Source organism: Ekhidna sp. (genome assembly GCF_039960695.1).
Lineage (GTDB): Bacteria > Bacteroidota > Bacteroidia > Cytophagales > Cyclobacteriaceae > Ekhidna.
The window spans coordinates 1-57671 of the sequence record NZ_JBDVKP010000019.1 but is presented as its reverse complement, the minus strand read 5'-3'; the positions used below and the strand labels follow the sequence as shown (position 1 = coordinate 57671).

Here is a 57671-nt window from a genome sequence, read left to right as displayed (position 1 = left end):
TTGGTATTGTCTACCTGCTCCATGCCATCAATGGCTTCACCTACTACATTAAAAAGACGACCTCTGATTGCCTCACCGGTAGGCATTTTGATAGGAGAACCTAGATCAACAACTTCGGTTCCTCTTTGAAGACCGTCTGTTCCTTCCATTGCGATGGTTCTCACCGCTTCTTCACCCAAGTGCTGCTGCACTTCCAAAATTACTTCTGTTCCGTCTGGACGAGTCACTTTAAGAGCGTCCATGATGTTTGGAAGCTTTGATCCTTCGGCGCTAAAGCTTACATCTACTACCGGACCAATAACCTGGGTTACTTTACCTGTATTTGCCATTATTCCTGTGGTTATATTTAATGGGGTTGTTTGAAATTTGGTGCGAAATTAAAGGAAAAAACTATAAGGAAAAAGGGATTTTGAGTTCATCCATTCAGGTATATTCGGAAAGTTGTGCCCTTATTGATTTCTGACTGTTTTACAAAAATCTTTCCTGAGTGATATTGTTCTATAATTCGCTGAGCGAGCGTTAGTCCAAGTCCCCATCCCCTCTTTTTTGTCGTATATCCGGGCCGAAACACATTTTTGATTTTTGATTTTGAAATCCCTTTACCTGTGTCCTGAACATCTACTGCAATTCTGCCCTCATTTGCTTTGAGAATACTTATATGAATCGAGCCTTTTCCATCCATAGCATCCGCGGCGTTTTTACAAAGATTTTCTATTACCCATGCAAAAAGTGACTGATTTATAAGAGCTCCAATGTCTCTATTTGGAAATGCTGAAACTGTTATTGTGATTTTAGTAGAAAGTCTCTTTTGTAGATAAATCACAATTTCATCAATGACATCAGCAATATTCATCATGGTCAATTGAGGTTCGCTTCCAATACTTGAAAAGCGATCGGTAATAACTTTTAATCGGTCAACATCTTTATCAAACTCAATTAAAACATCCTGCTGATCTTTATACAATCCTTTAAAATATTCTGACCATGCCATTAAAGAGGACAGTGGTGTCCCTAGCTGATGGGCCGTTTCCTTTGCCAAACCAACCCAAACCCGGTCCTGCTCAACTCTTCGCATATAATTAAGCACCAGAAAGGTGATAATCCCAAATAAGGCAATCACCGACAGTTGGATGTAGGGATAAAACTTTAGTTGGCTAAGCAAAAATGAGTTTTTGTAGAATATATATTTGTATCCATAGATATTGTCCTGGTCATCCTTTAGCGTCACTTCAATAGGTGGATGATCCTCTTTCATCAATTCAATCTCCTTTTTCAAAAAACTATTTCTTTGATCTTCCGAATCAATTTTATCTACCCTATCAAGGTTACGGTAGTCTTCAGGATTTTCACTCTCATCTGTGAGGATCACTGGGATTGAGTTATTCGCAGCGACAATCTCATCTAATATCAAAAAGAAATTAACGTTTTCACTTTCATTTGCCAGGAACTCCAAGGAACTGGCATATATCTCGATTTGCCTTTGCTCCCTAACTCTAATTTGATCCACCAGGCTATTGGTGTAATAGATTGATCCGAAACTTATAAATACAGCAAACCCCACTACGAGCCACTTTAAGTGGGGTCGTAGTGGGGCCAATGTATTGCCTGTTGCTTCTTTAAACTTCTTTTTCAAGAGTGATCGTTTAGTTAAAAATAACCACGATCAGTTTAATTCTTTTGCATGAGCCACTTTGCTAGTATTTTGTAATTGACTTTAGCACCGTGCATTAGGATTCCAATTCGGTAAATTCTTCCTGCCAGCCAAAGTGTGAATATAAATCCACCTACCAGTAGCACCATACTAAGAGCAATCTCCCAGGCAGGCACTCCAAAGCCAATTCGACCCATCATTACAATTGGAGATGTGAATGGGATGACAGAGAGCCAAAAACTGACAGATCCATGAGGATCATTAAACACGAACATAAATAGTCCCATAAGACCCACGATAATCGGCATCATGATCGGCATCATAAATTGCTGTGCATCTGCAGGAGTATCCACGGCTGAACCAACTGCTGCGAATAATGCACCATACAACAAATATCCTCCAAGGAAGTAGAAAACAAATAACAATACAATCTGGGTAATTGGAATATCACGTATGATTGTCATGATCTCCTGAACCTTTTCATTTGCCTGCACCGCAGAGGCTTCATTGCCTGCACCCTGCACCATCTGTGCTGTTTCAGCAGGATCCATGCTCAAACCAAAGGCGGCCATTCCGGCAAAGGATATTACACTCATCAAAATCATCCATATCAGGAATTGAAAGATTCCCACAGAAGCGACTCCAACAACCTTACCGATCATCATATGGAAAGGGCGCACAGTAGAAACAATTACTTCCACTATTTTACTATTCTTCTCTTCAATCACTCCCTGCATCACCTGAGCTCCATAAGCAAACAGGAATATATAAATCAAGAATCCCATCACATATCCGATCCCGAATGTGAAGCCTGCATCGCTTTTCTTTTCATCTCCAGTTTCGGAAATATTGAATGAATCAATACTCACATAGGTCTTTAATTGATCCAATTGCTCTTCAGTAAGCCCGGACCTTGTCAGTTTAATGTCTCTGATTTGTGCCTCAATATTGTTTTCAAATCGATCTACCAAATTCACTCCCGGACTAGTCTTTGCATAAAACAAAACTCCTTCCGGATTATCTATATCAATGTCTGGGATGTAGATAAGTGCAAAATCATCAGATTTACTGAATCCATCTTTCGCGGTTTCCAGAGGACCCTCGACTGACTGGTAAGAATATCGATCAGAGTCTTCAAAATTGATAAGTCCGCTTTCATCTAGCACCCGAACAATCTCAGTCTCTTTATTTTTCTCGTTTTGAATAGCTAGGTAAACCATCCCACCAATTATTGCTGGAAATATCAATGGTACGAGAATAGTAGCAAGTAAGAAGGACTTCTTCTTTACTCGGCTCATAAACTCTCTCTGTATTACTAAAAGTATCTTGTTCATCTTAATGTCTTTTTTTGGTGATTTAGGCTTCAACTAATTCCGGATTCTCCTTTACAAGAGATATAAATATGTCATTCATACTTGGAATTCGCTCTAAAAAAGAATGTATCTCGACTTGTCCTATTAACTGCTTTAAAAGGTCATTTGGATTTCCATCAGCTGAGTATTGAACCAACGTGCGCGTCAAATCTCTACCTATCTCTTCCGTGCTTATCACATCAAACCCTGTACCTGGTTTAATCGCACCACCCTTGTGTTCTACAAAGTAGGTTCCATCTCGGAATTTTTCTTTGATCTCAACTTTTGACCCGTCAAGTATCTTTTCTGATTTGTGGATCATTGCCACATGATCACATAGCTGTTCAACTGATTCCATTCTATGGGTAGAGAAAATGATCGTAGCACCTTTATTTCTAAGTTCGAGAATTTCGTCCTTAATCAGGTTAGCATTAACGGGATCAAATCCTGAGAACGGTTCATCCAAAATGATCAGTTTTGGCTCGTGCATAACAGTAGCTATAAACTGGATCTTCTGTGCCATTCCTTTTGACAGGTCCTCCACTTTTTTACCCCACCAGTCTATGATATTAAGTTTTTGACACCAGGCTTTTCCTCTTTTTGATGATTCTTTCATAGAAAGGCCTCTGAGCTGTCCCAGATAAACGAGCTGCTCACCTACTTTCATCTTTTTATACAAGCCACGTTCTTCTGGCAAATAGCCAATATTTCTGATGTGCTCAAGATTTAAAGGAGCATCGTCAAATAGAATGGATCCTTGATCTGCTTCAATTATTTGATTAATAATTCTTATTAGCGTTGTTTTACCTGCTCCATTAGGACCTAAAAGTCCAAAAATGGTTTTTTCAGGAATCTCCATGCTTACATTGGCTAGTGCCTGATGTTCGCTATAAGATTTACTTATGTTTTCTACTTTTAATAAACTCACAGTGATTTCAGTTTAAGATCATTAGTGCACGAAACTATTAAAATATTACACAGCCCTTGTATTTTTTTCTACTGACTGGATTTTGCGACTAATTTAGTGGCTTAATTGCGTACCTAACCGGCAATATGATTTTGAGACGTTTTTATTCGATTTGGGCAATTTTCTCGATGGCCTTCTTTTTCTTTATACTCATTATTCCAATGATTCTAATGGTGCCATTCAAGCCGCTTCATAGAGTTGCTCTTAAAATAAATTGTATTTGGGCATGGTGTTTTTTGAAAATGGCATTTATCCCGGTTGAAAAAGAGTGGAGATTCAAACTTGATAAGAAGCAGCAATACATATTATGTGCCAATCACTTCTCTTATCTAGATATACCTATTCTGGGTTTATTTCCAATGGCTTTCAAGTTTGTGGGTAAAAGTTCATTGGCTAAAATTCCTCTTTTTGGATATATGTACCGTACACTTCATATTACGGTAAATCGATCCAGCTATAGAAGCAGAGCAAGAAGTTTGGTAAAGGCAAGAGAAGAAATACAAAAAGGTCATAATCTGGGATTTTTCCCTGAAGGTGGGATCAGACTTGAAAAATATCCGGATATGGTAGATTTTAAAGATGGAGCTTTTAAGCTGGCAGTTGAAAATAATGTCCCCGTTATACCCGTTACTATGCCAGACAATTACCATATTCTTCCAGACGATGATCTGCTTAACATTAGAAGAAAAAAATGCCAAATCATCTATCATGAACCTATATGGCCGAGTGATAATGGAGACGAGCAGGTAAAGCAACTAAAAGAAGAAGTTTTTCGTGTGATTCAAACCGAACTAACAACAGCTGACGCTAACGATATCTAAATACTTTTATGAAAATTACAAAAGCGATTGTTCGAAAAACAGCCCATCTAGCTCGTTTGCATTTTGAAGAAGATAAGGAGAAGCAAATGATCCAAGATTTGCAGCAGATGGTGGACTGGGTCGAAAAGCTTAACGAGGTAAACACTGATGGTGTGGAGCCGTTGACGAATATGTCATATGAATTAAATACCTATCGTGAGGATAAGGAAACATCGCATCTACCTAGAAATAAAGTTTTCAAAAATGCTCCTAAACATAACTCTGAATACTTCAGAGTTCCAAAAGTCATCAAGTAATCGTGAGTACTACCTTTAAAAAAATCTTCACTGGCATATTTCTAGCTGGTTTGATATCCATGCTATGGGCACACCATCTAGGATATGATAGTTCCATAGATTGGGAAGTTACAACTACCGGGGAAGTCATTGAATTTCCAGCATGGAAGATGGAATCTAATCTCATGACTCATGAAATTAGTGGAGAGAAGTATTTGCTTCAGGAAAATTATTCTGGAAGTGAGATAAAACGAGACTTATCTACCGACAGTGTATTGCTAGGAATCATTTGGATGGGATTATGCCTATTTCTTGTTGCAACTACCTATCTAAAAAGATATGCCTTTTTTGCTGTCGTGGCACTCTTTGCAGTTCTTCTAAATCGATTGAATCTTTTTGAGGTCGGTTTGTTTGGATTACAATCCAAACTCATCATTCTTATCCCATTTATTCTGCTGATTACGCCATTGGTAATCTTTCATGAATATAAAAAAAATACTTCTCTACTTATTAGAATAATCACCTTGATTACGTTGAGTGGAGTAATCCTCTTTGGCGTAAATAATTCACAGCTCTTTGTTGATCACATCATTGCAAACTCGCTCTTCAGCTTCACCATATGTGGCCTTATATTTTTATTTATCGTTTCCGAAGAAATCGTTTTTAGTATTCTATATGTGATTACTTCTGGGAAAGGTGGGAAGAGTAATCATCTCCACTTTTTAGCTCTTTCATTGATCTATTTAGGGAATCTAATCCTTTACTATCTCAACAAATCCGGCCTCTATGAAAACAGTTTTTTCTTTTTTGACCCATTCATTCTTTTAGCAATCACTTCGATTGTAGGTCTTTGGAGCATGAAATTTAAAGCAGGGTTCTTATCGAAGTTCTTAGATAACTCAACGCTATTTCTAATTACTTTTAGTTTGGGAATCATTACTTTATTCTTCCTTTCTTCTCAAATGATTCGAGGAAATGATGCGGTTTATCAAGCCTTTCATTACTTTATTTTGTACTTCCACATTGGTTTTGGAACGCTTTTCTTCCTCTACATTATTGGTAATTTCATTGATCCGCTTATCAAGGGTTTTGAAGTTCATAAAATCGTCTATCGAGAGCGAAATTTTCCATATTCGAGTGCTCGGTTAGGAGGGTTCTTTGCTATTCTGGCTTTTTATTTTTTGGCGGGCCAAGAACCATATAACCTGCTAAGATCTGGTTATTATAATTACCTGGCTGTTGAAGCTAAAACTGAAGGAAATGATTTACTTGCAAAAGAATATACCTTGCAAGCAAGCTATTTAGGGTATAATACCCATTATGCCAATTACGACTTGGGATTGAGAGAAATGGAAAGGGGAGATGAATACCCTGCCAAAATCTATTTCCATAGCGCATCACAAAGATTTCCCTCAGATTACGCACTTGTCAACTACGGAAATCTTGATGCCGAAATCAATCCCAATAAAGTCCAGGCGATCTATGAAGAAGCGCTTCGTACATCTTCAAGTGGTGAATTAGAAAACAACCTCGGTGTACTACTACTTGGAAAAGGGCAGTTAGAACAATCACTTGCTTATTTTGAAGAAGCAAATAAAGTAGACGAATGGAACAATGCTCCTCTCATAAACAAATGGCATGTTTATAAAAAATTAGAGGTAATTGACTCCTCCTCTCTCTCAGAGGACTATTTAAATGAGAATTTTGGTGTTAGAAGCAATATGCTAACTACGCAATCAAAGGAATTGGAGCTTGGGTTTGAGTTTGAAAATTTGGAAAATGCAAAACCTCTTCATAGACAGTCCTACCTACTCAACAGTGCTACATTATTTAACCATGACTCTATAGAAGCATTTACAAGAAGAGAACTTGAAAATTCATCTGATGGGACTTTTAATTTTCGGCTTAGAAAAGCTTTGGCTATACATCTTTATAATAAAGGTGAAATCAATAAGGCATTTCTAATGCTTGATTATTTGCAAGCTAACTCACACCAATTTTTTAAGGGTGAGTACCTAAATGCCTTAGGTAAGTTCGCTTTGGATCAAGAAGCATATCAATTGGCTTTAGATTTTTTCAAACAGGCACTCGAGGTTAAACATAATGAGTCTCTATTTGGAAAAATAGATGCACTGGCACATCTGAGGAGATCTAATGAGATTCCAGGAATACTTTTGAACAGTTTAAAGAAAAACCCGGAGCTAACAGACCAGTCAAATATAGTTTTGGAAAAGCTTGAGTCTTTCCAAGTTCCCGAAAATCGAAAAAGAGACATTCCACTTCTCGATTCACTTGATGAAAGGACGTTAGTCAAGCTGGGAAGAATGAATGCATTTCATGAAGATCAGGTAATTGCTGTTGTTGAGACCCTTAATCAAAAAGGAATGTCAGGCGGTTACGAATTGTTAGTTGATGCGACAGAGATAAATCCATATAGCATCAAACTACTCAAGAAATATGCACTTATTGCTTTGGATTGGAATCTGATTGAATATGCTGACCAAACACTTCAAAAACTTGAAACACTTCAATCACCTGAAGATTATAGTTCTTTCACCAAACAGTATTTCGCTAAAAAAGAGGAGCTGGAGGACAGTTCATGGTAGCATGATAAAATAAAAAAAGCCTCTTGAATTTCAAGAGGCTTTCTATATCATAATTTCTATCTATTAGTTCGCAAACTTGAATAGAATATTCTGAATCATTTTTTGTCGTACAGGCTTTCCTCTTTGCTTTCCAGGCTTCCATTTTGGAGACTCTTTAAGCACTCTTACCGCTTCTTCATCACATCCAGCTCCGATTCCTTTTACAACATGGATATCAGTAAGTGTTCCATCTCGCTCCACTACAAACTGCACGAACACTCTGCCTTCAATACCCATACGCTGTGCTTGTCTTGGATACTTAAGCTCTTTCTTTAAGTACTCGTAGAAAGCAGTAATTCCACCTGGGAAAGAAGCAGATTCTTCTACAATTGTAAAAATCTCATCTACGTTCTCCTCTTCCGGAGCTTCTTCGAATACAATTTCTTCTACTACTGTCTCTTCTGTAACCTCAACATCAAGTTCAACTTCAATTTCTTCCTCGATTTCTTCCTCATCCGGAACTTCGATAATCTCAGGAACTTGAACTTTTGGAGGTGGGGGAGGTGGTTGCTCGGTAGGTGGAATATCGATGATATCTTCAAAGTCATCATCCACGTTTCCTAGGTCCATAAGACCAGTATCATCATATGACCTCCACTCGAAAGCCACAATCACCAACAATAAGCTGGCCGCCATTCCAATATTCAGGAACATACCTGACTGTCTGGATAGGTCTATTTTAGGATTTTTTTTCGGTTCCATATTCCTTCTTTTATGAAGTTGAACATCAAATATATGCCCTTCAAATTTTATATACCAAAAGGACGAAGGTATTTACGCTATTAAAGCAAAAAACATTCCAAAATTTCCTATCCTCCGACTTCTGCCTTATAATCTTCGGCTGAAATCAAGTGGTCTCCCTGATCAGAAATTTTTATCTTAATCATCCATCCCTCTCCGTAGGGATCACTATTCACTACCTCAGGATTTGATTCAAGTGCATCATTTATTTCGATCACCTCACCGGAAAGAGGCATAAAAAGATCTGATACTGTTTTTACTGCTTCAACTGTTCCAAAAACTTCACCTGCATCAAGTGACTCGCCTTCGGTTTCAATTTCAACATATACAATATCTCCTAACTCACCCTGAGCAAAATCGGTAACACCAACAGTAGCGATATCACCTTCTATTTTTACCCATTCGTGATCTTTGGTATAATGTAAATCTGATGGAATGTTCATTTGGTTAAATGGTTTTGATAATAGCAGCCAAAAATAAACCTTAGAATGGAACTCCCCTACTGTGCGAGACCAAATCTTAACTGAACCCCAAATGCAGTCGTCGCACGCTTGTATGAACTAAGCACTTTTGGGTCAGTTACATTTCTTTCCATATAAAAAGTAAAATCAAGCTGATTATTGATTTTATAAGTAATTGTGGGTCTTACTTGCCAGGTTAAATTCCCATTGGTAATCGTGCTGCTGTCGTTAATTTTTCTCTGCACAGTTTTACTATCTCTTACTGATGCTGCAACTCGCATGGTTAAGTCGTTTTCCAAAGTCACAGTTCTTCCCTGAAACTTCCAAGGTAACTTGAAACCTACTTTTGAGTACCCAATATCAAGAGTTACGTCATTGTTTACAGTTTCGGTAACCTGTGCATTGGACATATTTAGCGCCAGGTTTCGACTTTTCCGGAATTCCAATCTTGTAGAAATATTATTCTTTGTTCGCACATTGAATCCGATCAAAGGCACAAATTGCTCTGAAATCATTACCTGATTAATGATGTATACAGGAACCAACCTCCCGGTGCTATCGTCCTCTGCTAACGGATAATTAAGTATGTCATTTTGAAGCCCTATTTTATCCACACCATATTCCAAAGAATTTGTGAAACTAGACACGCTATAGGTCGAATTATAACCATGCGAAACAGTGAAGGAAGAAAACAATTCGGAAAGAGCCGGAATATTGATCAATCCTGTATAATCAAATCTCCAGTTTGGAAGCGGTGTTTTTGGGAAAGGTGTAAGAGATACATCATTTACGTTTTGTCCTGAATAGGCAGCAAGGAAAGAAGGAATTAGCACATCTTGCGATAAGGTATCATATTCACCATCAGTGTTGATTCGATTTAATCTTTCACGAATCTCAATTAGATTTTGCTCGAACTGGCTGAATGCATCAGATGAGTTTTCAGGACCATCTTTTTGAAACGCCGTATTAATGGTTAAGTATGATATCGAATAACTGCCGCTTCTCGAAGGTGTCAAGGTTTCAAACCCTCCCGTCTCATTGAACCGAAATATTTCTTGATATTGATTATTCAATCCGCGATTCCAGGTCAATTGTACCCTTAAGTCTTTAGCCGGTTCAAAGTCCGCTTTGACATCAATATCCGTCCCGAACGTTTGTTTGAATTGTGAGTTTAAATTTTCATTTTCAACTAACCATCCACTTGTAGCCGCTTTTTGCTTAATCCCAGGATCCTGACTACCCAATATGAACTCAAAACCAGGTGCATCAAACTCATCATCCAGACCAATTAAAAAAGCGTTTGGTTTGAATCCAGGCAAAGTAGTACTTTCATTGATGTTATATGTTCCGTTTATAGACTTTAACATCATAAGAAATCGCAATGCGCTATTACCCGGACTGACTGACTCCCCTCTGGCAGGAGGATCATTCGCATTTTTAAGAAAAGTGAGTTTATTGTAAAGTTTATTCATATCAACTCTACTTGTAAATCCAATTGTGCGTTGGTTATTAATCGTATTTCCAAAGAAAAGATCAATTTCGTCTCCCTCATCATCAAAAAGTGGAGTACCATCTTGACCTCCCTGATCGATGGCACCTGCAATCCAGCCATAGCCTACTGAATACCGCGAATCGGCACTTAACCAATCGGTAAATGGTAACTTATCCAATGGGAGAGAATAGTTGAGTTGTAAGCTCTGACTGAAATTCTTCATTCGACCGAGAGAGAAAATTTGATCCCAGATAAAGTCTCGCTCAGCTTTAGTATTAATGTCGCCTTCAATTATTCCACTTGGTTCATCTATCAGTGCATTTGCTGTTGCACCATATGTAAAACCAAGACTCTTGGTAATATCCCATCGTAGATTATAGTTTCTAGCAAAAGAGAAGGTTCTTTCGTAAAAAATCTCATCTTTTTCATCTAAGGGCTCGAGGTTGTCATCATAATAAATAATCGACCTAAAATCTCTTCTCAGATTGGTGGAGAAGGAAAAATTTGTTGGTATTGGAGAAAAATTGAAGTCTTTGATAAGTGCAAAATAGGGTGAGCTCAATTTCTCCGATTCACCGAATGGTTCAATACTTAAAGCAGCTGGCGAATAATTATAGTTCACACCTCCGCTCACCGTCTTATTCAATAATGTTTGGGTGTTTACATTACTTGAAATTCGATCACTGTAGGCATAGCTAAAAGACAAATTCTCAACATCATAAATATGACTTCTCGCATCCGGATTCACTTTTTCCTTTCGGACATTTGTAAAGTTGATACTCCGGCGTGTCGTTCGGTCCTCTACTATTCTTCTATATTCTTCCCGCTCCTGAGAACTATCAAAAGCCTCCAGGGATGCTTCTAATGGGACATCTGGATCCAGTGGATCAAACTGGGGTGTGATTCTTGTTTTTTCATAGCTAACAAACATTGGTACGACGAGCCCGGTCTTATCTGGTCTTAGGAATTTTTCCAGATTCAAGTTTGCAGATATATCATACTGCCTGGTCTCAGCTCTTGATCGCTCTGAGATACGTTGTTGAATTCCCCCAAAACCTATTGAAGTGTACCTGGTAGATGCGGAGATTGTTCCAAGGTCTGCAAGTTTGGTGCTTACTCTTGCGTTGGCTGCCCATCCTGCATTTGTGTCAAAATCTGTCACCCTTAATTCGTTGGCCCAGATGCATACTGATTTTGGGGAGGTAGACTCATCTCCAGGATTTTTCACACCAATCATCATAATCTTAACTGCGCTAATATCCGGACGCCCCTTTACTGTGAAGGTATATTTTCCATCATTTGACGATACTGAGTAAGGAATATTTTCGTCCAGATTAGCCCTGTTTCTTTCAGATTTAATCCCCAGAAGCTCCTTTATCGAAATATCTATTTCATTTTGTTCCGGCCAAACCTGTCTTCTAATCTCGTCTTGCGAGCCTGAAACGTCGGGAGGCGTAATTGCCAATGGGACTTCTATTTCATAGTAGTTTTCATCAAAATCTGTCCCCAAACGAATAAAAGCAGTCACTTCATCATCAAGAACCATATCATTATTATATGCTTCGGCATGAAAAAACATTTTCATCCGACCATAATTGATCAGATCATAGCTTACATTTTTATACACTGCCCTGGCATCTTTATCGTCAAGATCTTCCACACATACCTGGAGCGATTGCTCGTTGATTCTTCTGTTTTGAGGTGTGGTGTTATCAATATCACGGTCTAATCCGGGTGGGAGAACATACCGCACTCCACCTGTGGTTGACGTACTATTTTCTTCGATGCTAACAACTGAAATGGAAAAATCTGAAGTTTCAATATTTGGAATTGCATCTAATCCGGGCTCATTTAAAGCACTTTCGAACTTTCGCCACTGGCTTCCTACCAATCTCATTTGAGCGAAACGTAAGACTACTGGTTGACTCCAGTCAGTGAGGTACATCCGGATGTATTTAATGTTTTCAAATGAAGGAGTTCCCCGAGGGGTTCCTACGTTCTTTATTGGTATTCTAAAAAGATACCACGAGGATTCTCCATTCCCACTCTCAATTTGATCTACTATGTATTCGCTAAGTTCCAGATTTCCTCCATCTGGATTAGAAACACCTGGCTTTGGAGTAAGGTCAATTTCGTATTCAAAATATTCTTCCAGATCCGAAATAGTGTTATCCTGATTAATATCTTCATTATCAGGAAGAGTTGTTGAAGCTGGGATGAAGTCCCCTCCTCCTGCAGCTATTGGGGAGTTATTCTCCATCCCATTCCAATTTTTGTAGCGCCTGACTATGTCTGCGTCTGCATCCTGATCGTAAAAGGAATCAAGAATGTACCTGAAGTTATCTGCTGAAATATCAGTCTCTTCAGGGTTAAGGTTTAAGGTAATGTTATTCTGTTGGAGAATTAATGCTTCATCAGCGTCTGTCAATCCATCAATTCCTACATCCTGATTATCCCTTGCTCCCGGTGAATTTTCGAAAAAGTTAGTAAGATATTGATCTTGGGTAATTTGACCCCACGTAGTGATCTGACCTACATCACCATCGGCTGGTAGGCCGTTTTCAAATGCATGCATATCATCAGGAGCGATATCTTCAGACACGCTACCAAGATTAAAATATAGTTTTCCTCCACCTGTTTGCCGTGGGTTTCCATTGACAATTCCATCTTTTACAATCCCATTAACACCATCTATAAATGGATCCATCAGCCAAAATTCTAGGTACTCAATATTTGTTTTATTGAAGTTTACTTCATTCGTGATAGCCCGTGTGATACCTCCCCAGTTTTCTTCAGGGTTTGGTAATGTATTGTCTGGGTTAGTTTGTGGGTTATAATTGTACTGTCCTCTTTCGCTTGGGAAATAAGCTACATCAAAAATCGGCTCATTAAAGTTGACGATGGTTTGATCTCTTTGCCTGAAGATCTCCTGAGGTAAAACTGCCCGTTCATAATGATTATCCAGATCAGCATCTGAAATAGTTGCAGGTCTGGCATTGCCCCCCGCCCGGTAGAAAATGCTGTTATCAACTGTATACCATGCGATTTTGGCCTTCTTGTAATTATAGCTCAACCCCTGATTCCCACTTTGTGCCTCAGGGAAAACACGAGGCGTTGCAGCCAGTTTCCAGGCCTGCCATCCCATGATGTTAATTGGTGTTATCGCATTTTCGAAATCATCGATATACGAGGTTCCTTCACCATTTACAATGTTACTTGTGCCCGGCTTTAACTGAGCAAATTCTGCATTAATGGTGATGGTAGAAGGTTCTTTCGTATTTACCAAAGGAAGGGCGTCAACCATTTTTGTAAGAAATCTTGATTCGTTCTGATAATTGATATCCAATCCGTATTTGGTATTACTGGTAGGCTCATTTCCTACAGCATATCTGGAGATTCCTCCCGGTCGTTCATTGAGATGGAGGACCGTAGCTCCAATATTGAAATTATCGTTGAATCGATAGTCAAATCGCGCCCCAGTCAACGTCCGGGTCTGAAAATTGAATAGATCCGCCTTTTCATAGGAAACTTGTAGTGTCTTGCCAGAACTGAGTATTCCTTCATTCAGTATCCTTACCCTTCCTAAGTTGTAGTCCACAGTATAATCAAGTCCTTCTGTAAGTGGAGTATTTCCGGCAGTAACAATTACAGACCCTTCTGCAATATTGATTCCTGGCAGTGTAATCTCACTTGAAGAACCCGCAGTTAGTAATCCTGATATAACAAATTTATTTTTAGTTGCATTAAGCTCTGCAGTGGCTTTTGGTTCCTCATAAAGCTCATCGAAAACATATTTTTCTACCAGATTGCCCTCATCAGGATCAAACTGATTTTCTAAGGTTTGACCAAAGGGTTCCAACACTGGAAATATGATATTGCCATTTTGTGGATCTATGGTAAATCCCTCGATAAAATCGAAATTTCCATCTGGCTGCCTATCTCCATTTGGATTCAATCGATCCAAACCGAAAACTTCAACCAATGGCTCATCTTTTAATTTCCTTCCTTCATGAAGGGAAGGGTTGTCCTGACCTGTAGCATCATCCCGATAAATTATCCGAAGTTGAAATCCTTCCTGACCTACCTGGGCAGCATTCAAGCTGTAAATATTCTTCATCATGAGGTCCCAGGTTGGTACCTCTGTATTTATCTTATTTGGACGAATAAGTTTTAAATAAATCACCTTGTCATCAGATCTACTCTGATAGTCCTCAGTTAACTCTCCCACTTTATAGGCGGTCCCGTCAAACGTGTATTCATAGGCAACTGCTAAGATTTCATCGCTTTGCAGACTTCTAGTAAGTGTGATGTAACCGAGCTCACGATTAATCTTATATTCTGATTCTTCTAGTTTTCTGGCGGTCGTCACTTTTACGTAATCGACTGAGCTTTCAAATGAAGGGAAAGTGGCATTGATATACTGATCTACCCCATCAGCTGATTGGGTTGTTAGATTTCCAAAGAGATCATTTGCACCATTTCTGGTTGGACCACCTCTACCGGGTTGAACATTATCATCAGAACTGTAGATAACAGTTCCTTCACCCAGATCCATGAATCCAACAATATTCCGGGTTGTCTCCGTATCATTATTTCTATTGAGAACATAAACCTCTGCTCGCGTCACATTTACCCCGGAGGTAGGTTGAGGAAGTGTAGCAAGCCATCTTTCATAATTGTCTCTAAAAAAGTGACCTAGAAAAAAATGTCTGTTTTCCTCATAATCTGCAGCCTGAACTTCGAACTCTCGTCCTTGAAATCCACTTTCAATGGTTAGCGTTTCATTTCTACCCCGCTGCTGTGACAAGACTGTGGTGACGTACAGTTTTCCAAACTGCAGCTCGGCTTTAATTCCGAATAAAGACTGAGCTCCACTCATCAGAGAATTAGAAACAGGCATGCTTACATTACCAATCTCAATACGTTTGATAATATCCTCTTCATATCCTGTGTACTCGACCTTTAGATTGTTCTGGAAATCAAAAGTATTATTGTTATCAAAATTTGCTGTAATGGCTAATTTCTCCCCCACTTTTCCAACGACATTCATACTTATCTGCTGATTGAAGTTGAATGCTCCATTTTTTTGCTGTCTCAAGGGAATTGCGGGGTTATCAATTCGTTGAAACCGGGCACCAAAATCCAGATTTACAAATCCATTAGGCTGGATATCTACATAACTCCCTCCAAAAATTCGATCAAAAACCGGGCTTATGTAAAGTCTGGGGATTAAGCTTCTGCCACTGACTGCACTCTCACCATCAAGTCCTGCAGATCGATCTTTGAAATATTCTCTGTTTAATTGAGAATTATTGTATCGATTGAATTCTTCAAAGGTCATAAATGAAGCCGGACGAAAATCAAGCGATCCGATATTTTCATAAACTGAATAGGTTACCCCAGCATCATCTGAAGTTGTATCCGGATTAAACCTAACCTGAAGATCGACCTGAGATGGGTCTCTGAGGAAAAGAGGCGAACGTGAACTTCTAAAAGAGAAAGGGTCGCCAAATCGATAACTTGGTTGATAGGTGGGTTTTTTACTTGGTTCATATGGTCCAAGCGTGTCCCCCTTGACCGTATCCTGTTCCTGAAGGTATCCTGCATATCCTTCTGAACAAAAACCCAGAATCAGAAAAGCAAAAAGGAATCGTATATGCAGATTTACTCTCAAAAAAAGCGCTTGTAGTTAGATTAGGTTATGACCGCTTTAGTGCTTGCTTGATTAATTCTTCAAGTTTAATCTCCTCTCCGTGTTCTTTCAAAATCTTATCAACAGTTTTTTCAGCTGCAGACTTATTTATTCCCAAAGTAGTCAAGGCTGATAACGCCTCAAAACGAAGTGTATTATCAAACCGTGGCTGAATTTCAACAGATTTATCAAGTAATCCTTCTTTTTTCATTTTATCCTTTAATTCAAGGATAATTCGTTGCGCTGTTTTTCCACCTATGCCCTTTACTGATTGGATGGTTTTGACGTCCTCTTGAATGATGGCTGCTTGTAATTCTTTTGCATCAAGAGATGACAGTATCATGAGCGCAGTACTTGGTCCAACTCCATTTATGGAAAGTAAATCAAGAAATCTCTTCTTTTCTGATTTTTCATAAAAACCAAAAAGGGTGTGAGAATCCTCCTTTACATGGAGATAGGTCTGAATTAAAATGTCTTCCTTATCCTTTACCTGAGAATAGGTGATGAGACTTATTTTTACTTCGTATCCGACACCTCCAACATCAACGACCAAATGGGTTGGGTCCTTGAATGCCAAACGCCCTTTTAAGTATGTAATCATAAGCCGTCTCTATTTTCCACGCCTGCGTCAACAACGGCAATCGCCACCATATTATAAATCTCTTTTACTGAGCTACCCAATTGAAGGACCTGAACAGACTTTTTCATTCCCATCAAAATAGGTCCGATAACTTCTGCTCCACCAATTTCCATTAAGGTTTTATAAGCAATATTTCCTGACTGAAGGTCAGGGAATATCAGTGTATTAACACTGTGTCCTTTCAGGTCACTAAATGGATAAAGTTCTTCAAGTAAGTTTTTATTTAGTGCCACATTCGCTTGAATTTCCCCATCTATTATCATGCTAGGCCATTTTTCTTTCGCTAGCTTAACTGCTTTTGCCATTTTCTGTGGCACATCTCCTTTCGCAGAGCCAAAGTTTGAAAACGATAATCCGGCAATTTTTGGCTCATAATCGAAGAACTTAACAGCGCGATGTGTTAAGCCAATTATTCCAACTAACTCTTCCGCAGTTGGATTCATATTAACCGTTGTATCAGCGAAGAAGTAGTTGCCTCGTGGAGTATTCATGATGTACATTCCAGCCACTTTATTAACACCCTCTTCCATTCCAACAATCTGTAGTGCTGGCGATACGGTTTTAGGATAGTCATTAGATAGGCCAGAGATGAGGACGTCCGCTTCACCTTTCTCTACCATCATCATTCCAAAGTACGTACGACTAGTCATGGCTTTGCGGGCCAAGTGCATAGTCATTCCCTTTCTGCGACGGATTTTTGTATACTCAGCAGCGTATTCTTCAACTTTATCTATATGCTCGTTTGGGTCGATGATATCGCAATCTTTAATTGCATCTAGTTCATGTTCCTCAATGAGGCCTTTTATAATTTTTTGTTTACCCATTAGAATTGGCGTACCAATGCCTGAATCGAGCGTCATTTGCGCCGCTTTCAAGATATTGACATGGTCAGCTTCAGCAAAGACTACTTTTTTAGGATTCTGTCGAGCACGATAGACAAATCTTGAAATCAATCGTTGATCTAATCCAACTCGTTCAAGTAATTCATCCTCATATTTTTTCCAATCCTTAATTTGGATTCGAGCCACACCTGTGTCCATGGCTGCCTTGGCTACAGCTGGAGAAATAGTGGTTATCAATCTTGGATCCATAGGTTTAGGGATCAGGTAATCACTCCCAAATTTGATACTTGCTTTTCCATATGCTTTAAGCACAATATCAGGAACCTGCTCTTTAGCCAGCTCTGCAATCGCTTTAACTGCAGCGAGTTTCATCTCTTCATTAATGGCGGTAGACCTTACATCGAGTGCACCTCTAAAGATGTATGGGAAACCAAGAACATTATTAACCTGATTTGGATGGTCAGAACGACCTGTGGCCATTACGACATCTTTCCGGGTTTTTATGGCCAGATCATAAGCTATCTCTGGATTGGGATTAGCCAATGCAAATACAATGGGATTGTCCGCCATAGATTTCAACATCTTGGGTGTTACCACATCTGCAATACATAATCCGAGGAACATGTCCGCACCTTTCATCGCATCCTCAAGCGAATCTATTTTTTGCTTAGTTGCATATTTGGATTTGATCTCATCGAGTCCTTTTCTGCTCTCATTGAGGATCCCTTTGCTGTCAGCCATGAGAATATGCTCTTTCTTAGCTCCCAAAGAGACATAAAGGTTGGTGCAAGCAATGGCTGCAGCACCTGCCCCACTCACTACGATCTTCAAATCCTCAATTTTCTTATCGACAACTTCTAAGGCGTTCAAAAGTGCTGCACTGGAAATAATGGCCGTACCATGCTGATCATCATGCATGATTGGTATGCTCATTTGCTCCCTCAACGTTTGTTCTATTTTGAAGCTTTCAGGGGCCTTAATATCTTCAAGGTTGATACCACCAAACGTAGGCTCCAGCGACTTTACAATCTCTATGAATTTATCCGGATCTTCTTCATTAATTTCAATGTCGAACACATCAATTCCAGCGAATTTTTTGAATAATACTCCTTTCCCCTCCATTACAGGCTTGGAAGCCTCAGGCCCAATATTTCCTAATCCTAAAACTGCGGTTCCATTGGAAATAACACCTACTAGATTTCCCTTGGCAGTGTATTTGTAAACATCATCTGGATTTTCGGCAATCTCTTTACACGGTTCAGCAACTCCTGGTGAATAAGCAAGTGCCAAATCATGTTGAGAACTCACCGATTTGGTAGAGTTTACTTCAATCTTTCCGGCTGGTTTATTTGAGTGATATTCTAATGCTTCTTTAGGTCTAATCTTCGTTGTACTCATCCGCAATTGGTTAAAGTTGGATTGGACGATTGTCCAACCTTCAAAGGTCACCAACTAAAAAGGAATAAGCAATTATTCCGGAAGATTAAGAAGGATCTGGAGTGGTGGCAATATCACTCTTGGTTTTAAATGTGGATAAGATTGCTTCAAGTTCCCGAACAAGGTGTTTTTTTCTGGTTCCAGGAGAATCCACATAGCCTTCAATGTAATAAATCAGCCCCTCTTCTTCGTCAACAATTGTATAACTTAAAAAAGGACCCCCACGGGAATTGTCACTAATTTTCCATAGTCCTCTTGCCTCGACAGCAAAATGACCGTTGAAATTAACTCGCTCTGTGAAAACTGGAATAATTTCTTGTCGCTGTATATACACATCTGGGTTTTCCCCATCATAGAGATTCGTTTCAGTGACCTTATCCCTAAACTCACCTATCTCATTGAAGACCCCCTGATCGGTATATGGCTCGTAGTATATGAAAATGCTTTGCTCGGTTTCTGCATCCATTTTTCTCAACCAAACAAAATTTTTGAGATCTCGTGCTTTTTCCCAACCATACGGAACCGTCAGCTCAACATTGTGACTTTCCTTAATTCGATTAGCTAATTGCTTTTTGGGGCTATTAAACAGTTTTTCTTTAATTGTTTCTCGTGCGGAAGTTTCAAAGAACTCACGAATCTGCGATCTATTGTAATTGATTTTCTTAGCTAGCTGATCTTCTGTCGATGAGAACAGAAACATCACCGTTTGTCCTTTGGCGAATAAGTCTCTTTGAGATCGCATAAACATGGAAGTATCTCGCTTGATTTGATTCAGGGATTGATCGGTAAAGAATTGCCGAAGCACTCGACTATCTGCTGTCTTGCTATCTAATGTCATAACAAAAACCATATTCTTGGCAGACTTAAGAACTGAATTCAGCCTTCGGGGATTGACCTTACTTACATTAAATAGTGACTCATCCTGAGGCAGTCCCAACATTGGAGCCGTGAATGTTTTTTTCAATTCAGCAGAAAGACCAAGGGTATCTGCCCAAAGGGTTGAATCAACTACCAGAATGATTTCATCTGCTTCTCCTCTTGCGGTTGGAAGCATGTCTTTTCTTCTATTTTCCCTGGCCGCCTCACTGCAACTAAAAGTGATTGCGATGAATAGAAATATGTATTTGTACATTAGATATTATTTAAAATCCGGAACAAACCAAGCAAAAACTATTCCGTTCGATTAAAGCTGGTTACCTGAATCTGAAGAATAGTTAATTGGGTATTACAAGCGACTGACCTGGTTTTATCACATTTGAACTGAGTTGATTCGCTCGCTTTAATTTTTCAATACTTGTGTTGTTACTCTTACTTATGCTCCATAAGGAATCTCCATACTTCACGGTATATAATTTACCTGAAGAATTCTCCGGAACTGTCGCTTTTTTGGTTGTGGCCGTTGGAGTTGATGGTGAAGATGATGAGGCATAGAGATTCTTGGTTTGTGAATTATAAGTAGGCAACACCCAAATACTCAACCTTTGACCTACTCTTATTAGGTTCCCTCTGATTCCATTCCAGGATCTGATATCAGAAACACGAACTCCGTATTGTCTGGCTATTGTTCCCAGAACATCTCCACTCCGCACCCTGTAATAAAGTCGCTCTCTTCCATAGGTACTACCTGGGGTATTTCGTGCCAAATAGTCCAAGTGCTCTTTACCAACTTTTGAGGCTGTATCATATAAATGGTTTCTGTTGGATACAATCTCTTCCTTCCATTCTACAGGAATTTTTAGTGCAAAGTTTTTTGTTCCTTCCGGTAGTGCACCTCGCTTAATTTGTGGATTCCACAAAAGCATATCATCGAGGCAAAGGCCTAATTGATTGCAAAATGTCTCAACATGAAAATATTGTGAAATCATTATGGTATCCATTTCTGGATAATACATCTCAGGCTGCTCCTCAAAACCATGTTCTTCCAAGTGGTTGAATAGGTAGGTAATTGCTACAAATTGAGGAACGTATGATCGCGTCTCTCGTGGAAGGTATCTGTAAATTTCCCAAAATTCCTTTTTATAGCCACTTCTTCGAATAGCCTTTCGGACATTACCCGGACCACAATTGTAAGCTGCCAAGGCAAGTTCCCAACTATTAAACATCCTATAAAGATCCCTAAGATGTCTGGCAGCAGCATCGGTAGCTTCTACCGGATCCATCCGATCATCTACATACCAGTTGCTATGCAATCCATACATTTTCCCTGTTGAAGAAATAAACTGCCATAAGCCAACAGCATTTGCCCTGGAAATTGCGTTCGGTCTGAGGCCTGATTCAACTATCGCCAGGTACTTCAACTCATCAGGCATGTTGTGGCGCGCAAGAGTTTCTGAAAATAGGGGAAAATAAAGCTCCTTTTTGCGGATGATATCCTTGGTGTATTCCCGGTCCTTTACAGCAAAATATTCTATAAAGGCCTTGACCCGCTCATTGAAAACAAGCGGCACTTCTTTTTCAATACACGACATCCGATCCGCAATCTCATCGTACGTATTGTCAGGAATTACCTCAGTAAGCTGAAATTCCTGTCCTTTCGCTGCTAATGAAATGAACATAATCCCTGTCAGGAACCATTTTCGTATCATATCCTATCTATTTTGATCTTTGAAAGTAATGATTTGATTTGAAATATCAAGCAATTCTAACTCATTAAAGCTTTTAGACATTACCTGAACTCCTATTGGCAATCCGTCTTTATCAATTCCTATTGGCAATGATATAGCAGGAATGCCTGTAACGTTAGCCTGAACGGTATATAAATCTTCAAGATACATTCGAAGTGGATCTTTGTTTAACTCACCAATTTTAAATGCAGTGGTAGGAGTAGTAGGGGAGATCAAAAAATCGTATTCTTCAAATAATTTTTCGGTTTCATCTTTAATAATCTTTCGTACTTTTTGTGCCTTTGAATAGTAAGCATCATAATAGCTTGCACTCAAAACGAAGGTCCCAGTCATAATCCTCCGTTTTACTTCATCACCAAATCCATCTGACCTGGATTCTTTGTACATCACCTCCAGATCATTGCTTGGTGTTCTGCGTCCATATCGCACTCCATCATAGCGTGACAAATTTGAGCTCGCTTCAGCTGCTGTCAAAACATAATAGGTTGGAAGTATATAATCAAGTTTTGAAAAATGAGTTTCTTCTACATGATGCCCCAGCGCAGCTAGTTGCTCAAGTATTTTACTTGTTGACTCTTTGATTTCGACAGCTAAACTTTCGTGCGAAATGGCTTCACTTAGATAGCCAACCTTGTATTTCTTCGTCGATTGAAACTTGTGATAATTCGGAACCTGATTATTAGATATGGTACTATCAAAATCATCTGGGCCAGACATTATTTCCAGCACCAATGCAGCATCCTCTATACTTTTTGAAATAACACCTACGGTATCGAACGAGCTGGCGTAAGCAGCTAACCCATGTCTTGATATACGTGAATACGTTGGCTTGAGCCCAATAACACCACAAAAAGATGCAGGCTGACGAACAGATCCTCCGGTATCTGAACCTATCGAGACCTGACACATGTCTGAAGCAACAGCCACTGCGGACCCCCCTGAAGATCCTCCAGGTACTTTAGTCTCATCAACTGGATTTCTAGCTAGTCCAAATGCTGAATTTTCATTCGATGAACCCATAGCAAATTCATCGCAATTTTGATGCCCTATGATAATTGCGTCCTCATCGAGCAAACGCTGAACGCAGGTGCCTGTATATTGAGATTCAAATCCCTCGAGAATTTTACTTGCACATTGTAGCCTATGACCTTCAAGTGCAAAAACATCTTTTATCCCGATAATCATACCGGCCAACCTTCTGGCCTTTCCTGACCTTATTTTCTTATCAATTAGGAGAGCTCTTTGTAAAGCAGAGTCGCCATAAACAGAAAGGAAGGCATTTAGCCTTCCGTTTTTTTCTTCGATCTGATTAAGATAATGTTGTACTAACTGATGAACAGTCAATTTACCAGCAGTTATCTCGTCTCTAATTTCAGAGATGGATTGGAAATTTTTCAAGGATTACGCCTTTTGTTCGTCGTTAGAGCCTTCGTTTATTTCGTTCTTAATTTCTTTAGTAGCATCCTTGAACTCTCTTATCCCTTTTCCCATGCCACGCGCTATCTCAGGAATTTTCTTCGCTCCGAAGAAAATGATTATAAACAGAGCAATAATCAGAAACTCTGTCCATCCGAGACCTCCAATAAATAGTAAGTATTGCATTTGTCCTTGATTTAGAATACAAAGATAAGTATTAAACCAGCCAGCTTACAGAAAAGCTACAATTATTTACTATTTACCTACAAGCAATGGCCTATTTAAAAGCCAGCCAATTTTCCGGATTTAGCTTAGTTGTACCCTTATAAACTTGAAATTCTAGCTCCGAAATTCCGTCACGGTCAGTGTAGACTTCACCTATAATATCGTTGGACCTTACTCTTTGGCCTTTTTTAACATTGATATTTTTTAGTTGGGCGTATACGGTCAAATAGGAGCCATGCCTGATAACCACCACATTGTTTTTTCCAGGTATCGTGCCGATAAGTGTTACCTCCCCTTCAAAAACAGCCCTAACAGGAGAATCTTTTTCAGTTTGAATTCCCACTCCATCATTTACGACAGTGATCCTTTTTAGTACAGGGTGCGGCTGCTTTCCAAATTTTGCGGAAATAAACCCCGAACCCACTGGCCAGGTCAGGTTGTTCTTTTTAGACTCAAAAAGCTTTGTGAGCTCTGCTGCACTCGCGGCTTCAGCTGTAGATGCCGTCGAAGATTTTCTTGCTTCATCTTCAATAATCTTAGCTATTAAGGTATTTAGTTTTCTATTAGCTTCTCTTCTATTCTCAAGCTCTTTTCTTAGTTGACGTTCCTTTTTGGTTAGCTGGGCCACTAATTCCGATTGTTTTTTCTTAGATCTGGCTAGCTTCCTGCTTTCTCTTACTTGTTGGTTTAACAAAAGTTGCTGTTCTGCCCGCTTCGCTTCGACCTTGCTGCGCTGGTCATTTAGCTCTTTAGTTACTACTTCAATTTGCTCAGCCTGTAACCTTCTGGCGTCTGAATATTGTTCTAGATATTTTAATCGCTGTAAAAGTTGGTTGAAATTCGTGGCAGAGAATAAAAACATCAACTTACTATTACCCCTATTTGCTTTGTATGATGAATAAATCTGGTCGGCATATTCTTCTTTCAATTGAATGAGATCATTTTGGAGCGATGAAACAACGATTTTTAAATCAATGATTTCATTATCTAGTATTCGAATTTCCGAGCCTATAGATCGTATCAAAGATTCCCTGGCATTTATCTGTTGATTTAACGCCTGTAATTGTCCTAAAGTGGCTTTCTTTTCATCAGCAGTTTCGCTCAGTATACGCTCCGCTTCAGCTATTTTTCTGAGGTTTTCTTTTTTTTCCTTTTCCAGCTGACTTTTGGTCTTCTGTGCATGAGTATCTATGCTAAAAAAAAGAGTAGGAATAATCAGTAAAATAAAGAGGTATCTACTTCTTCTCATATTTACTTGGTACAGCATATGGGAAGCTGATTGGCCCATCCACAATAGCCATTTTACTGTAAGAAATATTGATCTCTGTATTTGGCTTTTTTTCGGATTCATAATCGATAACTGCAGAAATTTCATTTGGAAAAACCTGATCATCTACCAAAATAAAATCTCTGTAATTTACTGAAATCGTATTTCTTGTGTCCTCATCAAATACTTCAACTTTCTCAAGTTTCATACTCTTGGCCCCAATAAAATTATGAAAGAGATATACCCCTTTAGAGGCAGTGTAAGAAAAATAATTGTCAGACTTATCTACTTTCTGTTTTTTGTAAGGTTCAACCAAGTTTCCCAAAATGACAGACTGAATCATTTTGAAATTAAAGTCAAAATCATACTCCTTGGAGAGCTCATCAAACGTATATTCATAGTACTGCTTATTGAGCTTATCCAATACAAAAACATTTTCTGTATCCATAAGTACCCGAGCTACCTCAATGCCAAATCCGGGCGTAATCGAAAGCCAAATAATGGAGTCTTTTTTTATCCTAAAGTTTGCAGTGGCTGAGATATCCTTTTCTCCATCATCAAATTTGAATTTAGCTTTGGCCGTAAAAAACTTGAATTGTGGGTCTACGACTTCAAGTTTTTCTGACTTCTTTCCAAAAATAGCTCCTACCTTTCTATTACACGACGATAAGGCCAGCACACCGATAACACATATTACAATCAGCTTATTCATATAGCTTGCGATCCGCGATTTTCTTTTCTATTAATTCAGATGCGTTACCTAAGTCCCTGGCTTTCTCCCATTGTTTAATAGCTCTTTCGACTTCCCCAAGCTGAAATAATACGTCTCCGTAATGTTCAATGACTGTGCCATCATCATCCAATGATGCTGCTTTTTCCAGATATTTTTTAGACTCTTTGAATTTTCCGTTGGTATACAACACCCAGCCATGGGTATCAAGATAAGTTGGATTGTTTGGATGCTGCTCTACAAGTCGAGTTGACATCTCCAGTGCTTTATCTAAATTTTCATTGGCCAGCGACAGAAAGTAGCTATAATTGTTAAGTACATGGTCATTATTGGGACCATTCATAAGTGCCTTATCATAAGCTTGGTAGGACTTATCTGATTCCTTAAGCCCGTTATAAGCATCTCCCAACTGCCCATAAATTACCGTTAATAACTTGGGGTCAATTGTATATTTCCTCCCCTGTTCCAGCATCCTTACCGCCTTCTTAAAATCTTTTTGAATTAAATAGCCGGTTCCTGAGAAATAATAGAGGAGTGCCTGATTAGGAAAATATTCAAGCGCCTTTTCGGCATGGATTACAAGACTATCATATTGGCTGAGGTCAGCTTCAATATTTAAAATATTTTGCCATACTGAGTAGTTGGCAGGACTTAGGTTTACAGAATTCAAGTAGTAGCGAACTGCATCCTGACTTTTGCCATCCTGATATAGTAGATCTCCAACAAATGCCTGAGCCTTAAACTCATCCTGATGGTGATCTGCCAGCTTTACCGCTATCTGAGTTAAAATACTTCTTTCGGCAGGGTTAGGCTTCATTCCCAAGTAATTTGAAAGAATTTGAAATTTTGATTGAAAATCAATTGAACTTGTTTCAAATGCATCCTCTAAAAGATCTAGTGACTTAGCTCTCTCACCATTCATCCAGGCTAGTTCACTTTTCATAAGTGTAATTCGAGAAGATGCTGACTCAGAGCTTTCATACTCTTCAATTGCTTTGGCGGCTAGATCTAACCTCCTGTTTTGAATTAAGAAATTAATTAATTCTGCTTTGTAAGAAGCCTCATTTGGATACGCATCAATCAATTTCTGGAACTCTGCTATTACGTTATCAAGCTTGCCCTCTTTCATATAGATACGCTGCTTTTCACGTGTAATTTCTTCTTTGACACCAAGCTGAGCTTCGATTAAATCAAACACTCGAAACATATCTTCTCTTCTACCAGTGAGTTGATAAAGCTCAGCAAGCTCATAAAGCGCGTTTTCTTCAGAAGGAAATTTTTCCAATAACTCTTCATATGTTTTTGCAGCATCTATGTAGAATCCGATTGATTGATAAATACGAGCTAGCCCTAACCTGTAATATTTGTTTTCGGGATCTAAATCAATTGCTTTTAACCCGTAAGGAAGAGCCTTTTGACCTTCATTACTTTTGGCAAGTACCTCAGCTATTTTAAAATGGATTGCGGCGCTTTGGGAGTTCATTTCCATAGCTACATGGAAGTTTTCTAACGCCTTAGCATAATTCTCAAGAATTAATTGTTTTTCAGCTTCGACTATTACTCCTTCCAGTTTAAGCGAATCCTCTTGGGTTTGAGGAATAATAACATCCTTCTTTTTCCTTTGAGAAAAAGAAAGAAGTGATGTCATTAAGAGTACTGAAAAAAGTAGTATACGCATTGCTTTACCATTCGCTGTAGTCTCCCAAACTAACTGATTTGGGCTGGCTTTTCAAATTAACGAAGTTTCCAATCATTGAGTTGGTTAAATCAACGTCTTCTAACGTCGTGTTATTTTGAATGAGCGATTCAGAGAGTTTAGAGTTACTAATCTTGCATTTTTTACCTATGGAAACATTAGGTCCAATAGTAGAGTTCGAAACAGAGCTACCTTCATCTATGAAAACCGGCTCAATAATCTCGCAATTTTCGATACTTGCCTTTTCAGAAATTAGATTTTTCCCTTTCAGGAATGAAAGATATTTTGAATTGGACGCCACCGTAATAGCTTTATTCCCACAGTCCAACCATTCATTTACCGTGCCAATTGTGAAGTTCGTGCCCTTATTTTTCAAGCTTTCAAGTGCCATTGTCAGTTGAAACTCACCTCCACCTCTGATGTTGTTCTTGATTAGAAAATCAATTTCGGCCTTCAAATCTTCTCCTTTTTTAAAATAGTAAATTCCAATAATGGCCTGATCGGAGATGAAATCTTTCGGCTTTTCAATAAAGTCAGTAATAATTCCTTTTTCATTTGTCTTAACTACACCGAATGCACTGGGATCCTCAATCTGCTTGGTCCAAATGATTCCATCATCCTCCGGATTAAGCTTAAAATCTGCTCTAAACAACGTGTCGGAGAAAGCAACTGTGACTCTACCTTCCAATATTTCATTGGCGCAAGCAATGGCATGCGCTGTTCCCTCTGCGGTCTCCTGAACATAGAAATGAGCTTTAGCGCCCACTTCAGTTGCTATTGTTCGTAACTGGTTCTTGATTTCTTCATCGAAATCGCCTGTTACAAATCCAATATTTTCGATTTTTTCAGGAGTGACTTCTGCAATATCCTCCACCAACCGTTGAACAATAGGCTTACCAGCAATGGGGATTAAAGGTTTCGGAGTAGTCAGTGTATGTGGCCTAAGTCTCTTTCCTTTTCCGGCCATCGGAATGATCAAATTCATGAAAAAAGTTGTTGAATTTAGCTAATTAGCTTTACGCTTTTGAAATGATTTTCTTTCTAAAATTATTAGCAAAGTTAGATAGATTAATACGATCAAAACAGTCTTAAAGATTGATTGTTGTGTCACCTCATTTAAAATTATTCCTAAACCAGCCAAACTTACGTATGTAAGCACTTTAACAATCTGGTACGGAACCGGATAATGCCGCATACCCCATAGATAGGAAATAATAACCATCAATAAGTAAGTAACAAACGTAGCAACTGCACTTCCTAGATAACCCATAACCGGAATCAGTATCCAGTTGAGAAGAAATGTTACAAATGCACCAATAAGGCTAATGTAGGCCCCATAAAGTGTTTTATCAGTCAGTTTATACCATAACGACAAATTGTAAAACACTCCTAAAAATAATCCTCCTCCAAGCAACCAAGGCACAGCATTTAGGGCCAATAAATAACTCTCCTGTCTTAAGAAAATTGGTGCATAATACGGCATGAATACAGATAGGGTGAGCCAGCTAAAGGCAGTGAATAGCACAAAACCTGTCATTACCTGGCTAAAGACCTGCGGTGATTTTTTTTCTTTTGCTTGGCTAAAAAAGAAAGGTTCAAAAGCATACCTGAATGCTTGAACGGCCAACGTCATAAAAACCGAAAGCTTATAACACGCTCCAAAAATTCCCAGAATTTCCAGGTTAGTATATCCTTCATAAAAGCCTTCAGGTAGTCTGTATTTCAATATAGCACGACTTAGCATTTCATTCGTCACTCCGGCAAATCCTATAATTAATACCGGCCAGGCATACTTCATCATTCGCTTCCACTCCGATGAATTGAAAGTGAGTTTTATCTTTAGCCAATCCGGAATAAAGAAAAAGAGATACAATCCGTTTGCAATCAGGTTTGAAAGAAAAACATAGCCTACTCCAATTTCAGGGTTGTAAATCTTACTGATAAAACTACCCGGATCATCTTCCAAAATCATGGGACATAGAAGGATGAAGAATAAATTCAACAGAATATTGATACCAATATTTGATAATTTAAAAACCGCAAAGTGGTATGCTTTTCCGTTTTGGCGTAAACGGGCAAAAGGGATAGCTACAATTGCGTCTATGGCTAAAATTGCTGCGAGCCATTTAATGAAATAGGCCTTATTTGGATATTGTAAAACTCCGGCTATTGATTCTGAAAAAAGCCATATAATTCCTGAAAACAATAGCGAGGAAATGAGAATACTCGTAAATGCGAGATTGAAATAATTGTATCCGATATCCTGAGAAGAAAATCGGAAATAAGCTGTCTCTAAGCCATAGAAAAATAAGATGTTTAGAAATGCCACATATGCATAAAGTTCTGTGACAATTCCATACTCTGCAGGAAGAAAAACGGATGTGTAAAGTGGGACTAATAGATAATTAAGCATGCGGCCAAGCACGCTACTCAGGCCGTATACTGCTGTTTGGCTGGCTAGCTTTTTGAGAATTGACAAAAATTATTCGCCTTTAAAATCAGCTTTTCTTTTCTCTAAGAATGCGGAAACACCTTCTTTGAAATCTTGTGTTCCGAAACACCCTGCAAAAGCGTTGGCCTCTGTTTGATACCCTTCAACGCCAGTTTCGAAGTATGCATTTACCGCATCTATAACCATACCAATAGCTAAAGGAGCTTTTGATGAGATTTTTGAAAGTAATTCAACTGCTTTTGCATGCGCCGCTTGTTTATCTGCCTCCACATAATTCGCAAGACCCATTTGCTCAGCTTTTTCAGCTCCAATCATGTCTGCACTCATCAAAAATTCGAATGCTCTACCTTTTCCGATTAATTGAGTCAATCGTTGAGTTCCTCCGTACCCAGGAATTAATCCAAGGTTAACTTCCGGCTGACCGAATTTGGCACTTGAAACAGCTACTCTCATATGACAAGCCATTGCCAATTCACATCCACCTCCTAAAGCAAATCCATTTACCAATGCAATTACTGGTGTATGACAATTCTCAATTTCCTGAAAAATCTCCTGCCCTTCTTCAGCAAACTTACGGGCATGCATTTCGCTCAATCCCGTGAACTCACTGATATCAGCACCAGCAACAAATGCCTTTTCTCCGGCACCCGTAAGGATTACACCCCTAATATCTTTAGGATTATCCTGAACATATTGAAAGGCATCTCGGATTTCGAGCATTGTAGCGCGGTTTAACGCATTCATTTTACTCTCTCGGTTGATCGTAATTGTGAGAATGCTATCTGTTAAATCAAGTGCCAGATTTTCGTAAGATTCCATGGTTGCTTGGTTTTTCAGGTGGAAAGAAAGTGGAAAATTGCCTTAATCAAAAACAATTGTCTCTTTCAAATTCTCAATCATTACTTCAACAAGCTCAGTAAGTCCATGAGAATGTTGCCACCCCCAGTTATTCCTGGCAGCACTATCATCAATACTTCCAGGCCAACTATCGGCTATTTTTTGCCTAAAATCCGGATGATAGGTAATCTCAAAATTCGGATAGTGTTTTTTTATTTCTTCTGCAATTTCTTTCGGAGAAAAACTCATCGCTGACAGGTTGTAAGAACTCCGAACTTTTACATTTTCAGGAGCTGTTTCCATGAGCTCAATAGTCGCCTTTACGGCATCATCCATATACATCATAGGAAGCATACTATTTTCAGATAGGAAACAATCATATTTTTCACCGGCTATCGCTTTATGAAAAATATCAACAGCATAATCTGTTGTACCTCCTCCAGGAAGTGCCTTATACCCAATAAGTCCCGGATACCTTAGACTCCTTACATCCACCCCGTATTTTTCATGATAATACTCACACCATCTTTCACCAGCTAATTTGGATATCCCATAGACAGTGTTGGGACTCATTATCGTATTTTGAGGTGTATTTTCTTTTGGAGTATCCGGTCCGAATACAGCAATTGAGCTTGGCCAATAGATTTTTTGAAGTTTATCCTTACCCGCTTCCAGTACGGTAAGCAGACTATCCATATTCAGTTGCCATGCGAAATGTGGATTCTGCTCTCCTTTAGCTGATAAAACAGCTGCTAGATGATATACCTGAGTGATGTTATGTTCCTCTAAAATGATCTGAAATGATTCTTTATTGAGAATGTTAAGCTTTTCATAAGGACCACCACTTAACAACTCTACAGGCTCATCAAGTAAATCTGAAGCTATCACATTTTCAGTTCCTTTTAGTTCTCTCAATTTTAGTGTTAGCTCTGTGCCTAGCTGTCCGCAAGCACCTATGATTAGGATTTTATCCATGGGTTAATGGTTATTCTTATGAGGTTTTAGAATTGCAAATTTACAACCCGTTAGAAAACTTGCTTCCATTAAATTTGTTCCCATGAAGTTTGATGAGTATCTGGCCGTAAAAAAAATTAATCCGGCAAAATTTAAGGAGGCAGAACCCCTTCAATACGAAGAGTTCAATCAGATTTTTTCTCAGGTTCATCCAGATAGCTTCACACAACAAAAACTTTTTTTGATTAATAAAATTCGCAGAAATTATAAGCTTTTAGAAGAGGTTGACGTAAAAAAGACTACCCCACCAAAAGCCATGCGATCTAAAATAAAACCATTAAAACCGAAAACAAGCTAACATGTATAAATCGCTAAAGCCAAGATTAGAAAAAGAGATCGAAGAGATTAAAGAAGCAGGCCTATATAAGAAAGAACGTATAATAGCGTCCCCTCAAGATGCTGACATTACGCTTTCTGATGGCTCGGAGGTAATTAACTTTTGTGCCAATAACTATTTAGGATTATCCTCTCACCCAAAAGTGATAGAGGCTGCAAAAAACACCATCGACTCCCATGGTTTTGGCATGTCTTCAGTAAGGTTTATCTGTGGTACTCAAGACATCCATAAAGAACTTGAGCGGAAGATTTCAGAGTTTCTTGGCATGGAAGACACCATTCTTTATGCTGCGGCTTTTGATGCAAATGGTGGTGTGTTTGAGCCCCTCCTTGGACCAGAAGATGCCATCATCTCAGATTCGCTTAATCATGCATCAATTATAGACGGAGTAAGGTTGTGTAAGGCGGCCCGATACAGATACAAAAACAATGATATGACTGACCTTGAGGAGCAGCTGAAATCGGCTTCAGAGGCTAAAGTTAAAATTATTGTAACTGATGGAGTCTTCTCAATGGATGGCACCATTGCTCAATTGGACAAAATTTGTGACCTAGCTGATAAATATGATGCATTAGTAATGACGGATGAATGTCACTCAACCGGGTTTATTGGAAAGACCGGACGGGGTGTGCATGAGTTTAGAAATTGTATGGATCGGGTGGATATTATTACAGGAACGCTTGGTAAAGCCATGGGTGGCGCTTCCGGTGGATTTACTGCAGCCAAAAAAGAAATTGTCGACATTCTCCGTCAGCGTTCCAGACCGTACTTGTTCTCCAATACGCTGGCTCCATCTATTGTAGGAGCTTCCATCGCTGTGATTGATATGTTGAGTGAAACTACAGAGCTTAGAGATAAGCTAGAGGACAATACCAAGTTTTTCAGAGAGCATATGACTGCCGCAGGCTTTGATCTTAAGCCCGGCGAACATCCAATTGTTCCTGTTATGCTTTATGACGCTAAATTATCACAGGAAATGGCTGAAAGGCTATTGAAAAAGGGCATCTACGTGATTGGCTTTTATTACCCGGTAGTTCCAAAAGAGCAGGCAAGAATCAGGGTTCAAATCTCTGCTGTTCATGAACGTGAGCACTTAGACAAAGCCATCCAGGCATTTACTGAGGTGGGGAAAGAGCTTGGAGTGATATAAATTATGATCTTATAGAATAATTCGAATCCTCACCTAACGGTGAGGATTTTTTATGCCACTTCCTCTTTTACGGCAACCTCTACCTTCGATTCCTCTTTCTTTTCTTTTTCCTTTTTCGGATCCTTCGGCTCATTAAGGTATTTATTGATATGCCTTCTTAGCTCTTGTGCTGAGATGTTGTGCATGGTAACACCATCTTGCATAGCTGAAATTTGGCCGGTCTCCTCTGAAACAACTATGATAAAAGTCTCTGTATTCTCAGACATACCAAGGCCTGCTCTGTGCCTTAAGCCATATTGTGCGGGCACGTCCCTTTCTGTAACCGGGAGAATGCATCTTGCAGCTACGATTCGATCCTTATGAACAATGACTGCTCCATCATGGAGTGGGCTATATTTATTAAATATCGCTAACAAGAGTCTCTTGGATAAAAGGGAATCCATTGCATCACCTGACTCGGCGTAAAATTTCAATGGAGAGTCGTGTGAAAGCACTATTAATGCTCCTGTATTAGACCCAGCCAGGGATTTTACCGCTTCAACAATAGGAGTGATATTGGCTCTTCGTGCATTTCCATTCTGTGACCAGAAACGCACATTTTTGAAGAACTTACCGTCTTCAAAAATATTTGTTCTACCGACTAAAAGTAAGAATTTTCGAATCTCCTGTTGAAACAGTATGATTACCGCTAAAACTCCTACTCCCATGAATTGCCCTAAAATTGAACTTAAGAGTTCCATTTGCAAGGCACTCACAACCAGATAAATCAGGTAAATCGAAAGGAAGCCTACAAATACCTTGATAGCCACACTCCCCTTCATCAGTTTGTAAACCTGAGTCAATAGGATAGTGACCAGAAGAATATCTAATGCATCCTTCCAACTGATATCTAAAAATCCTATTTGAATTGCTAAAATCAACTCAGTTTACTTATAAGTTTTATTGCCTCAGCAGCCTCCTTCACGTCATGCACACGAAGTATAGAGGCACCTTTCAACAAAGCTATGCTATTTAACACCGATGTGCCATTCAAAGCTTCCTCAGCGGTCAAATTAAGTGTTCGGTAGATCATAGACTTCCGTGAGAGTCCAACCAATATTGGCTTGTCAAGGCGGTGAAAATGATCAAGCTTGCTCAATATCTCAAAACTTTGTTCTGAGGTCTTAGCAAATCCGAACCCTGGATCTATTATGACATCCTTTATACCCAACCGGTTGCAATCGTGAATAACTGATGAAAAATATTTTACAATTTCATTTAATGGATCTTCATAGTCAGTCAGGTTTTTCATGGTTTGAGGTGTGCCACGCATGTGCATCGCAATGTATGGGATGTTCATTTCGGCAATTGATACCAACATACTGGTATCCAATTGTCCTCCTGAAATATCATTTACCATAGATGCCCCTGCATCAATAGCCTTTCGAGCGACTTCAGATCTAAACGTGTCTATAGATATTATTGCCTCAGGAAATCTTTCAACTATAACCTCAATAGGATCTATCACACGCCTTAATTCCTCCTCAACAGAAATATCTTCTGCACCAGGTCGTGAGGAGTACCCTCCGATATCCAGAAATGTCGCACCTTCATCCAGCATTTGTTCAGCTCGTTCAAGTACATCACTTACAACAGACCTTCTGCTATCTATAAAAAAAGAATCCGGAGTAACATTAATAATCCCCATCACCTTAGGTGATGAAAGATCGATAATTTCTCCTCTGATATTGATGGTATGTTTGCTACTCAATGGATTAGTTTTGCTTGTCAAGTAAAATTACATGAGACAGGAAACTGAGCAGCAATACAAAGAGATCATTTCTGAGTGCAAAGAAATTTTTGCGAAAAAAACGAAAGATTATGGTACCGCATGGAGGATTTTAAGGTTGCCATCAATAACCGATCAGATCTTTATCAAAGCCCAACGTATTAGATCCATTCAGGAAAAAGGTGAGAATAAAGTTGGTGAAGACATTAGTAACGAATTTATTGGCATCATCAATTATTGCATAATCGCTATCATTCAAATGCAGCTCAATGGATCAGAAGAAATGGAAATTCCGTTTGATGAGTTGGAACCAAAATATGATCAGGTAGCCAATGATACCATGAACTTGCTCTCTGCAAAAAATCATGATTATGGTGAGGCATGGAGGGAAATGCGAGTCAGCTCAATGACCGACATCATTCTCATGAAATTGATGAGAGTTAAACAAATTGAAGATAATGCCGGTAAAACCTTAATATCTGAAGGAATAGATGCCAATTATCAAGATATGATCAATTATTCTGTTTTTTGTTTGATCAAATTAAAAGAAGCATGAAAATCTTAAAAGAATTTGCTCGCTACGCTGTAGGTGCACTTTTCATTTTCTCAGGGATTATCAAAGTGAATGACCCGGTAGGAACTGCAATCAAGCTGGAAGAATATTTTCAGGTTTTTGCATCAGATATTGCGCCATTTTTTGAATGGTTTGTTCCGGCGGCACTTTTTCTGAGTGTTGTATTAAGTGTTTTGGAAGTTGTCCTTGGAATTGCGCTAATCATTGGGTTTAAAATGAAACAAACATCATGGATTCTACTCGCCATGATCGTTTTCTTTACTTTCCTCACTTTCTATTCAGCCTATTTCAATAAAGTAACTGATTGCGGTTGTTTCGGTGATGCCATAAAGCTGACCCCTTGGCAATCCTTTTATAAAGACATCATTCTTCTTGTTCTGATTGGAGTGATTTTCTGGAAGAGAGATAGCTATTCTTCATTATTAAACAGGAAAGTAGGGATCTTAAGTGTTGGTGCCGCCACCATCGTATTGGTAGTAGTTGCAATAATTGCTATTCAACATCTACCCTACATTGACTTTAGGGCTTATAAAGTAGGCAATCATTTACCTACACTCATGCAAAATTCAGCTCCTCTGAAATATGTTTATATCATGGAGAAGGAAGGAGAAACTTACGAGTTCGAGACTTACCCTTCTGAAGGAGGTTATGAATATGTGGAAGCTAAGCTGACCAACCCGGACGCTGCGGCTAAAATTACAGACCTCAATGTTTGGCGTGACGATACTGATTATACAGAGGAGCTTCTTACCGGAACCAAACTTGTCATCATAATTCATCAAATTGAAAAGACTTCTTTGAAAAAGATCGATCGATTAAGAAATCTCACCTTCGCAAACCCTCGATTTACAACATGGATTCTTACATCTTCAGGTTATGAGAAATTTGAAGCTTTCAGACATGCCAATCAATTGGCAGCTCCATATTTCTTCGCCGATGCTACGGTTCTGAAAACAATGGTTCGATCAAATCCGGGAGTTGTATTAATTAAAGACGGAGAAGTATTAGCTAAATGGCACTATAATGACACTCCTTTGGCAGATGATGTTATTGAAATTTTAAATCGTCAGTGAACCGTCGAATTTTTTTGATTGGACTTCCCGGTGCAGGAAAAACTACAATGGGTCTTGATCTTGCGGTAGATCTGGAGATTCAATTTGTTGATCTAGATCAGGATATTGAAAAGAGTACAAAGCTCTCCATATCTGATATTTTTGAATCAATGGGAGAAGCTCATTTTCGTCAACTTGAAAAACTTCACCTTGAAAAAGTAATCCAGGAATTAGACTCATTTGTCATGGCTACCGGAGGTGGCACTCCATGTTTCTTCAATAATTTGAAGTCAATGAAAGAAGTAGGTGAAGTAGTTTATGTTGATACTCCAATTGAAGATATTGAGGCTCGACTTGTTTTAGATGAAACCCGTCCCTTAATGAAATTAAATAGCCTTAATGATTTGCTTGACAAAAGGAAAGGATGGTACAATCAAGCTGATCATACCATCCGGAAATACAAAGATCTTTTAGCACTTTTCTCTTAAAAATTAAGTCCGAAAGTGACAGATACAGTGGTGTTATTGATATCGCTGGTCGCAACGGGCTGATCACTTGTAATAAAATATGGTACAGCTTGTTGCTGTCTCGAGCTCGAGACCATCACAAAGTCTAGAAAATAATCAGAGGTACGGTAACCGAAACCGAGTGACACATTCGCTCTTTCATTCAGATTGGAACCTTTAACGGGATCTGGCAGTATTGCATATCCTGCTCTCAGTCTGAAATTATCAAATCGGTATTCTCCACCTACACGGATATTCATTACAGATTCGTAAACATCCTCAATTATGTCATTGTCTGATGCCGTGGAAAAGTCTTCAGAGTTAAGATTAGCCTTAGCATAATCTACGAATTCAAGATCTCCAGATAAAAACCCATCCTTTCCGATAAATAAAGCTGCTCCTAAACCAACTTTTGAAGGAGTTCTTAATCGATATTGATTTACAAATAAACTGCTCTGATATGGGTCGATTGTGGCTAGGTCATAGGTGACTTCTTCTCCGTCTACGGTCTCAGTATAAGTAGTCCCTGCATCCCAATCTGCTGCTAAATCCAAATAGCTTTCTTCATCCATGGTGAAGAATGAGGGAGAAGTATAACTAGCACCAATGGTCAAAATTTCTATCGGACGGAAGATCGCTCCAAAGTTGAAATTCACCCCTGATCCTCTCACGTTTATTTCATCATCTATTCTTATGGCATTTAAGGAATCTAAGTCAGAACCGCCTTGTAAAAAATCAAACTCCTCGTAAGCTCTTTCTTGCTTATAGTTAAGAATTTGAACCCCCATTCCTCCTCCAAAATAAAATTTATCATCATAGTTTCCTCCCCATGCCATATTTAACTGATAGTGAGATCCACGTTCCTTTATTGTCTCTCTTTGAATCGGAAATCCACCAACAAAAGCGTCATAAAACTGGATGTTACCACCACCGTCAGCTACAGGTGTTATCAGGAATTGATCGAAAGCAGCATAGCTTAATTCACTAAGGTCATCAATACCTTGTGCCCCGGCATCTTGAAGAATATTATCTACAATTGAATTGTATCCATTTTCACCCTGATAACTCCTATTCAGGTGAAACGTATTATTTCTACTTAATGAAATGGCCAGAGATCCGCCCTTGAATTTATCCTCAGAGAATCTGCCTTTATTAAAATTGATCACCGTCCCTATGTTGGCAAAGTTGAAATTGTTTCTAAAGTTCTCTTCGGAACCCTGTCTCTCAAACCCATCATCTCTTAAAATTCCATATTCAGTATCTGTGTTTATAAAATCAAGCGATGGGGTCAGAACGAAAACACTCTTGTTGAAAAACCCTAAACCTGCCGGATTTGATACAGCAGAGCTAATATCACCGCCTAAAGCTATCTGAGCTCCTCCTATCGCCTGCATTCTGGCAGTGCTGCCAAAAGAATAGTTTGAATTACTGAATCTAAATGCATCCTGATAGTACTGAGCATTGGACATAACTGAATATCCAAAAAATGAAAGTAAGAGTATGATTAACTTATTTTTCATTGATGTCATTTTTTTTAGTTCCCTCCTCGTCTTCCAGAACTTGATCTTCCAGATGAAGATCTTGAACCTGATGATCGACTTCCTGATGATCGACTAGATCGACCCACGGATCCTGAACTTCTGGAAGAGCCGGATGATCTTACCGAAGAACTTCGACCTGATGAACTCCTTCCGCTTGAAGCAGGAGGTGAGTAGCTGCGTGTTCTCGAGCTGTTGCTTGACCGACCGTAGTTCGAATTAGAATTTTGTCTGCTAGAATTAAACCTACTATTTAAATTCGTTGACCTTGAATTATTAATGGAACTCGAAGATCTCGAATTAATTGAACTGGAACTACGCGAGTTTCCATTGGCAATTCTTCCAGCACGCGATCGATTTAAATAATCTGACTGCTGTCTGCTATAGCTTCTTCCATTATTTGAATCAGTTGTTGCTGCCACCCTTCTTCCAGATGACGATCTACTCTCTCTCGACGACACAGAACCTCTGGAAGGTCTGGCACCTCTCACGACACCTCGTCCTCTCCTTGAATTGTTATCAACCAGGTAAACTGGCCTTCTGTAGTAATTTCCATAATATACTGGCGGGCACCACAGTGAATTATAAAATCCACCTCCCCAGGCCCAGGAATTCCAGCCCCAGCCAGCGTTCCAGCCCCAGCCAGCGTTCCATCCCCAACCACGATTCCAACCCCAGCCAGCATTCCAACCCCATGGATCCCAAAAAGGATCATACCAAGGATTTCCCCATGCATTACCATAGGATACAGACCAAAAGTTTCCACCCCAGCTGTTCCATCCCATACCAAATCTGAATCTTGGTCTATTCCATCGATTGAAATCATTCCAATTGTCATTGTAATAATTGTTTATAACAACCGGCTGTTGAGAAGTATTATCATAGGAGGCTTGTGGATCACTATAGTTTTGATTGTCATACGAATTGTAATCGGTATAATCCCGATCAGACCTATAATCTTCCTGTGTTCTTTCAGGCTCATAGTAATCAAGTGATTCCTCACTCACATCACCTGAAACCTCGGCATTATATTGATATTGCCTACCCAGAAAGCTTAGCTCTTTATCATTTGAAGGCTGATTTTGGTAACTTTGAGCTTCCTTATCCTCGTTCTTCTTCTGCTTCTTGACCCGGTCCTTTTTCGTAAAGTATAAATCGTCATACTCTTGACTGAAAGCCATTGAAGTGGATAAACCTAAAATGGCTATTAGAAAAATTTTAAGATACTGTCTCATGATCAACCTCCTTTGTTTTTAATTAAACGATTCTTGAGGGCTCTCTGTTCTATAGCTCCGCTATATTTGCGTCCCTTATTAAAATCTTATTTACCTAAGGAGCAAACTCCATACCAAAAGAAATATTTATACATGGCTAAAGCTATTCCATCTCGTTCTGAAGATTATTCATTGTGGTATAATGAATTGGTAAAAAAGGCCGGATTGGCCGAAAATTCTCCTGTAAGAGGATGCATGGTCATAAAACCTTATGGATTTGCCATTTGGGAAAAAATGCAGCAAACACTGGATAAAATGTTTAAAGACACTGGTCATGAGAATGCCTATTTCCCGCTCTTGATTCCAAAATCCTTTTTGAGTAAGGAAGCTGATCATGTGGAAGGATTTGCGAAAGAGTGCGCTGTTGTCACCCATTACCGCCTGAAGAACGATGAAGATGGAAAGGGTGTGGTGGTAGATCCTGAAGCAAAGTTGGAAGAGGAATTAATTATACGTCCAACTTCAGAAACGGTCATTTGGGATTCGTATAAAAACTGGATTCAGTCGTACCGTGATCTTCCAATTCTGGTGAATCAGTGGGCAAACGTAATGCGATGGGAAATGAGAACCAGGCTATTTTTAAGAACTGCAGAATTCTTATGGCAGGAAGGACATACGGCACATGCGACCAAGCAAGAAGCAGTGGATGAGACCCGACAGATGCTAGATGTATACGCCACATTTGCCGAAGAATTTATGGCAATGCCGGTTATCAAAGGTGTAAAGACTGAGAGTGAGCGCTTTGCTGGTGCCGTTGACACCTTCTGTATTGAAGCAATGATGCAGGATGGAAAAGCACTTCAGGCTGGGACATCACATTTTCTGGGACAGAATTTCGCCAAAGCCTTTGATGTAAAATTTGCGACCAAAGAAGGAAAAGAGGAATTGGTTTGGGGTACGTCCTGGGGGGTAAGTACCCGATTAATGGGAGCATTGATTATGGCTCACTCTGATGACGATGGACTTGTTCTTCCACCAAAATTAGCCCCAATACAGGTCGTGATTGTGCCAATTTTTTTCAAAGATGAGCAGCTGGAAGAGATAAGCAAGGTTGTCTCACCCATCGTTGATGAACTGAAAAGTAAAGGTGTGTCTGTGAAGTTTGATACACGAGATACCCATAAACCGGGATGGAAATTCGCTGAATACGAGCTGAAAGGAGTTCCAGTCAGATTAGCGGTAGGCCCTAAAGATCTGGAAAAAGGAACAGTAGAAATCGCCCGAAGAGATACAAAGGAAAAATCCTTTCATCCAATGGGCTCTGCTGTTGATCAGGTGATGTTCTTGCTAGAGGACATTCAGAACAACATTTACAACAAGGCAAAAGAATTTCGTGAAGAAAACTCCCGAGAGGCTAATACCTATGAGGAGTTTAAAAATTTGGTAGAGAAAGGGTTCGTTTATGCTCACTGGGATGGTACTGCTGAAACTGAGGATAAGATTAAAGATGAGACGAAGGCAACCATTAGATGTATTCCAATAAATCAGAAAAAGGAAGAAGGAAAATGTATCTTTACTGGCAAGCCCTCAAAGGGACGTGTGCTTTTTGCAAAAGCTTATTAAAATCAATTTAGATGGACTGGCTAATCATAACCGGACTTATTCTTTTAGGTACTTTTCTAATTATTGCGGAGGTAATCTTTGTGCCTGGAACCACCATTGTCGGCATATTGGGATTTATATGTTCGGTGTATGGAATATTTCTTGGTTACGATTATTATGGAGCTTCCACAGGAACTATAGTTCTTGTTGTTACAGCTGTGATTAATATGGGAGCCTTAATTCTTGCTTTTAAAAGCAAGTCTTGGGAAAGGTTCTCTCTGAAGGGAACGGTGGCCGGAAAATATGATGATGATTTTAAGCCAAACCTTCAAGAAGGTGATAAAGGAGTAACCATATCGTCGCTTAAGCCTGTTGGTAAAGCGTTATTTGAGGAGAAAGAAATAGAAGTACGCTCAAATGGTGGTTTTGTTCCTGAAAATGTAGAAATTGAAGTCCTAAGAATAGAGTCTTCAAAAATTTTTGTTCAACCCGTAAAAAACTAAAATCATGGGTAGCAGTGTGATGCTAATATTACTCGTAGTTGGAGGAATTATCCTCTTTTTCATTTTTCTCTATTTTGTTCCAGTTAACCTCTGGATCACTGCCATTTTCTCTGGTGTAAGAGTAGGCCTTTTAGAACTCGTTTTTATGAGAATCAGGAAGGTACCACCTTCAATAGTGGTTAATTCATTGATTACAGCTACAAAAGCTGGACTCATGACTCAAGATGAGGAGGGCGGCAATAAAAGGCAATTAAAAACTCAGGAATTAGAAGCTCATTACCTGGCAGGAGGAAATGTACCACAGGTTATACGTGCGCTAATTTCAGCCGACAAAGCCAACATAGAGCTCACATTTAAACAAGCTACTGCCATAGATCTTGCCGGTAGAGACGTTTTTGAAGCTGTTCAGGTTTCCGTTAATCCAAAAGTTATCAATACTCCATCCGTGGCTGCTGTCGCGGCTGATGGTATCCAATTGGTGGCTAAAGCCAGAGTAACTATCCGCGCTAACATTAAGCAATTGGTTGGTGGTGCTGGAGAAGAAACTATTCTAGCGAGAGTCGGCGAAGGAATTGTAACTTCAGTTGGTTCTGCATCTACCCATAAAGAGGTTCTTGAAAATCCAGATAAAATATCGAAACTGGTACTCCAAAGAGGACTCGATGCAGGTACAGCTTTCGAAATACTATCCATTGATATTGCGGATGTAGATGTGGGAGCCAATATTGGTGCGAAACTACAGACAGATCAGGCATCTGCCGACTTAAAGGTAGCTGAGGCAAAAGCTGAGGAAAGACGTGCAATGGCGGTAGCTGAAGAACAAGAAATGCTTGCCAAAGCACAGGAAGCAAGAGCTAAGGTAATTTTGGCTGAGGCGGAAGTACCTAAAGCTATAGCAGAAGCCTTTAGAAGTGGCAACCTGGGTATAATGGATTACTACAAATTCCAAAATATTGAGGCAGATACAGACATGAGAAGCTCAATAGCTGGATCTGGCACCAAGAAGGGATCATCCAAGAAAAAAAGCTAAGTAGATAACTAACCTAGAAAGAGCCCCAGGTGACTGGGGCTTTTTTTATGCATTGACTTTCTCTGGCGTGAACTCTCCCTCAAGTTCTATGGCTTGCTTGATATGGGCAAGGTGATGCTTACAGTGCCAATTGTACAATCCCAGCATCCACTCCAAAGTAAATTCACGGTTGTACTCCGGATGAAAATAGGTAAGCTTTCTATGCTCAGGTTTGAGTGATTTTAGCAACATCACCCACCTGTTATGAAGCCCTTCCAGGATTTCAATAGATTCTGTAATTTCTTCATTATCTGCATCAGCTGTTTTAGCCCATGCCGCCTCGTCGTAAGGTTTAATTGTTGGATTATCTTCCGTAAGAATTAGCTTGAATCTAATAAAGCTATTCATGTGACTATCCGCCAAATGATGGACCACTTGTTTTACATTCCAACTCCCTGGTCTGTATTGCATTTCTAGTTCATCGTAAGAAAGATTTCCAACAAGCTTCTTTAACTTCTCAGGCAGTTCTTGTAAGGTGAGAATCCATTTTTCGAAAACTTCGTCCGTAATTTCTGCTGGAACTTCATACTTACCCACAGGGTATTTTAAGATATCTATATCCACTGGTTAGGTTATTTTTTTCGTTTAAAGATAGGCACAGTACTGCATGGCTCTCCATACATGAGGCTATTTACTTGAGGGAATAGTGCCGAGGTAAGCTTGGTGTACGCATACTCAATGCTTTTAACATTACCACACCCTTTGATTACCACCTTTTTCTCATGAAAATCATTCTTTTGCAGGCAATCTTTTATCGCCTGATCAATCAATGATTCTTCAATTGCCTGTTCATTACCAAAGGTTACCGAATTTGCAAATTCTTGCATCCTGGTAACCAACAGCATATATGCCCAGGTAGGAACGATTGCATCCGCAGAGCAGATTAAGCCTACATTTTTTCCGTTATAGGTTTGCCAATCATGCTCTTTCAAAAACATTCTAAAGTCTTTTTCTCTTAAGATGAGGCCTTCAAATAAGACCTGCTTTACATCAAAGATGACATACTCACCTCGATGTAAATAATCCTCCAAATCGATTGAAATGAGTGGGCTTTTAGCGACTCTGTTAACAATTTCTTCCATTAACCTACAGCAACTGCTTTTTTGGTGTAGTAGTTCGCCATTCTTTTAGATAATTAGGTTCAAAATAGGCGACATCCTCGAAATTTTTATCCAAATACTTTCTGAAAGCCATTCTACCCATATTGCCTGCATCCGGAAAAATATCTTCTATAAACATCAGATTCTCCTGCCGCCATATATCTCTAAACTTGGGCATACCGTCACCAAAAAGATAAAGAGGCTTCTTAAATTCAATAAATGTATCCTCTTCCAAAATTTTTGGCTGAAGGTCCCAAATCTTATTCCCCTTTTGATCTTCTATCTGTGTATATACTTCCATTCTACGCGCATCCATCATGGGACAAAGTAGATGCTCACCCTGAAACCGGCCTCTCACAGCTTCGGTCATAATGTCTAGAGAGGAGATGGCTATGAGTGGTTTGTTCAACGTATAGCAAATCCCTTTTGCATTAGACACACCAATCCGAAGACCTGTATATGAGCCAGGGCCAGAAGAAACAGCCACAGCGTCAAGGTCTTTAAATCCAACATTTATTTCTTCGCAAATGTCCAGGGCAATTCCCGGTAATAATGAGCTATGAGACTTTTCCACCTGATGAGTTTGATTAGCTAACAATTCACCTTCACGATGTAGTGCTACTGAGCATACCATCGTGGATGTCTCTATACTGAGTATCAATGCCAATTAGTTTGGATTTAAAATGGACTGATATTTTTCAGGATCATTCAGAACAGTAACAGCGGCTTGCACATCCGGGTCCTTGCCAAAGGTAGATTCAATGATGCCTCGCTCATAAAAGTACCTGCCGGCTATTTCTTGCTCTAAAAGCATCACAATTTCTTCTTTGAAAGTCTCAAGGTCACTTTCTTTATTGGGCTTAGTTGCCATTTCCAGCTTGTCAAAATAGCTTTTCAGCTGAGTATATTTCTTTTCCTCTTTGGCAATCTCGATCAAATCCTGTGTTTCTCGCTCTACTCGGGTATCATAGTTAAAGTCCCTTCCGGATAACCATTTCTTGAAATCTTCATAGTCTGCATCTGTAAGCCGTAGATCATTAGGCTTTTCAGGATTCAAACCCTCATTCTTATAAAAATATTCAGTAGCGTAATAGAAAATATGATTGTCCCTAACCAGGCTTTTGGTGATCGGAGCAAACGCAAGTTTCTTCACCTCAACGTCCGGGTCAATACCCCCTCCATCAAAAACCTTTCGCCCGTTCAACGTATAAAATTCACTTTTCAAAGAATCCGGAATTTTTCCGACGCTCCCATCCTCATTTCGGTTGCTATAATCTATTGCCTGAATGCATCTTCCTGTAGGGGTGTAATACTTTGCTGTCGTGATCTTGACAACCGCATCATAGGAAAGTGGTCGCTCAATCTGAACCAGTCCTTTTCCAAAGGTCTTACGACCAATTAAGACTCCCCGATCATAATCCTGCATCACTCCTGAAACAATTTCTGAAGCAGAAGCACTTCCATTGTCAGTCAATACAACTACAGGAATGTTGGGGTCCACCGGATCATTTAAGGTATTATATGTCCAGTCATTAGCTCTTACTTTTCCTTTTTGAGTTACAATTTTTCTTCCTTTTTCCACGAATACGTTAGAAACGTTGACCGCCTCATGAAGCAAACCTCCTGGGTTTCCTCTTAAGTCCAAAATGATTTTGTCAGCGCCCTGCTCCATTAGATCAAGGACCTTGATCCCTATGGACCTGCCAACATTTTGTGTGAAACTTGTCAGTCGTACATATCCAATATCGTCAGTAACCATGCCTGCATAAGGAACACTATCAATTGCTATTTTTTCCCTCTTTACCGCAACGTCAAACATTTCATTTTGTCCAAATCGCTTGATGGTCAAAAGGATCTCTGAATTGGATTGACCTTTCATTAAAAAGCGAACCTCTTCCTGAGACTTGCCTTCCAGGGGAATTCCATTGATGGCATGGATCTCATCACCGGCACGCAATCCTGCTTCATGTGCGGCAAAACCTTCATACGGCATCACAATGGTGCTGACACCTTTTTTTCTTTCTACTACCGCACCAATACCCGAATACTCTCCGGTAGTCATCATGCGGTAAGTTTCAATTTCGTCCGCTCCTATGTAGTTGGTGTACGGATCGAGTGTTTCCAACATTTCATTTATCCCCGACTTCATCAAGGTTGTTGGATTGATTTCATCTACATAGTGGGTGTTCACTTCTTTAAAAAGGGTAGCGAAAATATCGAGGTTCTTCAATATTTCGAAGTACCGGTCTGTAGGAGGTTTGATTGCTGCTGTGAGAACAACAAAAACCGCAACTATGGGAAGGATGATTCTAATTTTTCTACTCATATCATTCTGCATTGATAGTACCCAAACGTTCCAGGCACTTGATTAGTTGAGTCTGAATGTCCTGAAAGGTCAAAATCTGTTTTGAAAGATAAATGAAACCAATAGAAAGGTGAATTGATTCGGTATTATTATCGATCAAATGTTTGTTTAGGCGGTAGGCTTCTCGTATTCTTCTTTTCAAAAGATTACGATCTACTGCTCGCTTAAAATTTCTCTTGGGAACCGAGATCAGAATTTGATTGGGCTCAGGAATAGCCTCTTTGAGGTGACGGACTTGAAAATCACCCAAATAAAAAGAGGAACCTTTTTTAAATAGTCCCTCTATTTTTTTCTTACTCGTAAGTTTTTCCTGTTTCGGAAAATGATATTTTGTCAGGCCCATAGGCCGTGAATTTACTTCTTATGGATTTCGTCAGAAACTGTAAGTCTCTTACGACCTTTTGCTCTTCTTCTAGCAATCACAGATTGACCATTCACGCTCTCCATTCTTTTTCTGAATCCGTGCTTGTTTTTCTTCTTTCTTACTGAAGGTTGAAACGTCCTTTTCATGTGTATATATTTTAATCAACTGTCACATGGAATTCGGCCCGAATGGCCTCATTTCATAGTATTAATCTTTCGCTCTTAAAAACGGAGGGCAAAGATAGATAAATCCTTGCCCTCTGCAAATAATTGATTATTATTTTAATTAACTTTAAAAGTCCCGTCGGGAAGATCCTGGTTGACTGAAAGTTCATCAACTGTAATTGTTATCATCTGCGGGCCAACACTTTGGACCATCTTATATGGAAACTTGACTCCATCAAATTCTTTGTAATCCGAATAACTTATAGATTGTGTAAACTGACCCTGTGGAGTATCCAAAACCTTCGAATACTTTACTTTAAGACCTGTTTCAGAATCAAAATACACCGTATATTTATTACCTTTTGGTAGAGTAACCCCTACACCGTATGCGTCCCTTCCATCAATCTTTTCAACACTTTCTAATTTCAACTCTGCTCCCAACTCTTGTAAACCAAGTTCACTAAATAGTGCATTGGAAATAATTTGCTCTTCTTTGGTCTTCTCGTCCATTGGGGTCTTATTTCCCATTTGCATCACAACAGCATCTTGACCGTCAGACACATTAGCCATGGCTACCATACCGCCCATGCTAATTTCCATTTTGGACTTCATTCCTTTTGCCTGAATTTGCATTCCACTGAGGTTTTGACCCATCGCTTGCACACTCATTTTCATTGAAATATTTTCAATCGATGAAATAGCATCTTCTCCACCAAGTGCTTTTTGGTAATTTGAAATCACTTTCTCAGCAGTCAATCCCTCAGGTAGCTTAGCTAAAGATGGATCTACCTCATTGCCATACGTATCGTAGTACTTCACTTCACCAAATGACTTAAGCTGATCAGCTACCTCGCTGGCCTTACCCACAACATTGATGTACGCACCATCAGTTTTCAGATACTTATCCGCCATTGCCATCACATCTTCTTTAGAAACGGCCTGCACCTTTTGAAGGTAGGTTGAATAGTAATCTGAAGGGAGGTTATACCTGGCAGTATTTAGGGCAAAACTTGCCACCGTTTGTGGTTGCTCAAGTGATCGCGAGAAACTTCCGGAAATGGAGTTCTTGGCTAGTTTCATTTCTTCATCCGAAATCTCACCTTTTTTCATTTGAGCCATTTCGTAGAAAATCTGAACAACAGAACTGTCTGTAACCTCATTCCGGACTGCTGCGCTTGCATTGAATCTGCCTACTAATTCATCACTAGATAAAGATGAATAACTACCATATGTGTAGCCTTTATCTTCTCTTAAGTTCATGAAAAGCTTAGCAGAACCTGAGCCTCCTAATATTTGATTCATCACTCGAGCTTTAATGACATCTTCAGAGCCTGTCTTAAGATCAACCGGATACGTAATGTTGATATTCGATTGTACAGCACTTGGTCTGTTTACAATACCTACCATATTCTTGCTTGGAGCAGTAGGTGTATCATAAGTTGGCATCTCAACTTCTCCGCGCTCCCAATTGCCAAAATACGTCTTCATTAATTTTTTGGTAGCCTTAACGTCTACATCTCCAACTACTGCCAGATACGCAATATTTGGTCTGAAGTATTTCTCGTGATAAGCCGTAAGGTCATCAATAGTAATGTTGTTGACTGTTTCTTTGGTCTGAATTTCGCCATAAGGATGGTCCTTACCATATAAAAGAGCTGCGTTCAGATTTGATGCAATAGCTCCCGGATCTTCTTCATTAGAAGCGAGCGCTGAAATGGTTTGCTTTCTTATTTTCTCCAACTCCTCCTCAGGAAACGTCGGGTTAAAAATAACATCAGTCATCAACTCTAATATTTTCTCATTGTATTTAGACAATCCCGAAGCGAAAACACTAGTCGATCCTGCCCCAAGAGAAGCTCCAATGAAGTCAATTTCCTGATCAAGCTGCTCTTTTGTCCGTGTTTCAGTGCCTCTTCTCATCATCTGACCTACCATAGATAAATAGCCAACCTTATCACCTTCAAGGATGGGCTCACGATCGATTACCAAGTTGTAGCTTACTCTAGGTAGCTTATGATTTTCGATAATGAAAACCTTTAATCCATTTTTCAATTCGAAGGATTCGTAATCCCCGATGTTGATTGGTCTAGGTGTAGCAGGTTCTGGCAACTTGCTTCTGTCTACCTGAGCAAATGATCCCAGTAGACTCAATGTTAGCATTAAGGTTAATATATTTTTAATCTTCATGATTTCTTGATTTTATTCACTTATTGATCCTCAATTTTTTCACCGTCCGGCTGTTTTTGCGCAGATTTTGGCAAATACACCAGTTCTACTCTTTTTTCAGGATCAAGGTATTTCTTAGCAACTCGTTGTAAGTCCTCTTTTGTCACAGCCATGTAGCGCTGCAATTCATCATTTATAAGGTTAGCATCACCGAAATAGACGTGGTAATTAGCTAAACTCTCAGCAATCCCTCTAACAGACCCATTGGAAGACACGAATTGGTTTTCAATTTGATTTCTAAGTTTTTGGAACTCCTTATCATCGATTGGTTCGTTTTTCACTCGCTCAATCTCAACATCCATTGCTGTAGATAAAGCTTCAGGAGAAGTCCCCATATTGGCAATGCCGTAAGAGATAAATACGCCGGCATCTTCTAAGGCAAACGGGATAGATGCCGCTGCAACAGCTAATTGCTGATCGTCAACAATTGACTTTTGGAACCGTGAGCTTTGTCCTCCGGAAAGTAAAGTTGTTAGCATTGTCATCGCATAATAGTCATCAGAACCCTGCTCTGCCATTTGATAAGCCTGGAAAACTCCCGGCAACTGAATGTTATCAAAAACCTCTGCCTGAACATCTCCAAGATCTTTCATTTTAACATCCGGGCGAGGAATGTCTTTTGTTCCTTTCGGTATTTCACCGAAATACATTTCAACTAATTTTTTAGTCTCTTCAATTTCAATATCACCGGCTATCGATAGCGTTGCATTATTAGGCACATAGAACGTCGCGAAGAAATCCTCAAAGTCTTCATCAGTAGCTGCATCAATATCCTCAAATGAACCTATAGGCGTCCATTCATAGGAGGTTCCTTCAAAAACTCTTGAGAACATTTCAGCTACTACGGACCCGTAAGGTTGGTTATCTACCCGCAATCTCTTTTCCTCTTTTACTACCTCTTTTTGAGTAGCAACTCCAGTAGAATCGATCGTTGCGTGAAGCATTCTTTCTGACTCCATGTAGAGTCCCAATTCCAATTGATGCGATGGAAGGGTTTCAAAATAGAAGGTACGATCATTTGATGTGTTCGCATTTAGCTGTCCTCCGGCACTTTCGATGATCTTGAAAAACTGACCTCTTGGGATATTCGGAGAACCTTCAAACATAAGGTGCTCGAAGAAATGGGCAAATCCTGTTCTTCCTTCGGGCTCATTTTTGGAACCTACATGATAAAGAACAGAGACATTAACAATGGGAGTCGAGTTGTCCTGGTGAAGGATTACATGTAATCCATTGTCCAAATCATACTCCACGAAATCTATCCGCTTTTCCTGGGCAAATGCTCCAAGCAGTGCGAATGTGCAAATTAAGGATAAGGTTTTTCGCATTTTATATTAGGGTTTAACAATTCAATTAATTCAGATACATCTTACTTCAATGTATCTAAAATGCTTTGTATATGGTTTTTGTTTAATCTTGGCCCATACTTTGAGACGACAGCTGAACTAGCAGCGCTCGCTAACTTACCAGCTTCAGCATGTGAATGACCGTTATTAATTCCGTATAAGAAAGCACCGGCAAACATATCTCCTGCCCCGGTTGCATCTACAGCCTTTGTAGGGAACGGCTGAATTTCATGGTAAGCTGCTCCGTCATAAACCAGGGCTCCATCTTTGCCTTTGGTGATCACAAATTCTTTAGCCACTTTGCTAATGGCCTTTTTTGCAGCATCCATTCCTTCAACACCTGCAAAAAGTTCTGCCTCTTCAATGTTGCAAAAGAGTAGATCAACTCCATCACCTACAATATCTTTCATCTGATCATTGAAATACTTTACCATGGATGGGTCTGAGAAGGTCATGCTAACCTTCACTCCATTCTCCTTCGCGATTCGTTTTGCTTCTTTCATGGCTTCCAGGCTTGTAGGAGATGAAACCAAAAACCCTTCCATAAAAAGGTATTTTGAGTTCTTTATAGCCTCTTCATTTAATTCATTTTTAGAGAAATCTGTTGTGATTCCTAAGAATGTGTTCATGGTTCGCTCCGCATCGGGAGTCACCATCACCAGGCACTTTCCTGTTGTGCCTTTATTAAGATTCTGTGGGTCCAGGTTCGTATCTATGCCTGCGTTTTCCAAATCAGATGTGTACAGCGTCCCGTCTTCATCATCCGCCACTTTGCACGTATAATATCCTTTCCCACCAAATTCAGCTAAACCAAAAATGGTATTCGCGGCAGATCCTCCTCCCTGCTTTTTTTTAACTGCACCGGCCACCTCTTTTAATAAGACACTCTGCCTTTCCTCATCTACCAAGGTCATAAGGCCCTTTTCTACTTCATTTTCAGCGAAAAACTGATCTTTCACTTCTATTTCATAATCAACCAAGGCGTTACCAATGGCACATACATCGTACTTCTTACTCATTATTCTTGTATTACTTTCAATGCTCTATCCGGGTAATCAGTGATTAGTCCATCAACGCCCAGATCAATTACTTTTCTTATGTCTGAAACTTCATTCACTGTCCATGGAATAATTTTCATCCCTGCGTTTTGAATTTCTTTCACATTTTCCTGCGAAAGTAATTCATAATAGCATGAATAAACTTCAGGGGTAAATCCAAGCGAATCAATATTGGTCTTCCATGGAGAGTTATTTTCTATGAGAATTGCTAATTCAACTTCCGGATATTTTTTATTAAAATAAATAAGTGTCCTAAAGTCAAATGACTGAATGGTGACACGATCAATGATTCCTTCAGCAAGAAGGAAAGCATAAACCATATCTGAAAATTCCGAAGGGACTGGATGAAAGGTTCTATCCGTTTCCTGTTGAGTCTTTAGCTCAATGTTGTACCGTATTGGTGTAAGTCCATTTTTGGATATGTACGATTCAACGCTATCAACAACATCCTTAAGAAGTGGCTTAAAAGTTTCGATTCTTTCCTGCTCAGGAAATCTATCGTTTCCTATTGATCCACAATCAAACTTCCTGATTTGATCATAGTCTAATTTATATATGTTAATAATCGAATCCGGATGAATCAAATTGCCTAGTGAATCGGTGCAGAAACTTGGTGAGAAGTAAGGTTCATGGCTGACAACAAGTTGGCCGTCCTTTGAAACAACCAGATCAAGTTCTAATGTTTTGACTCCCAAGTCAGTGGCCAGAATAAATCCCGGAATACTATTCTCTGGTGCCAACCCCCTTGCTCCTCTATGTCCCTGCAAATCAATTCCCTTTCCTGATTGAGGCTTACATGAAGCCATTGTTATGATTAAAATCCAAATTCTAAGCATTAGGATAAAAAGTTTATTCGGGTGAAAACATATTGAAGAGATTCCTCATTCACAACCATGCGATAGAAATCTGAATCCCCCAACCTTTCTGGTTGATAACCACTCTGCATTAAGTACTTTTTGCTGATCCTTTTATCAAACCAATGTACCAGGCGAATTTTATCCTCTTCGATTTCAATACACGTCATCCCTCGTTTTCCTACAACGCAACCTGAATTGAAAAGGCATGGAATATGAAATAGCGTGTTATATACATAGCTTTGGAAGCCGTGCTCATTATTTTCCTTATGGTACTTTTTGAGTTCTTTTTTATGAGACTTAATTTCTGATTTGATCTCATCAATTTCATTGCTATCTGCAGCAGCATAATCTCTACAGAGTTTCTCTATTTTGTACCTTAGGCGCTCTACTTTATGCAAGGACTCAAATAGCGGACGATGTGTGTGACCAATTATAGAGACTACCTTATTGAAAGAGGAAAACCCGTACACCCTCTTTTCAATTTTGTATTGCTTTTTACTACTATGAGATACAGAATAACTTTTTATTCCCAGAGGATTTGCAAAATATTTTAGTGTAAAACCGATCAGCTCATTATGCTCCTGATACTTCTTGCTGGCTTGATGGCCATGGAAAACAAATAAATTATCGTTTCCGAACCTAAGCCTCAGGGAGTCATAAAGTTTATAATTAAATGGAAGATTTCTCATTAATTGCAGCTCAAGATCATGATTCCCGACTGTCTTAAACAAAGAATCTTTAACGTTAAATTGATCAAACAGCCTATACACCTCTTTCCAACTATTCACGATTTTCTTTAATTGAAATCGTTGTAGTTCCTCAACATCTCCATTCAAGATGAGGGCATGGTCTCTTTTTAGGTAATAACTTTTTAATGCGGAGGTGAAAAGATTGGCGTTTTGCTTAAAGTCATCGGTGGATCCACCATCACCCATGTGAAGATCGGAAAAGATCACCCACTTCTTCTTTGAATGAATATCCAATATTGGACTTTGCTCGTAGAGCTTGTCTAGTTTTCGGTAAAGAACTTTTGTGCTTAACTGATTCTTCTTAGCCATTTGTTGCTATCCAGCAAATCAAATAAGCAATTTATGGATATGAATAATAAGTACATGCTGTTTTTGCCAATGAGAAGAAAATTTAACATTAGTGACTTAATGCTAGGTCAACCATTTTATCCCAGTTTGCATCTGCTCTTACTTCATAGTCAATTGGATCTTGATTCCATTCTTCTTTTAGACTTCCGGTCAATTTTGTCATCCAACTGGAGGTAAAAAGGATAAGCTGACCATCTTGTATCTGCCATTGTGTAGGATCGGGCTCCATTTTTGTCGATGTTTCGGCCACTGCATAGGCACACCAGCCTCCATACTCCGGAAGGTATTTTTCCGGATTTTCTTCAAATAAACGTCGGTTCTTTGTGCTGGAAAATTGATAGGATATTCCATTATAATTAACAACTTCTTGATTCACCCCTTTTTTTGCTTCCCCTTGCGCAAAGTATGCTACAAGGTCATAGCCATCCAGAGCAATACCTTCGATGTTATAGATTTCATCCTTAGGTGCATCTACAGTGTTGCAAGATGAAATCAATGAAATAGCAAGTAATAGCGTACTAATTTTCTTCATAGATTTTAAAAAGTTTTGACTTATTTACGCAGAGTCGTATTGCGTGGCGAAAGAAAATTGGGCTTTAATTAGTTGAAGTCTTAAGAAAGACATTAGGAATTTTTTATAAACTGACTATTTTAGTGATTCACACATACCTAATGCTATGCCGGAAATAAAAAAAATCACTCACAAAGGAAAACAGATCATCTACGTTGATTATCGCGGACAGTCAGAGGATGAAATGCTTGAAACAGCCTCTTCTTTAAGGGATTATTTACTTTCTGACCCAGGGGAGCACTTAAGACTCGTGAACATTACAGAAACACCAGCTACGCGAAAATTTACTGCCTTTATCAGGGAAATGGGCAAGGAAACTAAAAATGTGCCGGTCAAAGGTGCTGTTGTAGGAATTACAGGGGCTAAGAAAGTGTTGCTATCAGGATATAACAGGCTTCTGGGCGGGGCTATGCGTCCCTTCGATGATGAGGAGATAGCAAAAGACTATTTGATTAGTTAGCCTATTGAATGGATATAAACAAAAAGCCTGATGAAGTATCACCAGGCTAATAAAAATTATGTTTACGTTATTTTGTCCGTTGAAATTCAACGACTTCTTTAGACAAGTTATAAAAGCTATCGTAGGCTCTAACTTCAATCAGGTAATGTTCAGCGCTAATTTTGTTTAGCAAACCTGTTAAGTCAATATGCTGCTCCTCATTGAATTCGAATTTGTGTTCATCGTTGATTGTTACCGTGACTTTCTTCACCACAACGTTTTCATCATCAACATCAATTGCTAGTTGGACATTTTTTGGAAAAACCGGGATTCCATTATCATACAACTTTGGGGAGAAATTGAACCCGGATCTAATATTTGGACCTTGTTTGTCTACAGTTATTTCCTTCCATCTAACCGGCTCTTGGTTACCCACTTCGTCGACGCTGTAATACTTAATGGTATACGTTCCATCTGCAAGTTCGTGGGGCATCATTTGACGTCCATCCGACTTCATGAAAGGATAATCTGCAACCTTAAAATAGGTCGTCACCGGTCCGGATTCTTCTTCTATTTTGAATTTTATTCTTGTAGCCGGGCCAAAAATAAAGCCTCCGGCTTCTGTCCTCAATAAATCCGTTCGAGGAGCGAAAATATCTTCTACCGATGAACTTGTATTTTCTATTATTGATGCAGGCGCATTTTCAAAAGACATCTGTGCTGACATATTATAACCAGCGAGTACTATTAAACCAGTTAAAATTTTTTTAGTTAAATCCATAGCTGACTGTTTTGATTGAATTTGACACAAAGATGAATAAATGAATTCTGCATCAATATCAGTGTAAGAATGGCTTTTGACTTAGGTGATTTGATTAGGGAGAAGTTGGGGCTTTTTTAATTAGAAAAATTATAAGTATCTATGAATGAGATGATTAAATCATCCTACATAAATAAAAACTGTCATTTATATTAAATCTGAATTTGCAAAATCAATAACATAAAAAACCCTGACTCATTCTGAATCAGGGCCTATAACTAGCTGAAACCCACTTAATCCTCAATTTTAAATGCTATAACCTCAACTGAATCATTACTTACCAAATCTGAAGTTGTAATTTTGACATTATAAGCTTGCCCTTTTTTAAATGCTTTCTTCTCACTAATATCGATAGTCTTGGGACTACTGTAGTGCACTTCTTTCTGGTCATTGACCTGATACGAAATAGAATTGGTCCCAGACTGATCATCCGTCGCTCCTAAGAAAAGCCTTGTCCCTGAAGGGTAGACCGGCATACCGTCTTCTACACCAATTGGTCTATTGCTAAAATTGTATACTATTTCAGGTCCTTTTTTATCCAAGTATAAGTCTATACTTTTTGAGTACTCAACATTATTAACATTGTCTATAGATCGGTACATCATCCCGTAGTATCCCTCATTCTTTAAGGTAAATGGTTGATCATATTCTGAGAAATCATCGCCAATTCCAGCAAATTCAATATAAGCCAAACCGGCATTCTCATCTGATCCCACTAATTTCAATTTAGTGTTTTCGTTTACATAATACCTGTTAGCTACCTCAAAATAGTCTCCTACAAATTCAATATCTGTTGATGGTCTTAATGTGTCCACAAATACCTTTTGAGTTTTCATTTGTTCAAGATTCGCAACCTTATCGATAGCGTTATATTTCACGCTGGTTAAACCATGAAAATCCTGGAAAGAAAATGCATTTTCATACACTCTATCAGTAGTGGATCTTGTTGAATAATTAATTTGTTCCACACCAGCCTTATTGTCTTCAGAAGAAAGGGTAATTAATGAAGCTGCGGAAACAAATAAGATATCATCATCAGTAAATGACGATGTTGCATTTATTGAAGTTAAAGGTGCTATCTTATCCAGGTATACCTTCATTTCTTTTAATTCCTCACCATTATTTACATTATCTACACTGTAGTAATTAATAACATAATCACCATCAGCCAAGCTAGCAGGTAGTACTTGTCCTTCCTTAGCTTTGATGTAAGAAATATCTCCCAACTTAAAATATGTTGCTCGAATTCCAGAGTGTTCCTCAATTACATCAAATTGGAGACTGGTGTTTGGTCCGAATACAAAATTTTCTAGATGTGTTTTAATCAGTTTAGTAACCGGTGCTTTGTTGTCATACACAAAATTTATCGTTGCGGTTTCTGAGTAGTTATTTACATTATCAACTGCATAATAGCTGTAGGAATAATCCCCTGAAACCTGATTTGAAAATGTTGCTTTGCCTGTTTCCCAGTTAGCATTATTTAGACTCCATAAGCTTCCTTTAACGCCAGATTGCTCATCCCAATCTTTTAATTGAATTTCTAAATCACCACCATAGTAGGTTATGTTTGATAATCGATACTTATTAGTTGAAGAAAGTATTGGACTAACAATGGGGGGCTTACTATCTGCGTAAAGCTCCATTTCTACCTCTCTTAATGGATAAACGTATTCTTTAGAACTTGGATCAACTGCCCATTTAGTTCTTATTAAATTAGGACCTTCTGTATCGAGATAGATAGGAGTAGCGTCTTCCGGGTGTTTTTGACTTTTCAGATCATAGGTTTTACCATCTGGTGTGATGGAAAACTTAAGATAAATTGGTAAATTTTTATTGACATATGTTTTACTGGTCTCGTCAACAAAGACAGTCTCTTCTTCCATTACGATTTTTGGTGGAGCAGTTCGATCTAGAGATTTTTTATTCAGATCATTCGAATTTGAATTCAAGGGTTTTACTTGGTTGTCGGCCATTGCTATTTGAGCATTCAAGTCTGAAGAAAGACTTATTATGACAGTGATAAATACTAATCGGAGGAGTTTCATGTGAGTTTGATTTTGATTAAAATAATATTGTCCAAATATCATTCTGAAAACCTTACGATTTTATAGTAGAAACCATTTCGACTAATTAGGCTAAATACTTACGGGTAATTCAGCGTATTCATTGTGCTGAAAATATGAAGGTCCATAGATATTAGATAAACTAGAAAATGGGTAGGACGAGTGAAATAATTAATTAGGGCATGAGGTTCTGGTGAGATCTTGAGGTTTGTTAATTTCTCGTGGAGTTTTTTTGTTGCAGGATCATCATCCCTTTTTAAAGTGCATAAAAAAACCTCAATCGACTAGATTGAGGTTTGAATAATGTGGGCGCTGAGGGATTACTCATACCCACAACCTTGCCGCACTGCCCCTCGTGAACCTTCGGTTTCGAACCCGGGGGCTCTCATCCCTTTTTTTAAAGGACATAAAAAAACCTCAACTGATTGGGTTGAGGTTTGAATAATGTGGGCGCTGAGGGATTACTCATACACACAACCTTGCCGCACTGCCCCTCGTGAACCTTCGGTTTCGAACCCGGGGGCTCTCATCCCTTTTTTAAAGGACATAAAAAAACCTCAACTTATTGGGTTGAGGTTTGAATAATGTGGGCGCTGAGGGATTACTCATAC

50 protein-coding genes (1 of these 50 running past the window's edge) are annotated in these 57671 nt (G+C 39.1%); 12 read left to right on the top strand and 38 right to left on the bottom strand.

The window, feature by feature from the left end; genetic code table 11:
• The 4 genes from atpD to ABJG98_RS13920 all read right to left on the bottom strand — a co-directional run.
• Window positions 1-329, bottom strand: partial view of a F0F1 ATP synthase subunit beta gene (atpD, locus tag ABJG98_RS13935; RefSeq protein ID WP_348280149.1) — the 5' end (the start) only. It extends 1180 nt beyond the left edge of the window; 329 of the gene's 1509 nt are visible here — the first part of the coding sequence; it begins with the start codon at window positions 327-329; its stop codon lies off the left edge, out of view.
• Between the two features lie 86 nt (window positions 330-415).
• The gene (locus ABJG98_RS13930; RefSeq protein WP_348280148.1) at window positions 416-1633 is read right to left on the bottom strand and encodes a HAMP domain-containing sensor histidine kinase; all 1218 of its coding nucleotides are present in this window, start codon (window positions 1631-1633) and stop codon (window positions 416-418) included.
• A 35-nt stretch (window positions 1634-1668) separates the two neighbouring features.
• Window positions 1669-2985, bottom strand: coding sequence for an ABC transporter permease (locus ABJG98_RS13925; RefSeq protein ID WP_348280147.1), 1317 nt, complete (start codon window positions 2983-2985; stop codon window positions 1669-1671).
• A gap of 22 nt (window positions 2986-3007) precedes the next feature.
• Complete coding sequence (locus ABJG98_RS13920; RefSeq protein ID WP_348280146.1) at window positions 3008-3931, bottom strand: ATP-binding cassette domain-containing protein; 924 nt, start codon at window positions 3929-3931, stop codon at window positions 3008-3010.
• A gap of 281 nt (window positions 3932-4212) precedes the next feature.
• Between ABJG98_RS13920 and ABJG98_RS13915 the strand changes: the two genes are divergently transcribed.
• From ABJG98_RS13915 to ABJG98_RS13905, 3 genes are read left to right on the top strand one after another with little or no spacing between them, the layout of a single operon-like run.
• Window positions 4213-4791, top strand: coding sequence for a lysophospholipid acyltransferase family protein (locus tag ABJG98_RS13915; protein WP_348280145.1), 579 nt, complete (start codon window positions 4213-4215; stop codon window positions 4789-4791).
• An 8-nt stretch (window positions 4792-4799) separates the two neighbouring features.
• The gene (gene gatC / locus ABJG98_RS13910) at window positions 4800-5087 is read left to right on the top strand and encodes an Asp-tRNA(Asn)/Glu-tRNA(Gln) amidotransferase subunit GatC (protein WP_348280144.1); all 288 of its coding nucleotides are present in this window, start codon (window positions 4800-4802) and stop codon (window positions 5085-5087) included.
• Window positions 5088-5089: 2 nt separating this feature from the next.
• Window positions 5090-7672, top strand: a complete 2583-nt coding sequence (locus ABJG98_RS13905; RefSeq protein WP_348280143.1) for a hypothetical protein — start codon at window positions 5090-5092, stop codon at window positions 7670-7672.
• 63 nt (window positions 7673-7735) lie between these two features.
• Here the strand turns inward: ABJG98_RS13905 and ABJG98_RS13900 are convergent, their stop codons facing one another.
• From ABJG98_RS13900 to ABJG98_RS13825, 16 genes are all read right to left on the bottom strand, one after another.
• Complete coding sequence (locus ABJG98_RS13900; RefSeq protein WP_348280142.1) at window positions 7736-8413, bottom strand: energy transducer TonB; 678 nt, start codon at window positions 8411-8413, stop codon at window positions 7736-7738.
• 107 nt (window positions 8414-8520) lie between these two features.
• A complete protein-coding gene (gcvH, locus tag ABJG98_RS13895) occupies window positions 8521-8895 on the bottom strand; it encodes a glycine cleavage system protein GcvH (protein WP_348280141.1) in 375 nt (124 codons plus the stop codon).
• Window positions 8896-8951: 56 nt separating this feature from the next.
• Window positions 8952-16079, bottom strand: coding sequence for a cell surface protein SprA (gene sprA, locus ABJG98_RS13890; protein ID WP_348280140.1), 7128 nt, complete (start codon window positions 16077-16079; stop codon window positions 8952-8954).
• A gap of 25 nt (window positions 16080-16104) precedes the next feature.
• On the bottom strand, window positions 16105-16698 hold the full coding sequence (gene ruvA, locus ABJG98_RS13885) for a Holliday junction branch migration protein RuvA (protein WP_348280139.1): 594 nt from the start codon (window positions 16696-16698) through the stop codon (window positions 16105-16107).
• On the bottom strand, window positions 16695-18977 hold the full coding sequence (locus tag ABJG98_RS13880) for an NADP-dependent malic enzyme (RefSeq protein WP_348280138.1): 2283 nt from the start codon (window positions 18975-18977) through the stop codon (window positions 16695-16697). Before ABJG98_RS13880 ends, ruvA begins: the two co-directional genes overlap by 4 nt.
• Before the next feature lie 85 nt (window positions 18978-19062).
• Window positions 19063-20148 carry a DUF4837 family protein gene (locus ABJG98_RS13875; protein ID WP_348280137.1) on the bottom strand — a complete coding sequence of 362 codons (1086 nt, stop codon included), beginning with the start codon at window positions 20146-20148 and terminating at the stop codon, window positions 19063-19065.
• Window positions 20149-20230: 82 nt separating this feature from the next.
• Entirely contained in the window at window positions 20231-21601 is a 1371-nt protein-coding gene (locus tag ABJG98_RS13870; RefSeq protein ID WP_348280136.1) for a LysM peptidoglycan-binding domain-containing protein, read from the bottom strand.
• 3 nt (window positions 21602-21604) lie between these two features.
• A complete protein-coding gene (gene gatA, locus ABJG98_RS13865; protein WP_348280135.1) occupies window positions 21605-23038 on the bottom strand; it encodes an Asp-tRNA(Asn)/Glu-tRNA(Gln) amidotransferase subunit GatA in 1434 nt (477 codons plus the stop codon).
• A gap of 3 nt (window positions 23039-23041) precedes the next feature.
• Window positions 23042-23242 (bottom strand): twin-arginine translocase TatA/TatE family subunit, encoded by a 201-nt coding sequence (gene tatA, locus ABJG98_RS13860; RefSeq protein WP_348280134.1) that lies wholly within the window; start codon window positions 23240-23242, stop codon window positions 23042-23044.
• 91 nt (window positions 23243-23333) lie between these two features.
• A complete protein-coding gene (locus ABJG98_RS13855; protein ID WP_348280133.1) occupies window positions 23334-24530 on the bottom strand; it encodes a peptidoglycan DD-metalloendopeptidase family protein in 1197 nt (398 codons plus the stop codon).
• A complete protein-coding gene (locus tag ABJG98_RS13850; RefSeq protein ID WP_348280132.1) occupies window positions 24517-25260 on the bottom strand; it encodes a DUF4292 domain-containing protein in 744 nt (247 codons plus the stop codon). Before ABJG98_RS13850 ends, ABJG98_RS13855 begins: the two co-directional genes overlap by 14 nt.
• Window positions 25253-26956, bottom strand: coding sequence for a tetratricopeptide repeat protein (locus ABJG98_RS13845; RefSeq protein WP_348280131.1), 1704 nt, complete (start codon window positions 26954-26956; stop codon window positions 25253-25255). The genes ABJG98_RS13850 and ABJG98_RS13845 overlap by 8 nt, the downstream gene beginning before the upstream one ends.
• 4 nt (window positions 26957-26960) lie before the next feature.
• On the bottom strand, window positions 26961-27959 hold the full coding sequence (locus tag ABJG98_RS13840; RefSeq protein ID WP_348280130.1) for a sugar phosphate nucleotidyltransferase: 999 nt from the start codon (window positions 27957-27959) through the stop codon (window positions 26961-26963).
• 21 nt (window positions 27960-27980) lie between these two features.
• Window positions 27981-29453: a polysaccharide biosynthesis C-terminal domain-containing protein gene (locus tag ABJG98_RS13835; protein WP_348280129.1), complete on the bottom strand. Its 1473-nt coding sequence runs from the start codon at window positions 29451-29453 to the stop codon at window positions 27981-27983.
• A 3-nt stretch (window positions 29454-29456) separates the two neighbouring features.
• Window positions 29457-30245 carry an enoyl-CoA hydratase-related protein gene (locus ABJG98_RS13830; RefSeq protein WP_348280128.1) on the bottom strand — a complete coding sequence of 263 codons (789 nt, stop codon included), beginning with the start codon at window positions 30243-30245 and terminating at the stop codon, window positions 29457-29459.
• Between the two features lie 42 nt (window positions 30246-30287).
• Complete coding sequence (locus ABJG98_RS13825; RefSeq protein WP_348280127.1) at window positions 30288-31238, bottom strand: NAD-dependent epimerase/dehydratase family protein; 951 nt, start codon at window positions 31236-31238, stop codon at window positions 30288-30290.
• An 82-nt stretch (window positions 31239-31320) separates the two neighbouring features.
• Here ABJG98_RS13825 and ABJG98_RS13820 point away from each other — a divergent pair, with 82 nt between their 5' ends.
• Window positions 31321-31575 (top strand): hypothetical protein, encoded by a 255-nt coding sequence (locus tag ABJG98_RS13820; protein ID WP_348280126.1) that lies wholly within the window; start codon window positions 31321-31323, stop codon window positions 31573-31575.
• Window position 31576: 1 nt separating this feature from the next.
• A complete protein-coding gene (gene kbl / locus ABJG98_RS13815; RefSeq protein ID WP_348280125.1) occupies window positions 31577-32764 on the top strand; it encodes a glycine C-acetyltransferase in 1188 nt (395 codons plus the stop codon).
• Between the two features lie 50 nt (window positions 32765-32814).
• Here the strand turns inward: kbl and cdaA are convergent, their stop codons facing one another.
• Entirely contained in the window at window positions 32815-33684 is an 870-nt protein-coding gene (gene cdaA / locus ABJG98_RS13810; protein ID WP_348280124.1) for a diadenylate cyclase CdaA, read from the bottom strand.
• Entirely contained in the window at window positions 33681-34514 is an 834-nt protein-coding gene (folP, locus tag ABJG98_RS13805; RefSeq protein WP_348280123.1) for a dihydropteroate synthase, read from the bottom strand. The genes cdaA and folP overlap by 4 nt, the downstream gene beginning before the upstream one ends.
• 31 nt (window positions 34515-34545) lie before the next feature.
• Here folP and ABJG98_RS13800 point away from each other — a divergent pair, with 31 nt between their 5' ends.
• The 3 genes from ABJG98_RS13800 to ABJG98_RS13790 are packed head-to-tail and all read left to right on the top strand — an operon-like array spanning window position 34546 to window position 36646.
• Entirely contained in the window at window positions 34546-35088 is a 543-nt protein-coding gene (locus ABJG98_RS13800; protein ID WP_348280122.1) for a DUF1599 domain-containing protein, read from the top strand.
• Window positions 35085-36179 (top strand): BT_3928 family protein, encoded by a 1095-nt coding sequence (locus ABJG98_RS13795; protein ID WP_348280121.1) that lies wholly within the window; start codon window positions 35085-35087, stop codon window positions 36177-36179. The genes ABJG98_RS13800 and ABJG98_RS13795 overlap by 4 nt, the downstream gene beginning before the upstream one ends.
• A complete protein-coding gene (locus tag ABJG98_RS13790; protein WP_348280120.1) occupies window positions 36176-36646 on the top strand; it encodes a shikimate kinase in 471 nt (156 codons plus the stop codon). Before ABJG98_RS13795 ends, ABJG98_RS13790 begins: the two co-directional genes overlap by 4 nt.
• Here ABJG98_RS13790 and ABJG98_RS13785 read toward each other — a convergent pair.
• Both ABJG98_RS13785 and ABJG98_RS13780 read right to left on the bottom strand, forming a co-directional pair.
• Complete coding sequence (locus ABJG98_RS13785) at window positions 36643-38184, bottom strand: hypothetical protein (RefSeq protein WP_348280119.1); 1542 nt, start codon at window positions 38182-38184, stop codon at window positions 36643-36645. The genes ABJG98_RS13790 and ABJG98_RS13785 overlap by 4 nt on opposite strands.
• A 14-nt stretch (window positions 38185-38198) precedes the next feature.
• Window positions 38199-39437: a hypothetical protein gene (locus ABJG98_RS13780; RefSeq protein WP_348280118.1), complete on the bottom strand. Its 1239-nt coding sequence runs from the start codon at window positions 39435-39437 to the stop codon at window positions 38199-38201.
• 132 nt (window positions 39438-39569) lie between these two features.
• Between ABJG98_RS13780 and proS the strand changes: the two genes are divergently transcribed.
• Genes proS through floA form a run of 3 tightly spaced genes read left to right on the top strand, consistent with a single transcriptional unit; the run spans window position 39570 to window position 42551 of the window.
• Window positions 39570-41039 carry a proline--tRNA ligase gene (proS, locus tag ABJG98_RS13775; RefSeq protein ID WP_348280117.1) on the top strand — a complete coding sequence of 490 codons (1470 nt, stop codon included), beginning with the start codon at window positions 39570-39572 and terminating at the stop codon, window positions 41037-41039.
• 11 nt (window positions 41040-41050) lie between these two features.
• Window positions 41051-41521: an NfeD family protein gene (locus ABJG98_RS13770; protein ID WP_348280116.1), complete on the top strand. Its 471-nt coding sequence runs from the start codon at window positions 41051-41053 to the stop codon at window positions 41519-41521.
• 19 nt (window positions 41522-41540) lie between these two features.
• The gene (gene floA, locus ABJG98_RS13765) at window positions 41541-42551 is read left to right on the top strand and encodes a flotillin-like protein FloA (RefSeq protein ID WP_348280115.1); all 1011 of its coding nucleotides are present in this window, start codon (window positions 41541-41543) and stop codon (window positions 42549-42551) included.
• A gap of 45 nt (window positions 42552-42596) precedes the next feature.
• On the opposite strand, the gene ABJG98_RS13760 is transcribed toward floA, so the two are convergent.
• The 12 genes from ABJG98_RS13760 to ABJG98_RS13705 form a co-directional block, all read right to left on the bottom strand.
• Entirely contained in the window at window positions 42597-43154 is a 558-nt protein-coding gene (locus ABJG98_RS13760; protein WP_348280114.1) for a YfiT family bacillithiol transferase, read from the bottom strand.
• A gap of 8 nt (window positions 43155-43162) precedes the next feature.
• Window positions 43163-43672, bottom strand: a complete 510-nt coding sequence (locus ABJG98_RS13755; RefSeq protein WP_348280113.1) for a DUF2480 family protein — start codon at window positions 43670-43672, stop codon at window positions 43163-43165.
• 4 nt (window positions 43673-43676) lie between these two features.
• Window positions 43677-44351 carry a tRNA (adenosine(37)-N6)-threonylcarbamoyltransferase complex dimerization subunit type 1 TsaB gene (gene tsaB / locus ABJG98_RS13750; protein ID WP_348280112.1) on the bottom strand — a complete coding sequence of 225 codons (675 nt, stop codon included), beginning with the start codon at window positions 44349-44351 and terminating at the stop codon, window positions 43677-43679.
• A gap of 6 nt (window positions 44352-44357) precedes the next feature.
• Window positions 44358-46016, bottom strand: coding sequence for a S41 family peptidase (locus ABJG98_RS13745; RefSeq protein ID WP_348280111.1), 1659 nt, complete (start codon window positions 46014-46016; stop codon window positions 44358-44360).
• Between the two features lies 1 nt (window position 46017).
• A complete protein-coding gene (gene rnpA / locus ABJG98_RS13740; RefSeq protein WP_348280110.1) occupies window positions 46018-46398 on the bottom strand; it encodes a ribonuclease P protein component in 381 nt (126 codons plus the stop codon).
• Window positions 46399-46409: 11 nt separating this feature from the next.
• Entirely contained in the window at window positions 46410-46565 is a 156-nt protein-coding gene (rpmH, locus tag ABJG98_RS13735) for a 50S ribosomal protein L34 (protein ID WP_348279338.1), read from the bottom strand.
• A gap of 135 nt (window positions 46566-46700) precedes the next feature.
• Window positions 46701-48770, bottom strand: coding sequence for an insulinase family protein (locus ABJG98_RS13730; RefSeq protein WP_348280109.1), 2070 nt, complete (start codon window positions 48768-48770; stop codon window positions 46701-46703).
• A 20-nt stretch (window positions 48771-48790) separates the two neighbouring features.
• Entirely contained in the window at window positions 48791-50137 is a 1347-nt protein-coding gene (locus tag ABJG98_RS13725; RefSeq protein WP_348280108.1) for a pitrilysin family protein, read from the bottom strand.
• A 41-nt stretch (window positions 50138-50178) separates the two neighbouring features.
• Window positions 50179-51174 carry an adenosine kinase gene (locus ABJG98_RS13720; protein ID WP_348280107.1) on the bottom strand — a complete coding sequence of 332 codons (996 nt, stop codon included), beginning with the start codon at window positions 51172-51174 and terminating at the stop codon, window positions 50179-50181.
• The gene (locus ABJG98_RS13715) at window positions 51174-52049 is read right to left on the bottom strand and encodes a glycerophosphodiester phosphodiesterase family protein (protein WP_348280106.1); all 876 of its coding nucleotides are present in this window, start codon (window positions 52047-52049) and stop codon (window positions 51174-51176) included. Before ABJG98_RS13715 ends, ABJG98_RS13720 begins: the two co-directional genes overlap by 1 nt.
• Entirely contained in the window at window positions 52049-53128 is a 1080-nt protein-coding gene (locus ABJG98_RS13710; RefSeq protein ID WP_348280105.1) for a metallophosphoesterase, read from the bottom strand. Before ABJG98_RS13710 ends, ABJG98_RS13715 begins: the two co-directional genes overlap by 1 nt.
• Before the next feature lie 88 nt (window positions 53129-53216).
• The gene (locus tag ABJG98_RS13705) at window positions 53217-53699 is read right to left on the bottom strand and encodes a YHS domain-containing (seleno)protein (protein WP_348280104.1); all 483 of its coding nucleotides are present in this window, start codon (window positions 53697-53699) and stop codon (window positions 53217-53219) included.
• Between the two features lie 145 nt (window positions 53700-53844).
• Here ABJG98_RS13705 and ABJG98_RS13700 point away from each other — a divergent pair, with 145 nt between their 5' ends.
• Entirely contained in the window at window positions 53845-54198 is a 354-nt protein-coding gene (locus ABJG98_RS13700; protein WP_348280103.1) for a hypothetical protein, read from the top strand.
• 67 nt (window positions 54199-54265) lie between these two features.
• Here the strand turns inward: ABJG98_RS13700 and ABJG98_RS13695 are convergent, their stop codons facing one another.
• Complete coding sequence (locus tag ABJG98_RS13695; RefSeq protein WP_348280102.1) at window positions 54266-54958, bottom strand: hypothetical protein; 693 nt, start codon at window positions 54956-54958, stop codon at window positions 54266-54268.
• Between the two features lie 272 nt (window positions 54959-55230).
• Window positions 55231-57042 (bottom strand): hypothetical protein, encoded by a 1812-nt coding sequence (locus ABJG98_RS13690; RefSeq protein ID WP_348280101.1) that lies wholly within the window; start codon window positions 57040-57042, stop codon window positions 55231-55233.
• Window positions 57043-57671: the final 629 nt, after the last annotated feature.

Bases quoted from the DNA above. Each gene is read 5' to 3' on its own strand.
- ABJG98_RS13880 (WP_348280138.1), bottom strand. From the start codon at position 18,977: ATGAGTACAACGAAGATTAGACCTAAAGAAGCATTAGAATATCACTCA.
- gcvH (WP_348280141.1), bottom strand. From the start codon at position 8,895: ATGAACATTCCATCAGATTTACATTATACCAAAGATCACGAATGGGTA.
- ABJG98_RS13700 (WP_348280103.1), top strand. From the start codon at position 53,845: ATGCCGGAAATAAAAAAAATCACTCACAAAGGAAAACAGATCATCTAC.
- ABJG98_RS13785 (WP_348280119.1), bottom strand. From the start codon at position 38,184: ATGAAAAATAAGTTAATCATACTCTTACTTTCATTTTTTGGATATTCA.
- ABJG98_RS13770 (WP_348280116.1), top strand. From the start codon at position 41,051: ATGGACTGGCTAATCATAACCGGACTTATTCTTTTAGGTACTTTTCTA.
- ABJG98_RS13820 (WP_348280126.1), top strand. From the start codon at position 31,321: ATGAAGTTTGATGAGTATCTGGCCGTAAAAAAAATTAATCCGGCAAAA.
- floA (WP_348280115.1), top strand. From the start codon at position 41,541: ATGCTAATATTACTCGTAGTTGGAGGAATTATCCTCTTTTTCATTTTT.
- ABJG98_RS13745 (WP_348280111.1), bottom strand. From the start codon at position 46,016: ATGAGTAGAAAAATTAGAATCATCCTTCCCATAGTTGCGGTTTTTGTT.
- ABJG98_RS13845 (WP_348280131.1), bottom strand. From the start codon at position 26,956: ATGCGTATACTACTTTTTTCAGTACTCTTAATGACATCACTTCTTTCT.
- ABJG98_RS13800 (WP_348280122.1), top strand. From the start codon at position 34,546: ATGAGACAGGAAACTGAGCAGCAATACAAAGAGATCATTTCTGAGTGC.
- kbl (WP_348280125.1), top strand. From the start codon at position 31,577: ATGTATAAATCGCTAAAGCCAAGATTAGAAAAAGAGATCGAAGAGATT.
- ABJG98_RS13705 (WP_348280104.1), bottom strand. From the start codon at position 53,699: ATGAAGAAAATTAGTACGCTATTACTTGCTATTTCATTGATTTCATCT.
- ABJG98_RS13715 (WP_348280106.1), bottom strand. From the start codon at position 52,049: ATGCTTAGAATTTGGATTTTAATCATAACAATGGCTTCATGTAAGCCT.
- ABJG98_RS13755 (WP_348280113.1), bottom strand. From the start codon at position 43,672: ATGGAAGAAATTGTTAACAGAGTCGCTAAAAGCCCACTCATTTCAATC.
- ABJG98_RS13840 (WP_348280130.1), bottom strand. From the start codon at position 27,959: ATGAATTTGATCATTCCGATGGCCGGAAAAGGAAAGAGACTTAGGCCA.
- gatC (WP_348280144.1), top strand. From the start codon at position 4,800: ATGAAAATTACAAAAGCGATTGTTCGAAAAACAGCCCATCTAGCTCGT.
- ruvA (WP_348280139.1), bottom strand. From the start codon at position 16,698: ATGATTACATACTTAAAAGGGCGTTTGGCATTCAAGGACCCAACCCAT.
- ABJG98_RS13850 (WP_348280132.1), bottom strand. From the start codon at position 25,260: ATGAATAAGCTGATTGTAATATGTGTTATCGGTGTGCTGGCCTTATCG.
- ABJG98_RS13855 (WP_348280133.1), bottom strand. From the start codon at position 24,530: ATGAGAAGAAGTAGATACCTCTTTATTTTACTGATTATTCCTACTCTT.
- rpmH (WP_348279338.1), bottom strand. From the start codon at position 46,565: ATGAAAAGGACGTTTCAACCTTCAGTAAGAAAGAAGAAAAACAAGCAC.
- ABJG98_RS13830 (WP_348280128.1), bottom strand. From the start codon at position 30,245: ATGGAATCTTACGAAAATCTGGCACTTGATTTAACAGATAGCATTCTC.
- ABJG98_RS13690 (WP_348280101.1), bottom strand. From the start codon at position 57,042: ATGAAACTCCTCCGATTAGTATTTATCACTGTCATAATAAGTCTTTCT.
- ABJG98_RS13915 (WP_348280145.1), top strand. From the start codon at position 4,213: ATGGCATTTATCCCGGTTGAAAAAGAGTGGAGATTCAAACTTGATAAG.
- ABJG98_RS13900 (WP_348280142.1), bottom strand. From the start codon at position 8,413: ATGGAACCGAAAAAAAATCCTAAAATAGACCTATCCAGACAGTCAGGT.
- ABJG98_RS13795 (WP_348280121.1), top strand. From the start codon at position 35,085: ATGAAAATCTTAAAAGAATTTGCTCGCTACGCTGTAGGTGCACTTTTC.
- ABJG98_RS13925 (WP_348280147.1), bottom strand. From the start codon at position 2,985: ATGAACAAGATACTTTTAGTAATACAGAGAGAGTTTATGAGCCGAGTA.
- proS (WP_348280117.1), top strand. From the start codon at position 39,570: ATGGCTAAAGCTATTCCATCTCGTTCTGAAGATTATTCATTGTGGTAT.
- ABJG98_RS13780 (WP_348280118.1), bottom strand. From the start codon at position 39,437: ATGAGACAGTATCTTAAAATTTTTCTAATAGCCATTTTAGGTTTATCC.
- ABJG98_RS13695 (WP_348280102.1), bottom strand. From the start codon at position 54,958: ATGGATTTAACTAAAAAAATTTTAACTGGTTTAATAGTACTCGCTGGT.
- ABJG98_RS13710 (WP_348280105.1), bottom strand. From the start codon at position 53,128: ATGGCTAAGAAGAATCAGTTAAGCACAAAAGTTCTTTACCGAAAACTA.
- ABJG98_RS13825 (WP_348280127.1), bottom strand. From the start codon at position 31,238: ATGGATAAAATCCTAATCATAGGTGCTTGCGGACAGCTAGGCACAGAG.
- ABJG98_RS13720 (WP_348280107.1), bottom strand. From the start codon at position 51,174: ATGAGTAAGAAGTACGATGTATGTGCCATTGGTAACGCCTTGGTTGAT.
- ABJG98_RS13730 (WP_348280109.1), bottom strand. From the start codon at position 48,770: ATGAAGATTAAAAATATATTAACCTTAATGCTAACATTGAGTCTACTG.
- ABJG98_RS13870 (WP_348280136.1), bottom strand. From the start codon at position 21,601: ATGATACGAAAATGGTTCCTGACAGGGATTATGTTCATTTCATTAGCA.
- ABJG98_RS13725 (WP_348280108.1), bottom strand. From the start codon at position 50,137: ATGCGAAAAACCTTATCCTTAATTTGCACATTCGCACTGCTTGGAGCA.
- rnpA (WP_348280110.1), bottom strand. From the start codon at position 46,398: ATGGGCCTGACAAAATATCATTTTCCGAAACAGGAAAAACTTACGAGT.
- tatA (WP_348280134.1), bottom strand. From the start codon at position 23,242: ATGCAATACTTACTATTTATTGGAGGTCTCGGATGGACAGAGTTTCTG.
- ABJG98_RS13875 (WP_348280137.1), bottom strand. From the start codon at position 20,148: ATGTACAAATACATATTTCTATTCATCGCAATCACTTTTAGTTGCAGT.